The 55,638-nt window shown below is 68.8% G+C and carries 55 protein-coding genes (1 of these 55 only partly in view); 24 read left to right on the forward strand and 31 right to left on the reverse strand.

The window, feature by feature from the left end; genetic code table 11:
• Window positions 1-75: 75 nt before the first annotated feature.
• Window positions 76-582: an IS630 family transposase gene (locus FZN60_RS19665; protein WP_158875218.1), complete on the reverse strand. Its 507-nt coding sequence runs from the start codon at window positions 580-582 to the stop codon at window positions 76-78.
• 491 nt (window positions 583-1,073) lie between these two features.
• Here FZN60_RS19665 and FZN60_RS19670 point away from each other — a divergent pair, with 491 nt between their 5' ends.
• Genes FZN60_RS19670 through FZN60_RS19680 form a run of 3 tightly spaced genes read left to right on the forward strand, consistent with a single transcriptional unit; the run spans window position 1,074 to window position 3,227 of the window.
• Window positions 1,074-1,634: an Nmad2 family putative nucleotide modification protein gene (locus FZN60_RS19670; protein WP_158875219.1), complete on the forward strand. Its 561-nt coding sequence runs from the start codon at window positions 1,074-1,076 to the stop codon at window positions 1,632-1,634.
• A 29-nt stretch (window positions 1,635-1,663) separates the two neighbouring features.
• A complete protein-coding gene (locus FZN60_RS19675; protein WP_158875220.1) occupies window positions 1,664-2,752 on the forward strand; it encodes an ImmA/IrrE family metallo-endopeptidase in 1,089 nt (362 codons plus the stop codon).
• Window positions 2,730-3,227: a PIN domain-containing protein gene (locus FZN60_RS19680; RefSeq protein WP_158875221.1), complete on the forward strand. Its 498-nt coding sequence runs from the start codon at window positions 2,730-2,732 to the stop codon at window positions 3,225-3,227. Before FZN60_RS19675 ends, FZN60_RS19680 begins: the two co-directional genes overlap by 23 nt.
• A gap of 8 nt (window positions 3,228-3,235) precedes the next feature.
• Here FZN60_RS19680 and uvrB read toward each other — a convergent pair whose 3' ends face one another.
• Together uvrB and FZN60_RS19690 are read right to left on the reverse strand one after the other, a co-directional pair.
• On the reverse strand, window positions 3,236-6,274 hold the full coding sequence (gene uvrB, locus FZN60_RS19685) for an excinuclease ABC subunit UvrB (protein WP_158875222.1): 3,039 nt from the start codon (window positions 6,272-6,274) through the stop codon (window positions 3,236-3,238).
• A gap of 74 nt (window positions 6,275-6,348) precedes the next feature.
• Window positions 6,349-7,176, reverse strand: a complete 828-nt coding sequence (locus tag FZN60_RS19690) for a LysM peptidoglycan-binding domain-containing protein (RefSeq protein WP_158875223.1) — start codon at window positions 7,174-7,176, stop codon at window positions 6,349-6,351.
• Window positions 7,177-7,326: 150 nt separating this feature from the next.
• Here FZN60_RS19690 and FZN60_RS29020 point away from each other — a divergent pair, with 150 nt between their 5' ends.
• Together FZN60_RS29020 and FZN60_RS19700 are read left to right on the forward strand one after the other, a co-directional pair.
• On the forward strand, window positions 7,327-8,532 hold the full coding sequence (locus FZN60_RS29020; protein ID WP_246726997.1) for an extensin family protein: 1,206 nt from the start codon (window positions 7,327-7,329) through the stop codon (window positions 8,530-8,532).
• 138 nt (window positions 8,533-8,670) lie between these two features.
• Window positions 8,671-8,931: a SemiSWEET family sugar transporter gene (locus FZN60_RS19700; RefSeq protein WP_158875224.1), complete on the forward strand. Its 261-nt coding sequence runs from the start codon at window positions 8,671-8,673 to the stop codon at window positions 8,929-8,931.
• Between the two features lie 108 nt (window positions 8,932-9,039).
• Here the strand turns inward: FZN60_RS19700 and FZN60_RS19705 are convergent, their stop codons facing one another.
• The 5 genes from FZN60_RS19705 to FZN60_RS19725 form a co-directional block, all read right to left on the reverse strand.
• Window positions 9,040-9,795: an SAM-dependent methyltransferase gene (locus FZN60_RS19705; RefSeq protein ID WP_158875225.1), complete on the reverse strand. Its 756-nt coding sequence runs from the start codon at window positions 9,793-9,795 to the stop codon at window positions 9,040-9,042.
• A gap of 217 nt (window positions 9,796-10,012) precedes the next feature.
• The gene (locus FZN60_RS19710) at window positions 10,013-11,677 is read right to left on the reverse strand and encodes a flotillin family protein (protein ID WP_158875226.1); all 1,665 of its coding nucleotides are present in this window, start codon (window positions 11,675-11,677) and stop codon (window positions 10,013-10,015) included.
• 49 nt (window positions 11,678-11,726) lie between these two features.
• Window positions 11,727-12,329 (reverse strand): OB-fold-containig protein, encoded by a 603-nt coding sequence (locus tag FZN60_RS19715; protein ID WP_158875227.1) that lies wholly within the window; start codon window positions 12,327-12,329, stop codon window positions 11,727-11,729.
• Window positions 12,330-12,583: 254 nt separating this feature from the next.
• Complete coding sequence (locus FZN60_RS19720) at window positions 12,584-12,988, reverse strand: acyl-CoA thioesterase (protein ID WP_158875228.1); 405 nt, start codon at window positions 12,986-12,988, stop codon at window positions 12,584-12,586.
• Between the two features lie 68 nt (window positions 12,989-13,056).
• The gene (locus tag FZN60_RS19725) at window positions 13,057-13,953 is read right to left on the reverse strand and encodes a DMT family transporter (RefSeq protein WP_158875229.1); all 897 of its coding nucleotides are present in this window, start codon (window positions 13,951-13,953) and stop codon (window positions 13,057-13,059) included.
• A gap of 176 nt (window positions 13,954-14,129) precedes the next feature.
• Here FZN60_RS19725 and FZN60_RS19730 point away from each other — a divergent pair, with 176 nt between their 5' ends.
• Entirely contained in the window at window positions 14,130-14,660 is a 531-nt protein-coding gene (locus FZN60_RS19730; RefSeq protein ID WP_158875230.1) for a superoxide dismutase family protein, read from the forward strand.
• 147 nt (window positions 14,661-14,807) lie between these two features.
• A complete protein-coding gene (locus FZN60_RS19735) occupies window positions 14,808-16,010 on the forward strand; it encodes a pyridoxal phosphate-dependent aminotransferase (protein ID WP_158875231.1) in 1,203 nt (400 codons plus the stop codon).
• 107 nt (window positions 16,011-16,117) lie between these two features.
• On the opposite strand, the gene ettA is transcribed toward FZN60_RS19735, so the two are convergent.
• Window positions 16,118-17,767, reverse strand: coding sequence for an energy-dependent translational throttle protein EttA (ettA, locus tag FZN60_RS19740; protein ID WP_158875232.1), 1,650 nt, complete (start codon window positions 17,765-17,767; stop codon window positions 16,118-16,120).
• 187 nt (window positions 17,768-17,954) lie between these two features.
• Between ettA and FZN60_RS19745 the strand changes: the two genes are divergently transcribed.
• On the forward strand, window positions 17,955-18,245 hold the full coding sequence (locus FZN60_RS19745) for a Dabb family protein (RefSeq protein WP_158875233.1): 291 nt from the start codon (window positions 17,955-17,957) through the stop codon (window positions 18,243-18,245).
• A 207-nt stretch (window positions 18,246-18,452) separates the two neighbouring features.
• On the opposite strand, the gene FZN60_RS19750 is transcribed toward FZN60_RS19745, so the two are convergent.
• Window positions 18,453-19,412, reverse strand: a complete 960-nt coding sequence (locus FZN60_RS19750; protein WP_158875234.1) for a ribonuclease T2 family protein — start codon at window positions 19,410-19,412, stop codon at window positions 18,453-18,455.
• 65 nt (window positions 19,413-19,477) lie between these two features.
• On the opposite strand from FZN60_RS19750, the gene FZN60_RS19755 reads away from it, so the two are divergent.
• Entirely contained in the window at window positions 19,478-20,425 is a 948-nt protein-coding gene (locus FZN60_RS19755) for an alpha/beta fold hydrolase (RefSeq protein WP_158875235.1), read from the forward strand.
• A gap of 445 nt (window positions 20,426-20,870) precedes the next feature.
• Complete coding sequence (locus FZN60_RS19760; RefSeq protein WP_158875236.1) at window positions 20,871-22,475, forward strand: LysM peptidoglycan-binding domain-containing protein; 1,605 nt, start codon at window positions 20,871-20,873, stop codon at window positions 22,473-22,475.
• A gap of 13 nt (window positions 22,476-22,488) precedes the next feature.
• On the opposite strand, the gene FZN60_RS19765 is transcribed toward FZN60_RS19760, so the two are convergent.
• A complete protein-coding gene (locus FZN60_RS19765) occupies window positions 22,489-24,318 on the reverse strand; it encodes an ABC transporter transmembrane domain-containing protein (protein ID WP_158875237.1) in 1,830 nt (609 codons plus the stop codon).
• Between the two features lie 213 nt (window positions 24,319-24,531).
• On the opposite strand from FZN60_RS19765, the gene rpmE reads away from it, so the two are divergent.
• Entirely contained in the window at window positions 24,532-24,753 is a 222-nt protein-coding gene (rpmE, locus tag FZN60_RS19770; RefSeq protein WP_158875238.1) for a 50S ribosomal protein L31, read from the forward strand.
• A gap of 124 nt (window positions 24,754-24,877) precedes the next feature.
• On the opposite strand, the gene FZN60_RS19775 is transcribed toward rpmE, so the two are convergent.
• The 8 genes from FZN60_RS19775 to FZN60_RS19810 form a co-directional block, all read right to left on the reverse strand.
• Window positions 24,878-25,078, reverse strand: a complete 201-nt coding sequence (locus FZN60_RS19775) for a hypothetical protein (protein ID WP_158875239.1) — start codon at window positions 25,076-25,078, stop codon at window positions 24,878-24,880.
• 5 nt (window positions 25,079-25,083) lie between these two features.
• Window positions 25,084-25,272 (reverse strand): hypothetical protein, encoded by a 189-nt coding sequence (locus tag FZN60_RS19780; RefSeq protein WP_158875240.1) that lies wholly within the window; start codon window positions 25,270-25,272, stop codon window positions 25,084-25,086.
• An 82-nt stretch (window positions 25,273-25,354) separates the two neighbouring features.
• Window positions 25,355-25,984 (reverse strand): uracil phosphoribosyltransferase, encoded by a 630-nt coding sequence (upp, locus tag FZN60_RS19785; protein ID WP_158875241.1) that lies wholly within the window; start codon window positions 25,982-25,984, stop codon window positions 25,355-25,357.
• A gap of 60 nt (window positions 25,985-26,044) precedes the next feature.
• Window positions 26,045-27,085 carry an adenosine deaminase gene (locus FZN60_RS19790; RefSeq protein WP_246726998.1) on the reverse strand — a complete coding sequence of 347 codons (1,041 nt, stop codon included), beginning with the start codon at window positions 27,083-27,085 and terminating at the stop codon, window positions 26,045-26,047.
• The gene (locus FZN60_RS19795) at window positions 27,082-28,281 is read right to left on the reverse strand and encodes a phosphopentomutase (protein ID WP_158875242.1); all 1,200 of its coding nucleotides are present in this window, start codon (window positions 28,279-28,281) and stop codon (window positions 27,082-27,084) included. The genes FZN60_RS19790 and FZN60_RS19795 overlap by 4 nt, the downstream gene beginning before the upstream one ends.
• 45 nt (window positions 28,282-28,326) lie before the next feature.
• Window positions 28,327-28,923, reverse strand: a complete 597-nt coding sequence (locus FZN60_RS19800) for a TadE/TadG family type IV pilus assembly protein (RefSeq protein WP_158875243.1) — start codon at window positions 28,921-28,923, stop codon at window positions 28,327-28,329.
• On the reverse strand, window positions 28,923-29,501 hold the full coding sequence (locus FZN60_RS19805) for a TadE/TadG family type IV pilus assembly protein (RefSeq protein WP_158875244.1): 579 nt from the start codon (window positions 29,499-29,501) through the stop codon (window positions 28,923-28,925). Before FZN60_RS19805 ends, FZN60_RS19800 begins: the two co-directional genes overlap by 1 nt.
• Before the next feature lie 206 nt (window positions 29,502-29,707).
• A complete protein-coding gene (locus FZN60_RS19810) occupies window positions 29,708-30,166 on the reverse strand; it encodes a pilus assembly protein N-terminal domain-containing protein (RefSeq protein WP_158875245.1) in 459 nt (152 codons plus the stop codon).
• A gap of 349 nt (window positions 30,167-30,515) precedes the next feature.
• Here FZN60_RS19810 and FZN60_RS19815 point away from each other — a divergent pair, with 349 nt between their 5' ends.
• The 10 genes from FZN60_RS19815 to FZN60_RS19860 all read left to right on the forward strand — a co-directional run bounded on the left by FZN60_RS19815 (window position 30,516) and on the right by FZN60_RS19860 (window position 39,793).
• Window positions 30,516-30,698, forward strand: a complete 183-nt coding sequence (locus FZN60_RS19815; RefSeq protein ID WP_158875246.1) for a Flp family type IVb pilin — start codon at window positions 30,516-30,518, stop codon at window positions 30,696-30,698.
• A gap of 109 nt (window positions 30,699-30,807) precedes the next feature.
• Complete coding sequence (locus FZN60_RS19820; RefSeq protein WP_158875247.1) at window positions 30,808-30,990, forward strand: Flp family type IVb pilin; 183 nt, start codon at window positions 30,808-30,810, stop codon at window positions 30,988-30,990.
• A 112-nt stretch (window positions 30,991-31,102) separates the two neighbouring features.
• Window positions 31,103-31,612 carry an A24 family peptidase gene (locus tag FZN60_RS19825; protein WP_246727000.1) on the forward strand — a complete coding sequence of 170 codons (510 nt, stop codon included), beginning with the start codon at window positions 31,103-31,105 and terminating at the stop codon, window positions 31,610-31,612.
• Between the two features lie 143 nt (window positions 31,613-31,755).
• Window positions 31,756-32,592 (forward strand): Flp pilus assembly protein CpaB, encoded by an 837-nt coding sequence (cpaB, locus tag FZN60_RS19830; protein ID WP_158875248.1) that lies wholly within the window; start codon window positions 31,756-31,758, stop codon window positions 32,590-32,592.
• Between the two features lie 11 nt (window positions 32,593-32,603).
• Entirely contained in the window at window positions 32,604-34,187 is a 1,584-nt protein-coding gene (locus tag FZN60_RS19835; RefSeq protein ID WP_246727002.1) for a type II and III secretion system protein family protein, read from the forward strand.
• A 14-nt stretch (window positions 34,188-34,201) separates the two neighbouring features.
• Complete coding sequence (locus tag FZN60_RS19840) at window positions 34,202-34,894, forward strand: CpaD family pilus assembly protein (protein ID WP_158875249.1); 693 nt, start codon at window positions 34,202-34,204, stop codon at window positions 34,892-34,894.
• Window positions 34,895-34,905: 11 nt separating this feature from the next.
• Entirely contained in the window at window positions 34,906-36,186 is a 1,281-nt protein-coding gene (locus tag FZN60_RS19845) for a CpaE/TadZ family protein (RefSeq protein ID WP_158875250.1), read from the forward strand.
• A 46-nt stretch (window positions 36,187-36,232) separates the two neighbouring features.
• Window positions 36,233-37,744: a TadA family conjugal transfer-associated ATPase gene (locus FZN60_RS19850; RefSeq protein WP_158875251.1), complete on the forward strand. Its 1,512-nt coding sequence runs from the start codon at window positions 36,233-36,235 to the stop codon at window positions 37,742-37,744.
• 3 nt (window positions 37,745-37,747) lie between these two features.
• Window positions 37,748-38,746 carry a type II secretion system F family protein gene (locus FZN60_RS19855; RefSeq protein WP_246727003.1) on the forward strand — a complete coding sequence of 333 codons (999 nt, stop codon included), beginning with the start codon at window positions 37,748-37,750 and terminating at the stop codon, window positions 38,744-38,746.
• A gap of 51 nt (window positions 38,747-38,797) precedes the next feature.
• On the forward strand, window positions 38,798-39,793 hold the full coding sequence (locus FZN60_RS19860) for a type II secretion system F family protein (RefSeq protein WP_246727005.1): 996 nt from the start codon (window positions 38,798-38,800) through the stop codon (window positions 39,791-39,793).
• Between the two features lie 87 nt (window positions 39,794-39,880).
• Here the strand turns inward: FZN60_RS19860 and FZN60_RS19865 are convergent, their stop codons facing one another.
• A complete protein-coding gene (locus tag FZN60_RS19865) occupies window positions 39,881-40,705 on the reverse strand; it encodes a tetratricopeptide repeat protein (protein WP_158875252.1) in 825 nt (274 codons plus the stop codon).
• Window positions 40,706-40,849: 144 nt separating this feature from the next.
• On the opposite strand from FZN60_RS19865, the gene FZN60_RS19870 reads away from it, so the two are divergent.
• Together FZN60_RS19870 and FZN60_RS19875 are read left to right on the forward strand one after the other, a co-directional pair.
• Window positions 40,850-42,256 carry a leucyl aminopeptidase family protein gene (locus FZN60_RS19870; RefSeq protein WP_158875253.1) on the forward strand — a complete coding sequence of 469 codons (1,407 nt, stop codon included), beginning with the start codon at window positions 40,850-40,852 and terminating at the stop codon, window positions 42,254-42,256.
• Window positions 42,253-43,113: a C40 family peptidase gene (locus FZN60_RS19875; RefSeq protein ID WP_158875254.1), complete on the forward strand. Its 861-nt coding sequence runs from the start codon at window positions 42,253-42,255 to the stop codon at window positions 43,111-43,113. Before FZN60_RS19870 ends, FZN60_RS19875 begins: the two co-directional genes overlap by 4 nt.
• Before the next feature lie 31 nt (window positions 43,114-43,144).
• Here FZN60_RS19875 and FZN60_RS19880 read toward each other — a convergent pair whose 3' ends face one another.
• The 11 genes from FZN60_RS19880 to FZN60_RS19930 form a co-directional block, all read right to left on the reverse strand.
• Window positions 43,145-44,089, reverse strand: a complete 945-nt coding sequence (locus FZN60_RS19880) for a 2-hydroxyacid dehydrogenase (RefSeq protein WP_158875255.1) — start codon at window positions 44,087-44,089, stop codon at window positions 43,145-43,147.
• The gene (locus FZN60_RS19885; protein WP_158875256.1) at window positions 44,086-44,745 is read right to left on the reverse strand and encodes an NUDIX domain-containing protein; all 660 of its coding nucleotides are present in this window, start codon (window positions 44,743-44,745) and stop codon (window positions 44,086-44,088) included. Before FZN60_RS19885 ends, FZN60_RS19880 begins: the two co-directional genes overlap by 4 nt.
• A gap of 3 nt (window positions 44,746-44,748) precedes the next feature.
• Window positions 44,749-46,389 carry an ABC transporter ATP-binding protein gene (locus FZN60_RS19890; protein ID WP_158875257.1) on the reverse strand — a complete coding sequence of 547 codons (1,641 nt, stop codon included), beginning with the start codon at window positions 46,387-46,389 and terminating at the stop codon, window positions 44,749-44,751.
• Entirely contained in the window at window positions 46,386-46,823 is a 438-nt protein-coding gene (locus tag FZN60_RS19895) for a type II toxin-antitoxin system VapC family toxin (protein WP_158875258.1), read from the reverse strand. The genes FZN60_RS19890 and FZN60_RS19895 overlap by 4 nt, the downstream gene beginning before the upstream one ends.
• Window positions 46,820-47,038, reverse strand: coding sequence for a hypothetical protein (locus FZN60_RS19900; RefSeq protein ID WP_158875259.1), 219 nt, complete (start codon window positions 47,036-47,038; stop codon window positions 46,820-46,822). The genes FZN60_RS19895 and FZN60_RS19900 overlap by 4 nt, the downstream gene beginning before the upstream one ends.
• Window positions 47,035-47,271, reverse strand: a complete 237-nt coding sequence (locus tag FZN60_RS19905; protein WP_158875260.1) for a hypothetical protein — start codon at window positions 47,269-47,271, stop codon at window positions 47,035-47,037. Before FZN60_RS19905 ends, FZN60_RS19900 begins: the two co-directional genes overlap by 4 nt.
• On the reverse strand, window positions 47,268-48,515 hold the full coding sequence (locus tag FZN60_RS19910; RefSeq protein WP_158875261.1) for an ABC transporter permease: 1,248 nt from the start codon (window positions 48,513-48,515) through the stop codon (window positions 47,268-47,270). Before FZN60_RS19910 ends, FZN60_RS19905 begins: the two co-directional genes overlap by 4 nt.
• Before the next feature lie 2 nt (window positions 48,516-48,517).
• Window positions 48,518-49,642, reverse strand: a complete 1,125-nt coding sequence (locus FZN60_RS19915) for a microcin C ABC transporter permease YejB (protein ID WP_158875262.1) — start codon at window positions 49,640-49,642, stop codon at window positions 48,518-48,520.
• 86 nt (window positions 49,643-49,728) lie between these two features.
• On the reverse strand, window positions 49,729-51,651 hold the full coding sequence (locus tag FZN60_RS19920; RefSeq protein WP_158875263.1) for an extracellular solute-binding protein: 1,923 nt from the start codon (window positions 51,649-51,651) through the stop codon (window positions 49,729-49,731).
• Complete coding sequence (locus FZN60_RS19925; protein WP_422570286.1) at window positions 51,648-53,525, reverse strand: extracellular solute-binding protein; 1,878 nt, start codon at window positions 53,523-53,525, stop codon at window positions 51,648-51,650. Before FZN60_RS19925 ends, FZN60_RS19920 begins: the two co-directional genes overlap by 4 nt.
• Window positions 53,526-53,824: 299 nt before the next feature.
• The gene (locus FZN60_RS19930; protein WP_158875265.1) at window positions 53,825-55,168 is read right to left on the reverse strand and encodes a c-type cytochrome; all 1,344 of its coding nucleotides are present in this window, start codon (window positions 55,166-55,168) and stop codon (window positions 53,825-53,827) included.
• A 200-nt stretch (window positions 55,169-55,368) separates the two neighbouring features.
• Here FZN60_RS19930 and FZN60_RS19935 point away from each other — a divergent pair, with 200 nt between their 5' ends.
• Window positions 55,369-55,638: the start of a 3-deoxy-manno-octulosonate cytidylyltransferase gene (locus FZN60_RS19935; protein WP_422570287.1), read on the forward strand. The gene runs 465 nt beyond the window's last position; only the first 270 of its 735 coding nucleotides appear in the window; its start codon is at window positions 55,369-55,371; the stop codon falls past the right edge of the window.

Below are 55,638 nucleotides of genomic sequence, written 5' to 3' on the forward strand. Positions count from 1 at the left end.
CCTTCTGCCCGACCCGGGCCTCGTCCTGGAACCAGAGCGCGATGCGCTTGTCCGGGTGAGCCGCGCGCGCCGCCCTCAGGGCTTGGGCGAGCCCCCTTTTTTGAAGCGCTCCTGCGCCTTCTCGTCCTTGCGCGGATGGGAAGGGCGAGCCTTCTGGCGCGAGAAGCCGTTGGCGCGCAGGATGCGCGACAGGCTGGCGGGATGCAGCCGCTTGCCAAAGCGTGCCTCGATCAGCTCGCAAAGGGTCGGCAGCGTCCAGGACGACAGCCCGTCCTGATCCGGATCGGGACCGCGGAAGATCGCGGCGGCTAGGCTGGCCTGTTCGCCCTCGCTGAGCCTTGGCTTCGGATGCCCCTTAGGTCGATCGCGAAGGCCAGCGGGTCCTTCGGCGTTGTAGCGCACGACCCAGTCCCGAAGGGTCTGCCGGTCCATGCCAGCCGCTTCCGCCGCCTGCGCCCGGCTCATCCCCGACAGCGCGTTCGCCAGAGCGTGGAGGCGCGAGGCCACGCGCCCGTTCGTTTCGCGCCGCGCCAATCGCCTCAGTTCGGCCACCGAACGATCGGTCCTGATCTCCAACGCCATCCCGAGCCTCCTTTCGAAACTCAGGAAAGCACCTTCACCCTTCGACGCCAAATCACGCCCGAGTCAGTTCATCCGCTCGGCGGTATAATTTCCAACGGAGTAACTGAAGATAGGATACGACGCTCACTTCCTACGCCGGGAAATGCTGCTGCGATAGCCATGTACAAGGACATCGCTGATCGAGGCCCGCTGCATCATATGATCGGGGCCGGATGCGTGGAAAAATTCTACAGCGAAATATGTCCGAGTATATTTACTGCATACACTGAGTTGTACGGGTTCCGACCATCAGACGTACGGACATACGAGTTGCATGGCCCTATGGATCAGGAGCATGCGCGACGGGCATTACAAGTTGCTGGAAGTTCCGTTCCGAGTGAGATGGAGGTAGAGATCGGAGTTGCCGTTCGGGACGCATTTGTTGCGACGAGCTTGCATTATGATGGCATGCTTCAGGCAGCGACAGGTGAGATCAAGTATTGGGATGGAAAATGAAAGGATATATTTATAAACTCTATAGCGGGGCGGATATCTCGTTGGGCTGGAAGTTCAATGATCCGATATTCGGGGATGTTTCTACCTTAGGTGCCTGCGTGCCAAATATTAGAGAGCATGTTGAGGTGGGTGATTGGGTCTTCGCACTGAGCGGACGCGTTCCAGACAAGGTCCCTTACATAGTTGGTGGCTTCAAAGTTGACGAGAAAATTGATGCTCTGGAGGCGCATGCTCGTTTCCCCGATTACAGATTGGTACAAGATGAGAATGGCCATATAGCTGGAAATATAATTGTGAATGCGGATGGCGAGCACCATCCTTTGGATGATCATTCAAACTTCGAGCGCCGGCGATCTAATTACTTGGTCGGTCGAGAAAGTGTATATGCTCGAAACGCTGAGCAAGCGGAAAAAATGCGATCTCGAACACACAACATAATCGAGAATGTCTTCGAAAAAAAGGCGAATAGGGCTTTTGATATCGTTGGACGGTGGAGACGAGTGGATGCGGCTCAAATTCAGACGATGATTCGTGAAATGAAAAGAGCATTGGGGTAGTAGTGTCGGCTCTCGCGACATATTTGGCGTTGCGCAATATCAGCGTTGACAAGCTCGCTGAGAAGTCGGGCTTGTCAATGCAGCGGTGTGCTGAGCTGGAGGGAGGTGGCGACCCGACTATCACGGAGGTAGTGGCAATAGCACGAGGATTGCAAATCGCTCCTCGTGACTTGATTGTTGCACCTGATGCGGCTGCATCCGATCAAACCCGTCTGCGCTGTAATTTCAATTACTCTAACGAGCTTCTAGCGGTCAGTGAATACGGCTACATTTTCGAAAGAATGCGCATATTAGCACAGCACTCGATTTTGATCAGCGGCGCTCCGAAGTTCTCTAATCTTCCGAAGCGGCGAGATGCGGCGGAAGCGCTCGCTACGATAGTCCGCAGGCAGTTTCTTGCTGTGGAAGATGCCCAGCCGCTGCTTAATCTCGATTGTATACTCTACGATACGCTCGGCGTTGGCCTCATAGTGGGCTCATTCAGAAGCATAGATGGTCTCTCATTTAGAAATGAAGGCAAGGCGCTAGTCTTTCTGTCGCTGCGCAATAACATGCGTATGCTTTTTACCTTAGCGCATGAGCTTGCTCATTTGCTTTCAGATCTCACGGGTGAAGTAAGTGAAGTTTGGTTGGATCAGGATGTTCTAAGAGCGACTCGATCCAATACAAAGGAAGAGCGTTTTGCGAATGAGTTTGCCGCTGCTCTGCTGATTCCGAGAATTGGAGTAGTTCACGAAATTAGGGATTACAGAACAGAGAACCCAGGGGCTCCAGAGAGTTTAACAGCTCCTGAAATACTCAGGATTGCTCGAAAATTTGGAGTTAGCTTTTACGTCGCTGGACGCCGTCTAGAATCGTTGGAGCTATTGCCGAAAGGCGGGGCTGCGAAATTAAACGAATACATCAAGCAGAAATTTGGCTCCCCGGAAAAGTATGCGACACATCTAGGTCTTGGGAGTAGGCCGGATAAGTCATGGCTTTTAGTTCCAAATAAGATGATCAATGATATGAAGCCGTATATCGAGAGAGGTCTTTGTTCATCTGAGGAGGCGGCTTACGCATTGGGTTTGAGAGTTGAGGCTTTATTGGGCGAGCATGCTGGGCGATATCATCATTGATTCCTGTGCATTGATCAATATCGGGAATGCATCGGTCTGCGACCGCATCTTTGCAAGCGGTGCATATAGGCTGCACATCCAGGGATTGGTGAGATTGGAGTCGTTATCTTTCGAGCCTCAAATCGCAGAACTTCTCCAGCGGAATCTCCTACAAGAGTTCGATGGTTCGTTGATAACGGCGAGCCAAGTTGCCGCCATATCTCAGAAATATAGGATAGGAGTTGGTGAGGCTGAGTGCATCCTTATTGCACGGCAAGCCTCATTCGGAATTCTTATCGACGATAAGAAGGCTCGCAAAGCTGCGTCGAAGGAGGGTGTTACAGGAGAGATCACAGGAACGCTTGGTCTTCTTTGTAAGTGTATCGATTGTGGAGCATTGACTGCCGCGGAGGCGATTTCCTGTTTGAAGGAAATGAGAGACGCAGGCGGATTTCTTCCTCAGTTCGATTTTTCGTCAAGAAAGATCATCGCTTAGCACCATCCCTAACGCCCCGGCCGTCCCGTCTTCGAAGGCCGCCGCTTCCGCTTCGACGTCTCCGCCGGGTCCTCGTATGAGCCCAGCCCGACCTTCTCGCGCCTGACCGGCTTGGCGTCGTCGGCGCCGCTCGGCTTTTCGGTGCGGCGGACGGTCATTTCGTCGAGGGTGTTCTTGCGGAAGAGGGAGGGGCGGTCGGGCGTCGGCGTGTCGGTGCCGGGGCCCATGTCGTCGAGCGAGGGGCGCTGGAAGTAGGAGGGGGCGTCGTCGGACTCGCCGCGCAGGCGCGAGGCGATGGGCTCGCCGCCGGGGCCGAAGACGGGATTGCGGTGGTTGGCGGCCGGGGCGTCCGCGCCCGGCGCCGGGGCGGGGGGCACGAAGGCCGGGCCGCGCGGGGCGAGGGGCTCGCCGCGGGGGCCGAAGCGGCTGTTGGCCTGGGCGGGCTTCTTGCCGCGGCCGCGGCCCTTGGCGGCGGGGGCGCCGGAGGGATAGGCCGAGGGGCCGTCCTCCATGAAGGCCTCGACGTCGAGGTCGCGGGCGAGGGGATCGGCGGCGGCGGCGAGCTCGGTCGCCTGGAGGCGGCGGATCTCGTCGCGCAGGCGCGCGGCCTTCTCGAAGTCGAGATCGGCGGCGGCGTCCCGCATCTGCTTTTCCATGTGCTCCAGGTGCGCCTTGAGGTTGGCGCCGACCATGGCGCCTTCCGCCGCGAGCGGCCCGGCATCGACCCGGACGTGGTCCTTCTCGTAGTAGGAATCGAGGATGTCGGCGATCTTGGCCTTCACGCTCTGCGGCGTGATGCCGTTCGCCTGGTTGTAAGCCTCCTGCTTCTCGCGGCGCCGGTTGGTCTCGGCGATGGCCCGCTCCATCGAGCCGGTGGTGTGGTCGGCATAGAGGATGACGCGGCCGTCGACGTTGCGCGCGGCGCGGCCGATGGTCTGGATGAGCGAGGTTTCCGAACGGAGGAAGCCTTCCTTGTCGGCGTCGAGGATGGCGACGAGGCCGCATTCCGGGATGTCCAGGCCCTCGCGCAGGAGGTTGATGCCGACGAGCACGTCGAAGGCGCCGAGGCGGAGATCCCGGATGATCTCGATGCGCTCCAGCGTGTCGATGTCGGAGTGCATGTAGCGCACGCGCACGCCCTGCTCGTGGAGATACTCCGTGAGGTCCTCGGCCATGCGCTTGGTGAGAACGGTGGCGAGGACGCGGTAGCCCTTGGCGACGGTCTCGCGGATCTCGCCGAGGAGGTCGTCGACCTGGGCTCTGGCGGGGCGGATCTCGACGGGCGGGTCGGTGAGGCCGGTCGGGCGGATGACCTGCTCGGCGAAGACGCCGCCGGCCTCGTTCATCTCCCAGGGGCCGGGGGTGGCCGAGACCGCGACGGTCTGCGGGCGCATGGCGTTCCACTCCTCGAAGCGAAGCGGGCGGTTGTCCATGCAGGAGGGCAGGCGGAAGCCGTATTCGGCGAGCGTCGCCTTGCGGCGGAAGTCGCCGCGATACATGGCGCCGATCTGCGGCACGGTGACGTGGCTCTCGTCGATGAAGACGAGGGCGTTGTCGGGCAGGTATTCGAAGAGGGTGGGCGGCGGGTGGCCGGGCTGGCGGCCGGTGAGGTAGCGCGAATAGTTCTCGATGCCGTTGCAGGAGCCGGTGGCCTCGATCATCTCGACGTCGAAGCCGACGCGCTGCTCCAGCCTCTGCGCCTCCAGGAGGCGGCCGGCGCGGGTCAGCTCGTCGAGGCGCTGGCGCAGCTCCGCCTTGATGGACTTGACCGCCTGCTGGAGCGTCGGGCGGGGCGTGACGTAGTGCGAGTTGGCGTAGATCTTTACCGACTTCAGGTCGTCGGTCTTCTTGCCGGTGAGCGGGTCGAACTCCTGGATCGCCTCGATCTCGTCGCCGAAGAGCGAGATGCGCCAGGCGCGGTCCTCCAGGTGGGCGGGGAAGATCTCGATCGTGTCGCCCCGGACGCGGAAGGAGCCGCGCGTGAAGTCCATGTCGCGGCGCTTGTACTGCTGGGCGACGAGGTCGGCGAGGAGCTGGCGCTGGTCGAGCCGGTCGCCGACGGCCATCTTGAAGGTCATGGCGGTATAGGTCTCGACCGAGCCGATACCGTAGATGCAGGACACCGAGGCGACGATGATGCAGTCGTCGCGCTCGAGGAGGGCGCGCGTGGCGGCGTGGCGCATGCGGTCGATCTGCTCGTTGATCGAGGACTCCTTCTCGATGAAGGTGTCCGAGCGCGGCACGTAGGCCTCGGGCTGGTAGTAGTCGTAGTAGGAGACGAAGTACTCGACCGCGTTGTCGGGGAAGAAGTTCTTGAACTCCCCGTAGAGCTGGGCGGCGAGCGTCTTGTTGGGCGCGAGGATCAGGGCCGGGCGCTGGGTGCGCTCGATGACGTTGGCAACCGTGAAGGTCTTGCCCGAGCCGGTGACGCCGAGAAGCACCTGCGTCTGGTCGTGATCCTCGGTGATGCCCGAGACGAGGTCACGAATAGCGGTGGGCTGGTCGCCGCGGGGCGTGTAGTCCGAGGCGATGCGGAAGGGCACGCCGCCTTCCGACTTCTCGGGCCGGGCGGGGCGGTGGGGGACCCAGATCTCGCCGTTCTTGAGGAGCGGGTTGCCCTCGGAGATCAGCCGGGTCAGCGCCTCGACGGTGGCGGTGACGCCGCCGGGCGGCAGGGCGCCGGCGTCCTCGAGGGCGATGTTCAGGCCGGAGACGGGGTTGAGGCCGGCGGCAGCGCGGGCCTTCGGGTCGGTGGCCGCGCCGATCGAGGTGCCGCGGGACGTGCGGTTCTTCGGCGCGTCGGCAGGGGCGGCGGGCTTCTTCGCCTTCTTCGGGGGCGCTGCGGCCTTGCGCTCGGCCTCTTCCTCCAGGCTCTGGGCGATCGAGTCGGCCCAGCCGGAGAAGGGGCCGCCGAGGCTGCCGGCGGGCTCGCCCTCGAAGGACGCCTGCGGCGCCTCGCCGAAGCCGGGATGCAGCCGCTCGGCCGCGTCGTGATAATCGAGCACCGGCGAACGGCGCGGCTTGGACGTCTTCTTGCTCTCGGCCATGGCCGGAATATGGGCGAAAGCCCAGGCGAAAAGAAGGGCAAAACGCGAACGTTTCGCCCTTCCCTGAGCTCTCCTCAGCGGGCCGGCCGGATCTCGTCGACCTCGATGGTCTGGCCCTGCTGGCAGACGGAGTAGTCCGTGAGGACGCCGGTGACGGTGACGATGTCGCCGGGATGGAAGCGGCCGAGGCGGCCGGACAGCGAGAAGAGGCCGTTGCGGGCGCGCAGCGTCGGGCACTCCGCGCCCTCGTTGGTGAGGACGCCGGAGACCGTGATCTCCTCGCCGCCGATGTCGGGCTCGTCGACCCGGAACTCGGACGAGGCGTAGGAGCCGCGGTCGCCCTGCGCCTCGACGATCCAGCGCTCGCCGGGGCGGGCGCGGCTCGGGATGTCGATCTCGACGATCGTCGCGCGGCCGGGCGGAACGCGGCCCTGGTACTGCGTCAGCTGGCGGCCGCGCGCCGGGCCGGCGGTGACGGTGACGGTCTCGCGCTGGCCGAAGCCCGACAGGCGGATCAAGGCCGTGCCGCCGGGCTCGATGGGCCCGCGGTCGATCGACAGGTTGGCGCGGTCCGAGCGCCGCGGCGGCGGCGGGGGCGGGGGCTCGCGCGGCGGGGGCGGGGCGGGCGTGAAGCCGCCGCCTCCGCCGCCGCCGATCGGGCGGGGCACGGACACGCTCTGGCCGACCTGGAGACGGTCGAAGTCGACGCGCGGATTGGCGTCGAGGATCACCTCGGGCGGAACGCCGCAGCGCCGCGCGATGGCGTAGAGCGTGTCGCCGGGGCCGACGCGCACCTGCGCGGAGCAGTAGGCCTGCGCCTGCGCCGCGGGCGGGAAGCCTGCGGGCAGGACGGACAGGACCGCGGCGGCGGCCGCGACGAGACGGATCGATGTGTAGCGCATGCTGCGCGAGCCTCCCTGGCGCCCGCCGGCGGCGCGGCCCGGACGATGGACCGGTAGCCGGGCAAGGGCACGTTTACCGCGCGCTTACCACGCGAAGCTAGCCTGTCGCTATCCGCGGCGATCAACCCGCGGGAACGGAAAGACCGTCCGATGGTGTTGCGTTTTCTCGGATGGCGCCTCGCCGCGTCCGTCTGCCTCGCGGCAGCGGGCGCGGCGATCTGCGCGCCGGCCTCGGCCCAGGTGGCCTTCGCGCCCGAGGCGGCGCTGCCGGGCGGCGGCCAGCTCGTCTGGGGCGGCTCGGCGCCGCAGCTCGACGCGAGCGGCCAGCCGATCTACCGCCCGAGCGCGCCGCGCGCCGACGGCGCCGCCGACCCCGTGCCCCGCGCCGCCGTGCCGCAGGCTTCGGTGCCGCAGGACGGCGGGGCCGCAGCATCGAGCTTCGACCCCGGGCCGGAGCCGGCGCGCCTCGCGCCGCCGGAGCCGAGCGTCGACGATCTCTACCGCGACCTGATGGGCGGCGAGTCCTACCAGGAGCCGACCTTCGGGGAGCCCGAGGCGGCTCCGCAAGCCGCGCCCGCGCCGATTTCCGCGGCGCCCGCACCGATGGCGCCCGGCCGCGCCGTCGGCTCGCAGCCGATCTACGACGCGGCGCTGACGCCCCCGGCCGCCGATCCCTGGGCGGGGCTGCAGGACCTGTCGCCCGGGGTGTCGTCCGTGCCCGAGCACGTCACGCGCGCCCCCCCGCCGCGGGCGCGGCCGGGCCGCGGCGAGCCGCGCGAGGACACGGGCCGCACGATCAGCGGCTACGCGCCGATGCCGCGCGGCGAGGCGCAGTGCCGCAAGATCCTGACGCAGCTCGGCGTCACCTTCACGGACGTCGAGCCGATCAACAAGAGCCGCTCCTGCGGCGTGCCCTATCCCGTGCGCGTGACGGGGGTCGCCGGCGACGTCGCCGTGAAGCCGGCCGCGACGCTGAACTGCATGGCCGCCGCGCGCCTGTCGCAGTGGGTGTCCCAGGAGGTGAAGCCGGCGGCGCGCTGGAAGCTCTGGACGCGCCCGACCGCGCTCGTGAACGCCTCATCCTACCGCTGCTCGCGCATTGCCGGCTCGCGCACGGTCAGCGAACACGCGACGGGCAACGCCGTCGACATCGCCGGCTTCAAGATGGCCAACGGCGACACGATCCGCGTCGAGCCGAAGGGGTTCTTCGATTTTTCGGAGAAGAGCTTCCAGAACATGGTGCGCCTTTCGGCCTGCGAGTATTTCGGCACGGTGCTCGGGCCGGGCTACAACCGGGCGCACAACGACCACTTCCACCTCGACCTGAAGGAGCGGCGCCGCACGGTCTGCAAGTGAGGCGGTCGCGGCGCAGGTCGATGCACCGCCGCCACGGCGCCTTCGCAATCGTCGTCTCCGCCCGGACGTGAATGGCCGGCGCAGGTTCCGCCGGCTAGGGTGAATAAGGCGCGGCCGAGCGCCTTCAGGACACGTTACATGCTCTCGCCCTCGATCGAATGGATCGGCGCCCTTGCCGCCGTGATCACCACGCTTTGCTGGATTCCGCAGATCCTGGCCTTGGCGCGCACCCGCCAGACATCGGGCATCTCGCTCGCCACCAACGCCCTCCTGGCGAGCGGCGTCGCGCTCTGGCTGATCTACGGCCTCGCCATCGCCTCGGCGCCGGTGATCCTCGCCAACGGCTCGACGCTCCTGCTGATCCTGGTGATCGTCGGCTTCAAGCTGCGCTACGGGTGATCCCAGCCTCATGCGGCAGCCTCATGCGACGGTCGACCGCCTCCGCCGCAAACACGCGCTTCGGTCCGGCGTGACGAACGGGCGGCCGGGTCGCAGCCGCCCGCGCGATCAAACCGCCTTCAAGCCGTAGAAGGTGTAGCCGAAGGACTCGTCGGCTTCTTCGAAGAGCGCGATCTCGCGGCGGGTCTCTTCGATGACGCCGCGCATCGCCTCGGATGCCTCCGCCGACAACTCGTCGGCCCGCGCGCTCAAAGGACCGTAGTAGTTCTCGCGCCAGGCGTTCGACGGAAGACGCTCGGTGAACAGGACCTCGAAGCCGCTGGCCTGCGCGGTCACGATGTTGGTCGCTTCGTCGGCGAGTTGGGGATAGGTCGCCGCCCAGAACGCCTCGACATTCGTGGGCCGATCCGTCTTGAACCATGTCAGCTCCGAGATCACCGCGAAGCCACCCGGGTTCAGGATCGGGCGCCAGGTCGAGAGCGCACCGGGGAAGGTCAGATGGTACGCGGCGCCCTCGGACCAGAGAAGATTCAACGGTCCGTCCGGATGGCGGTAGGTCGCCATGTCGCCGACGCGACCGCGGATCAGGTGGCCGAGGCCTAGCGCTGCGGCACGCGCTTCGAGGATCGCGACGAAGTCGGCGGACGCGTCGACGCAGTCGATCGGAACACCAAGCATTTCAGCCAGAACAAAGGCCGACGCTCCGGTCCCGCAGCCCAGGTCCGCGACGCGGGGCTTGCCGGGCAATCGCGGGAGACGCTCGATCAAGCGGCGGGTCAGGGCGTCGTCGCCGGGCCCCTGCCGTTTCATGGCGCCGTGCAGGGCGACCAGCGCCTCGAGCAACGCTTCGCTCTCAGAGGCCATTGGGATGGTCCTCCAGCTCGAACGAAGAGGCGACGCCGAAGAGAAGCCGATTCATCGCGGAGCCTTTCGTGAAGACAGAAGGAGCCGTCCGGGTCGAGCGAGACCACGGTGCCGGTGAACGGCTCACCATTGGGACGCGCGAGGTCGTCGTTCCATTCGAGACTGTCGTGGTCGACGCACGTCTTAGACTGGACGCCGGACCGCCTTGGGTGACGCGTCAGCTTCCGGCGCCGTCCATGCCTTTCGGCGGTCCCGCGCTGGGCTGGGAGGACGGGGAGAGGAGGTCCTTGAGCGAGCCGCCGGCGCTGGGAAAGCCGGCTTCGGTGAGGATCGCGTCGACGAGCGGCTTGTTGCCGGAAAAGCGGAGGAGCTGGTCGGCGAGGTTGCCGGGGCCCGAAGCACCCGCGGCGGCCGCGGCTCCGCCGTCGGAGCGTCCGGCCGAGAAGCCGGAGGTGTCGACGACGCGGATGCTCTCGATGCGCGAGGTCGGCTCCATCAGGGCCTTCAGCGCCTCCGGCAGCATGCGGATGCGGGCCTGCATCAGCTCGAACTCCACGAAGGCGGGCGGAATCATCGCGTTCGCCTCGTTCTTGGCGCGGATGGCGGCGGCCTCCGCCTCGCCCTCCGCCTGGGTCGCCTCGGCGCGGATCTTGGTGGCACTGGCCTCGGCGCGAGCGGCGGTCAGGATCGCCTCGGCGCGGTCCTCGGCCGCCTTCTTCTCGGCATCGGCGCCGACGGTCACCGACACGGCCTCGGCCTCGGCCTGCTCCTGCGCCTTGATGACGGCGATGGTGCGCGCGCGGTCGGCGATCTCGCGGTCGCGGGCGGTCTGCACCTTTTCCATCGCCGCGACGGCGAGCGCTTCCGCATCGCGGGCCTGGGCCTCGGCGCGCGAGGTTTCCTCGCTCTTCACCGCGATCGCCACGGCCTTGTCCTGCTTGGCGATCTCGACCTGACGCTCGGAGGCGATGCGGGCCTCCTCCTTGGACTTGTGGGCCTCGGCGGTGCGCTGCGCGATCTGGCGCTCGCGGTCGATCGCCGCTTCCTGCTCGGCCTGCTTGGCGGTCTCCTCGGCCCTGGCACGCTCGGCGCGCGTTTCCGCCTCCTTGTTGGCGATGTCGCGCTCCTGGTTGAGGCGAGCCTCCTCCTCCTGCCGGCGCAGCGCGAAGCGCTTCTGCGAGGCATCGAGGTCCTGCTCGGCGATGGCGACCTCGGTCTGGCGGGTGATCTCGTTGCGCTGCTTGCGCCGCGCCTCGGTGATCTCGGTCAGGCGGGCGAGGCCGACGGCGTCGAAAGCGTTGGTCTCGTTGAAGTATTCCTTCGCCGTCTGGTCGAGGCCGGTGAGACTGACGGTTTCGAGCTCCAGCCCGTTGGAGCGAAGGTCGGTTTCCACCGCGTCCTGCACCGCCTTCACGAAGCCGGCGCGGTTCTCGTGCAGCTCGTCCAGCGTGTTGAGGGCGGCGACCGAACGCAGCGCGTCGACGAGCTTGGCTTCCACGAGGTCCTGGATCGCGGCGGGTTCGTTGACCCGGTCGCCGAGCGTCTGGGCGGCGAGCGCGATGCCCTCGTCGCTGCCGTCGACGCGCACGTAGAACTCGGCGCGAATGTCGACGCGCATGCGGTCCTTGGTGATGAGCGCGTCCTCGCGGCGGCGGTCGACCGCGAGCTTCACCGTGTTGAGCTTGACCCGCGCCAGGGCGTGGAGGATCGGCAGGACGACGGCGCCGCCGTCCTTGACGACCTTGCGGCCGCCGACGCCGGTGCGCACGAAGGCCTCGTCGCGCTCGGCCCGGCGATAAAGGCGGGCGAAGGTGAAGCCGATCGCCAGGACGACGACGAGCACGATGGCGGCGGACGTCGCGAGCTCGATGAGGGTGTTCATGGGTCCGGTCCCTTGATGCGCGATGACGCGAAGGCGGCTGGAAGACGGGTCAGGCCGGGAAGGGCATAACGAGGAAGACGCGCCCCTTGTGGGTTTCGTCGCGGGCGACCACGACGATGTGGCTGCCCTGTTGGATGACCGTTCCGCGATCGACGGGGCGGGCGCGCAGCGTGTGCACGTCGCCGTGCCTGTCGCGGACGGCGACGCTGCCGGCGAGACCGTCGTCGAGCGGGCCGAGCGTGACCGTGCCCTCCAGGCCGACGAACTCGGCCGCCGTCACGGCATAGGTCTCGTCGCGGGGCAGGATGCGGGCGATCCGGTCGCCGACGACCTTCGTCGCGCCGACGGCGGCCGGCGCGGCGACGAGGGCGAAGCTCCAGGCCGGCATGGCGGGCAAGAGGCTCTCGAGCACGATTCCGACGAAGCCGAAGGTGATCAGGAGGAGCATCAGGAGGATCGCGACGGGAACGCGGCCGAGGTTCAGCCAGTCGAAGGCTTCGCCGAGCTGCGTGCCCTCGACGGCGTGCTCGATCGCGTCGGACAGCGGCAGGTGGCCGACGAAGAAGAGAAGGATCTGCAGAAGGCCGAGCGCGAGGCCGGCCGCCAGCGGGTAGAAAAAGAGGGGCGAGGCCGCCAGCGCGTCCGCGATCATCGCCGGATCCCGCTGCCGGCCCGGGCGTCGTTCCGGACGCGGATTCGAACGAGGCAGGTCTGCGGATCCATCGCGCCGCCTAGCATGAGACCGAACTCAACCGCCCTTCACTCCCGATTTGTTCGCAAGCCGCGCGAGGGTGATCGGGCACCGTAGGGTTGTCAACGACCCAGGGCGTCCGGCGGTTAACGCGAGCTTCCGGCCCGGTGGCGGGAGGGGCTGGTGCGGGGAAGAGGCGAAGGCGCTCCGGTGCTTCAACCGGCCTGGTCGGACTCCGGCGGCACTTCGACGGGGCGGCCGTCCTCGTCGATGGCGACCATGACGAAGACGGCTTCGGTGACCTTGACCTGCTCGCGGGTGAGGCGGCGCTGGGCCCAGGCCTCGACGTCCATGGTCATGGAAGTGCGGCCGACCTTGGTCAGGCGGGTGTAGACGCAGAGCGTGTCGCCGATCTTGACCGGGCGCTTGAAGGACAGGGCGTTGACGGCGGCGGTCGCGACGCGGCCGCGGGCGCGCTCGGCGCCGCGGATGCCCGCCGACAGGTCCATCTGCGACATGACCCAGCCGCCGAAGATGTCGCCGTTGGCGTTGGCGTCGCCCGGCATGGCGGGCACGCGCATGGTGAGGTCGCCCTTCGGGTGTTCGTCGGTGGCCTGCATGGCTTCGTCGCCTCGCCGCTGTGGTGTCGCTCCTTCAACGCATAGGCGAAACCGGCACGCGCGGAAAGTCAGGCCGTGCGCGGGCGGGAGGAGGGGCGCAGGACCGGGACGACCTCGACGGCGAGCATGGCGACGAAGATCAGCGCGCAGCCGAGATAGCCGATCGGCGGGATGCGGTCGCCCATGAAGAGGGCGCCGAAGAGCGCGGCGAAGAGCGCTTCGGAGGACAGGAAGATCGCGGCCTGGGCCGGCGTCGTGTAGCGCTGGCCGACCGTCTGCAGCGTGAAGGCGAGGCCGATCGAGAACAGGCCGCCATAGGCGATCTCGGGCCAGGCGGCGAGGATGCCGGCCGGATCGACGGGCTCCATGACGAGCGCGCAGGCGAGGGCGACGAGGGCGCAGACGCCGAACTGCGTCGCCGACAGCGTGAGCGGGCGGCCGGTGCGCTTCACGAAGACGCCGACGAGGGTGATCTGGACCGCGAAGAACAGCGCGCCGCCGATCACGAGAAGGTCGCCGGAGGAGAGCGCGGCGACGGTCCCGCCGCCCAGAAGAACGATGCCGATAAAGGCCGCGAGCGCGGCGGGCCAGACGATCCAGTGCGGGCGCGAGCGCAGGATCAGGACGGCGAGAAACGGCGTGAACACGACGTAGAGGCCGGTCAGGAAGCCGGCATTGGTGACGCTCGTCGACAGCATGCCGAGCTGCTGGAGGATCGAGCCGAGAAAGATCGCCGCGCCGACGGCGACGAAGCCGAGCCGGTCGGGGCGGGCGATCGGCGCCGCGCCGGCCGCGCGCCCTTCCGCGAGGGCGAAGGGCAGGAGCGCCAGGGCCGCGAGCAGGAAGCGCGCGGCCGTGTAGGTCCAGGGGCCGACATGCTCCATGGCCGTCGTCTGGGCGACGAAGCCCATGCCCCAGATGGCGCCGGCGGCGAGAAGGAGGAGGTTGGCGGCGAGGCGGGACACGGGAACGGGACGCGAGGCTCGGCAGGGCGGAAGCGTCTTCCTAGCGGTTCGGGGAAGGCAGGCCAAGCGGGCGCTCGCGCGAGCGTGAGGCGGAGGTGAGGACAACGCGGGAACGCGGGGCATGGGAGGCCGTTGGCCCGACAGAGCTTCATCCGCACCGGGAGAACCGTTCCGCCATGATCATCCGATCCGCCGGCCTCGCCGCCGCCCTGCTTCTCGCCGCGGCCCCCGCCGCCCTCGCTCAGAACGCCGGGTCCCAGGAGGCGATCACCATCCAGATGAAGGCGCCGGACGGGACCGACCACGGCACCGTCACCGTGACGTCGACGCCGCACGGGCTGCTCTTCGCCGCGGACCTCACCGGCCTGCCGGAAGGCGAGCACGGCTTCCACGTCCACGCCGTGGGGCAGTGCGAGGGCGACTTTGAGTCCGCCGGCGGCCACTACAACCCGACCGACAAGGATCACGGCTACCTCGCCGAAAACGGGCCGCATGCCGGCGACCTTCCCAACCTCGAATCGATCGGCGGCATGGCCCGCTTCTCGGCCTTCTCGCCGATGCTCACCATGACCGGCGGCGACGCGCCGGTGATGGACTCGGACGGCTCGGCGGTCATGGTGCATGCCGGGCCGGACGACTACCTGACCAATCCGTCCGGACATTCGGGCGGGCGCATCGCCTGCGGCGTGATCCCGCCGGCGCCCTGAGACGCGGCCGCGGTTTTCCGCCCCGCTTTTCGCACCGCGGCGCCTTGCGAGGGGCGCCGCGGCGCACTAGGGTCCGCGCGCTTTCGCGCCGGGCTCTCCATCATTCGCTTCGCTCAACCCGGCGCATCCCTGCCGGAGTTGCCCGCCATGGCGTTTCTTGCCGCCGCCCTCGACCGCGTGAAGCCGTCCGCCACGATCGCCGTCGCGCAGAAAGCGCGCGAGCTGAAGGCGCAGGGGCGCGACGTGATCGGCCTCGGCGCCGGCGAGCCGGACTTCGACACGCCGGAGAACATCAAGCAGGCGGCCGTCGACGCCATTGCCCGCGGCGAAACGAAGTACACCCCGATCAGCGGCATCCCGCAGCTGCGCGAGGCGATCTCGAAGAAGTTCAAGCGCGAGAACAACCTCGACTACAAGCCCGAACAGACCATCGTCTCGACGGGTGGCAAGCACGTCCTGTTCAACGCCTTCATGGCGACGATGAACCCGGGCGACGAGGTGATCATCGCCGCGCCCTACTGGGTGAGCTATCCGGAGATGGTGTCGTTGTGCGGCGGCACGCCGGTGATCGTCGAGACGCGCCAGGAAGACGGCTTCAAGCTGACGGCGGAGGCGCTGGAGGCGGCGATCACGCCGAAGACCAAGTGGTTCCTGTTCAATTCCCCGTCGAACCCGACGGGCGGGGCCTATACCCGTGCCGAGGTGAAGGCGCTGACCGACGTGCTCATGCGCCACGAACACGTCTGGGTCATGACCGACGACATGTACGAGCACCTGGTCTACGGCGACTTCACCTTCACGACGCCGGCGGAAGTGGAGCCCGCGCTCTACGAGCGGACCCTCACCGTCAACGGCGTGTCGAAGGCCTATGCCATGACCGGCTGGCGCATCGGCTATGCCGGCGGGCCGCTGAAGCTGATCAAGGCGATGGACATGATCCAGGGCCAGCAGACCTCGGGCGCCTGCTCCATCGCTCAGTGGGCGGCGGTGGAGGCGCTGAACGGCACCCAGGACTTCATCCCGAAGAACCGCGCGATCTTCCAGGGCCGCCGCGACCTCGTGGTGTCCATGCTGAACCAGGCGAACGGCATCGACTGCCCCTCGCCCGAGGGCGCCTTCTACGTCTACCCCTCCTGCAAGGGGCTGATCGGCAAGCGCACGGAGAGCGGCAAGGTCATCGAGACGGACGAGGACTTCGTGACCGCCTTGCTCGAAGCCGAGGGCGTCGCGGTGGTGCACGGCTCGGCCTTCGGCCTCGGGCCCAACTTCCGCATCTCCTACGCGACCTCCGAGACGCTGCTGGAGGACGCCTGCTCGCGCATCCAGCGCTTCTGCGGCTCGCTGCGCTAGGCCACGGCGTCGCTGGAGGCGGCTGCCGCCTTCCCGCGCGCGTCGGACATGAAAAAGGGCGGGGCCGCGAGGCTCCGCCCTTTTTCCGTCCGTGCTGTTCGCGACGGTCAGCGCGTCAGGCGCTTGTAGGTCGGGCGCTTGGGGTTGACCGAATCCGGGCCGAGGCGGCGGATCTTGTCCTGCTCGTAGTCCTGGAAGTTGCCCTCGAACCATTCGACGTGGCTGTCGCCCTCGAAGGCGAGGATGTGCGTGGCGAGCCGGTCGAGGAACATGCGATCGTGGCTGATCACCACGGCGCAGCCCGCGTATTCCTCCAGCGCGTCCTCCAGGGCCGTCAGCGTCTCGGTGTCGAGGTCGTTGGTCGGCTCGTCCAGGAGGATGACGTTGGCGCCGGACTTCAGCATCTTGGCCAAGTGCACGCGGTTGCGCTGGCCGCCCGAGAGCGTGCCGACCTTCTGCTGCTGGTCGGGACCCTTGAAGTTGAAGTTGCCGACATAGGCGCGGCTGTTCATCTCGTACTTGCCGAGCTTCATGATGTCGACGCCGCCCGAGATCTCCTCCCAAACGTTGTGGTTCGGGTTGAGGTTGTCGCGGCTCTGGTCGACATAGCCGAGATCGACGGTCTCGCCGATCTTGATCTCGCCGGAATCCGGCTTCTCCTGGCCGGTGATCATGCGGAACAGCGTCGTCTTGCCGGCGCCGTTCGGGCCGATGATGCCGACGATGCCGCCGGCCGGCAGCTTGAACGACAGGTTCTCGATGAGGACGCGGTCGCCGTAGCTCTTGGTCAGGTTCTCGACCTCGATGACGCGCTGGCCGAGGCGCTCGCCGGTCGGGATGACGATCTTGCCGTCGGCGGGCTTGCGGTTCTCCGCCGCCTCGACGAGCTCGTGATAGGCGCGGATGCGGGCCTTGGACTTGGCCTGCCGGGCCTTGGCGCCCTGGCCGATCCACTCGCGTTCGCGGGCGATGGCCCGGCCGCGCGCGTCGTCCTCGCGGCCTTCCTGCTGGAGGCGCTTGGCCTTCTTCTCGAGATAGGAGGAGTAGTTGCCCTCGTAGGGCAGGCCGCGGCCGCGGTCGAGCTCGAGGATCCAGCCCGTGACGTTGTCGAGGAAGTAGCGATCGTGGGTGATCATCAGCACCGCGCCCTCGTATTCGCGCAGGTGCTTCTCCAGCCAGGCGATCGTTTCGGCGTCGAGGTGGTTGGTCGGCTCGTCCAGGAGCAGGATGTCGGGCTTGGCGAGGAGCAGCTTGCAGAGCGCGACGCGGCGCTTCTCGCCGCCGGACAGCGGGCCGACCTCGGCGTCGGCCGGCGGGCAGCGCAGGGCGTCCATCGCCATCTCGACCTGGTTCTCCAGGTCCCAAAGGTTCTGGCTGTCGATGAGATCCTGGAGCTTGGCGCCTTCCTCCGCGGTCTCGTCGGAGTAGTTCATCATCAGCTCGTTGTAGCGGTCGAGGATGGCCTGCTTGTCGGCGACGCCTTCCATGACGTTCTCGAAGACCGTCTTCGACTCGTCGAGCTTGGGCTCCTGCGCGAGGTAGCCGACGGTCGCGCCTTCCGCAGCCCAGGCCTCGCCGGTGAACTCGGTGTCGTAGCCCGCCATGATCTTGAGGAGGGTCGACTTACCCGCGCCGTTCGGGCCCAGGATGCCGATCTTGGCGTTGGGGTAGAAGGACAGGTGGATGTTCTCCAGCACCTTCTTGGTGCCGTAGGCCTTCGTCAGGCCGGACATATGGTAGATGAACTGGCGTGCCATGAGCCGCTCCGGTCGCGTTCTCGGGGATCGGGATTTGGGTGCCTTCTAACCCGGCCGGCGCTCCAAAAGGAAGACGTCGCGATGGATCGCGTCGAGCGCTTGAAACCGGAGGCTTGCCCTTGCAGATGGGGGCTTGAAGGCCGCGGCGCCAGCCGCCGGCCGAACGGGCACCACGGGATTCTCGCGCATGATCCGCCACATCGTCTTCTTCACCGCGGCCAAGGGGATCGAGGCGAGCCAGGTGCGCCGGGGCCTCGACGCACTGCGGGCGATCCCGCATGCGAGTCGCTTCGAGGTGGCGCAGAATGCCGGCGTCGACCCGATGGGGAACACGGTCGAGATCGTGGTCTACGGCGAGTTCGCCGACTGGGACGCGCTGGCGGCGTTCAAGGCGGACCCGATCTACGCCGACACGACGGCGAAGGTCCGGCCGCTGCGCGAGATGCGGCTGTCGGCGGATTTCGAGGCCGAGGGGTGAGGTTGTTCCGCAGTTGCGGCCGAAAAGGGAGCCTTCCCTCGCCCGCTTGCGGGAGAGGGTGGGCCGCGAAGCGGGCCGGGTGAGGGTGTCGGCCGCGCGAGCGGCAAGGCAAACGACTGGCGTCGCGGCCTTCATGAACCACCCTCATCCGCCTGCCGGCACCTTCTCCCGCCAGCGGGAGAAGGGAGAGGTTTCGACGCCTGAGGCCTACTGGAAGCCCGGCGGATCGACGATGCCGCCGGGACAGCCGTCGGGGGCGGGGGCGGCTGCCGCGAGGAGGGCGGGGAGGCTGGTGTCGGAGGTCGCGCCGTAGCGCAGGTTGATGCGCAGCTCGCCGACAAGCGTGCGGCGGCCGTCGCGGGCGCAGTCGAGCATCACCCGCCGCCCCGCGCCGCGGCCGAAGGCGGCGTCGAAGGCCTGGCGGACGGCGCCCGCGTCGAGCCTGTCGCCGAGATTCTCGGCGAAGAGGGCGGCGACGGGCGAGGCGTTCAGGACCTCCACGAGGCGGATCGCCTCGGCGTAGTAGGTGTCGGCGTCGAGGCCGGAGCAGGTGCCGTGCTTGGCCCATTCGTGGCGATGGAGGCCGGAAGCGACGCCGGGCATGACGGCTTCGAGGGCGGCGCGCTCGGCAAGCGTCAGGTCCGGCTCCGGCAGCTCGGCCCAGGGCAGGCCCGCGAGCTCCTCGACGCCGCAATATTCGCCGCGCGGCCAGAGGCCGTGGAGGCTGAAGCGGACGGGCCCGCTGCCGGTCCGGCACTCCGCCGCGCGGGGCTTGGTCTCGCAGAAGGCGAGCTGCCAGGAGGCGGCGAGAACGACCTCGCCGGACAGGCCCTCGCGCGCCGGGGTGCCGGGCGGGCTCGGCGGCGGTTCGCCGCGCGCGGACTGGTTCGATTCCACCACCTCGCCGCAGCCGAAGGCCACCCAGCGGCGCTCCGGCCGGGCGCCGGGAATGCGCAGGAGATAGTGCGTGCCGCGGTCGGCATTGCGGCCGAGAAGGTCGTAGCGCCGGCCGGGCTCGACGGCGACGCCGCCGGGATTGCTCTCCTCGCGGATCGACTGCAGCGCCGGGCAGCGCGCCGAGGCGACGAAGTCGCCGGTCATGGGCACCTGCGCGGCGGCGGGCGCGGCGAGGAGAAGCGTGAGAACGGCGAGAATCATTGGTCGCATGACGGCCAAGGTAGAGCATCGGCGCCGGGATGGGATACGGGTCGACGGCGAGGAGGGCGGGAGCCATGTTCGACGAGACGTTCACGCTGGATTCGCCGACGGGCGCGGCGCTCCACACCTATCGCGCCCGGGCGCGGGGGCAGGCGCGCGGTATCGTCCTCGTGCTGCACGGCCTCGCGGAGCATGCCGGGCGCTACGGCCGGTTCGCCGGAGAGCTCGCCGAGGCCGGCTTCCACGTTCTCGCCAACGACCATCGCGGGCACGGGCGGACGAGCGCCCGCGACGCGCCGCTCGGGCGCTTCGCCGGGCGGGAGGGCGCGCGCAAGGTGATCGCCGACATCAGGGCGGTGGAAGCCCTGGCGCGGCGCGACCATCCCGGCCTGCCGCTCGTTCTCTTCGGCCATTCGATGGGCGGCATCGTCGCGCTGAACGTCGCGCAGGCCGAGGGGCCGCGGATCGACGGCGTCGCGGCCTGGAACTGCGACATCAATCCCGGCGCCGCCTTGCGCGTCGCGCGCCTCGCGCTTGCCGCCGAGCGCATGCTGAAGGGCTCCGACGTGCCGAGCGCGATCCTCGCCCGCGCGACCTTCGAGGCCTGGGGGCGCACGGTCTCGCCGCGCCGCACCGGCTTCGACTGGCTGAGCCACGACGCGGCGGCGGTGGACGCCTATTGCGCCGATCCGCTCTGCGGCTTCCGGCCTTCGGTCTCGATGATGGACGACGTCGTGACCCTGATCCGCGAGGGCGGGTCGAAGGCGGGCCTGTCGCGGCTGCCGCGCGCGATGCCGCTTCATCTCCTCGGCGGCCGGGACGATCCGGCGACGGATGGGGGCAAGGCCGTCGAGGCGCTGGCGCGGCGGCTCGACGGGCTGGGCTTCGTGTCCGTGGAGCGCGTCCTGCTGGAGGGCGCACGGCACGAAACGCTGAACGAGCGCGAGCCCGTGCGCGCCCGAGGAATGGCCGCGCTGACGGCGTGGCTGGGCCGGGTCGCCCAGCGCGCGCGCGGAGCGTGACGCGCGCTCGGCAATTTCCATCGCCGGCAAACGAGCTATGCGCATGTCACATGGCTGTCATTCGAAAACGATCATGGTTTCGCAAATGCGAAGTGATAATCTGATGGAGGTCGGCGCCGAGGGGGATACCTCCTCCCATCCTTCTCGAACCGATCGTTTCCTCCCAAGGGTTTGCTCTAAGCAAAGTCTTTTTTGGCCGGGCCTTGAGCCCGGCTTTTTCTTGTCCGCAGCATGGATCGCCAGGGCTCGGGCGCCGCGTCCGAGCGGCCGTGAACGGTGTAAAGCCGAGGGTTCGCGATCGTCCAGGGCGAGAAGCGCGCGGGATCCGCTCGCCTTGCTTGTTGGAACCCGGCCAATTCATTAATAATGCGGGAAGTTTCGGCTTCCGCATCGCTTCGAGCCCCCGTGTTCCTCCGATTCGCGGAGCCCACCCCTGGTGGAGCGCATGCGCAAACGAGCGACCGGCATCCTTCTGTTCTGCGTCTTTCTGCTGGCCGCCATCGTTGCCGGTTATCTCGACATGCTGAATTCCGAGCGCGAGCGCCTGGCGCAGCTCGGCAGTCTGGAAGCCCTCCGCGACGGCGCGGCTGCGGGGGCGCCAGCGCCGGCATCGTCTCGATCGGCAGCCTCGGGCGGCCAGAGTGCCGCGCCGGCGCCGGCGGTTCCGGTCGCGGCGGAAGCCGGGGCGGCCGAGGCGAAGGCGCCCGGCGAGGACAAGGCGCCGCGCTTCGACATCCTGCGCGCCGAGCCGAACGGCGACCTCGTGGTGGCGGGGCAGGCGCCGGCCGGCGCGACGGTGGCCCTGTTCGGCAACGGGCGCGAGATCGCGAGGGAAACGGCGAGCGAGGGCGGCTCCTTCGCCATGGTGCTGCCGGAGCCGCTGACGCCGGGCGCTCACCAGCTGGCGCTCTCCGCCACCATGCCGGACGGGAGCCGGGCCGAGTCGCCGCAGACGGCGCTCGTCGACGTGCCCCCGGCGGGCAAGGAAGACCAGCTCCTGGCGATGATCGAGGAGCCGAACGCGCCCTCCCGCATCGTCGAGGCGCCCAAGCCCGCGGGGGCGGAGGGCGGCGAGGCTGCCGCGCTTGCAGTGCCGGCGGCACCGGACGTGCGGGCCGAGCCGCCGGTGGCGGCCGCGGCACCTGTGGCACCGGCGGCGCGAGCGCCGGCGAGCGTTGCCGCCGCGGCACTGGCGAACGGGGCGAGCGACGCGGCGCAGGAGCCGCGCGCGCCTTCGCCGCTGGTGGTGGAGGCCGTGGAGATCGAGAACGGCCGCGTCTTCGTCGCCGGCACGGGGGCTGCGGGCCTGCGGGTGCGGGTCTATCTCGACAACGCGCTGGTCGGCGAGGCGCCGGTCTCGCGGGACGGGCGCTTCTTCGTCACCGCCCGGCGCGACGTGCCGGTCGGCGGCCATACGGTTCGGGCGGATCAGGTCGCCGCGGACGGCAGCGTCGCCTACCGCGCCGAGGTGCCCTTCGCGCGGCCGGACGACGGCGCCATGTCGGCGATCGCGTCCAGCGAGGCGCCTCCGGCGACCGCGGAGCCGGTGCCGTCCGCGGCGACGGAACCGCGCGAGGACGAGGATGCGGGAACGGACGTCGCGGTTGCCGCGATGCCCGAGCCGGTGGCGCAGGAGCGGGACGAGCCATTCGAGATGTCGGCGGCACCGATTGGATCATCGAGCGATCCGGCACCGGCAGCAGCAAAGGGACCGACGGAAGCGGCCGGCGAGCGTGCGGCAGAGCCCGAGGTCGTGGCTCCGGCGGTCAGCCAGCCGCCCGCATCGACCGAAACGGCGAGCGATGGTTCCGCCGAGCCGGTGGTCGCGACCGTCCAGCAGGCGCCTTTGACGACGGTGGAAGGGCGCGTGATCATCCGGCGCGGGGACAGCCTGTGGCGCATCTCGCGCGATCTCTACGGCGCCGGGCGGCGCTATACGGTGATCTACCTCGCCAACGGCGATCAGATCCGCGACCCCGACCGGATCTATCCCGGCCAGGTCTTCCGCGTGCCGAACGAGGCGGCGGACGGGGCCGAGAACGAGGGCTGAGCCGCGGCGGGGTCTACTCCGCCGCGCCGGACAGCATGGCGTCGCGGCCCGTGTCGAACTGAAGCCGGGCGAGGCGGGCATAAAGGCCGCCGCGGGCGATCAGGCTCGCGTGGGTGCCTTCCTCGACGATCCGCCCCTCCTCGATCACCAGGATGCGGTCGGCCTTGAGGACGGTGGCGAGGCGGTGGGCGATGACGAGCGTCGTGCGCCCTTGCATCAGGCCCTCCAGCGCGCGCTGGACGAGACCCTCGCTCTCGGCGTCGAGGGCGCTCGTCGCCTCGTCGAGGAGGAGGATCGGCGCGTCGCGCAGGAGCGCGCGGGCGATGGCGATGCGCTGGCGCTGGCCGCCCGACAGCGTCACGCCGCGCTCGCCGATGGGCGTCGCGTAGCCCTGATCCATGGCGGACACGAAGCCGTCGGCGAGCGCGGCGCGGGCGGCGCGCTCGATCTCGGCCTCGCTCGCCCCTTCCGAGCCGAACGAGATGTTCTCCGCGGCCGTCGCGGCGAAGACGGTGACGTCCTGGGGCACCAGGGCGATGCGGCGGCGCAGGTCCGCCGGATCCGCGGCGGCGACGTCGACGCCGTCGACGAGGATGCGTCCGGCGACGGGGTCGTAGAAGCGCTCGGTGAGGGCGAAGATCGTCGACTTGCCGGCGCCCGAGGGGCCGACGAGCGCGACCGTCTCGCCGGGGCGCACGACGAAGGAAAGGTGCGAGAGCGTCGGGGCGTGCGGCCGGCCGGGATAGGCGAAGGACACGTCCTCGAAGCGGATCTCGCCGCGGGCCGGCGAGGGAAGGGCGACGGGCGCCGGCGGGGCGGCAATCGCGGGGCGCTCGGCGAGGATCTCGCCGAGGCGCTCGGCAGCGCCCGCCGAGGCCGAAAGCTCGCCCCAGACTTCCGACAACTGGCCGAGCGCGCCGGCCGCGAAGACGGCGTAGAGCATGAACTGCCCGAGCGTGCCGGCGGTGAGGGTGCCGAGGGCCACGCGGCTCGCGCCGATCCAGAGGACGGCCACGATCGAGGCCGAGACGACGAAGATCGCGAAGGCGGTGAGAACCGCGCGGGCGGAGATCGAGTCGCGCGCGGCGCGGAAGGCGTCGTCGACGGCGGCGTCGAAGCGGCGGGTGGTGGGCCCTTCCGCGTTGAAGGCCTGGACGGTGCGGATCGCACCGATCGCCTCGGTGGCGAAGGCGCTGGCCTGGGCGAGCGTGTCCTGCGCCCGGCGCGAGCGGCGGCGCACGGCGCGGCCGAAGGCGACGAGCGGCAGGACGACGAGCGGAATCGCGCCGAGGACGAGCAGAGACAGGCTGGGACTCGTCACCACCATCATCAGCGCGGCGCCGAGGAACAGGATGAGATTTCGCAGGAGGATCGAGGCGGAGGCGCCGAAGGCCGACTTGATCTGTACCGTGTCGGCGGTGAGGCGCGACACGATCTCGCCCGACATCGTGCGGTCGAAGAAGTCGGGCGAGAGCCGGGACAGGTGGGCGAAGACGTCGCGGCGGAGCTCGGCGACGACCGTCTCGCCGAGGGTGACGACGAAGAAGTAGCGGCCGGCGCTGGCGAGCGCGAGAATCAGGGCGAGGACGCCGAGCATGGCGAAGTAGGCGTCGAGGAACCCCGTCGCCCCGCCGGTGAACCCCGGCTCGCTCCCGGAGAAGCCGTGGTCGACGACGCGCCGCACGGCGATCGGCAAGGTCAGCGTCGTCGCCGCGGCGGCGACGAGAAAGAACAGGGCGGCGACGGCCATGCCCTTGTGGCGCAGGACGTAGGGGGCGAGGGCGGCGAGCGGCTTCAGGTTGCGGCGCGGGCGCTGCTGCGTCGCGGAACTGATGTCGGGCAAGCTTGGAAGTCCCCCTTGCGGGATGCGGCGGGGCCGGTCTTGTGCGGCTTCGGGCCGTGATGTATAGGCTCGACCCCGGATTTGAAAGCGACGACGCCGTCTCTCCCTTCAAGTTTCGCCCGTCAAGCGTCTGAACGGCTCGCGCCAACAGGCCGCAGGGCCGGAGGCTTGGCGGACCGGGAAGGGCGGCCGAGACACTCGAAGGACAGGCCCATGCGCAAGAACATCCATCCCGACTACCACACGATCACGGTCGTGATGACCAACGGCACCGAGTACCAGACCCGCTCGACCTACGGCGCCGCGGGCGACAAGCTGAACCTCGACATCGACCCGATGTCGCACCCGGCCTGGACCGGCGGCAACCAGCAGCTCATGGACCGCGGCGGCCGCGTGTCGCGCTTCAAGAAGCGCTACGAAGGCCTCGGCATCTGATCCAGCCGACATCGGCCGGCATGTACGAAAAGGGCGGGCGCCGCGAGGCGCCCGCCCTTTTCGCATGTCACGGCCGGCTCGGCGGGGCGCGAAGTGGCCTCACGCCGCCGCGCCGGGACGGAGCCTATTTCAGCTTCGCATCGTGGGTGTGGTGGGTGTCCTGCTCGCCGCCGCCGGACGAGACCTGGGCGCGCGGCCCGTTGGTCGGCTCGCCGGGATTCGGACCGCGGTTCTCCGTCGGATCCGGGCGGTCGGGGCGCTGGTGGCTGGAGCCGGGGCCGCCGTGATGGCGGTTGGCGTTCTCGGTCTTCTGGGACGTGGACATGGCCTTCACCGATCCTGCTGGAGGCCCTGATGGGTCGTGTTCTGCTTGATGTTGCCCTGCCGGTCCTGCTCGCCGAGGTTCCGGGGCGCGGCACCGGCGTGGACGGCGTCGCCGCCCTCGCGGGGGCTGCCGGTATCGCCCGGGCCCTTGTGGCTGCGATTCTCGGATGGGACGGGGGGTGCCTTGGCGTTCATCGCGCCGTTCCTCCTTCTCGTGTCGTCGAGGAGGAAACCGGCGGGAATCACCAAGGGTTCCGATGAAAATCCGGACCCGGGTTCACTTCGTCCCGTACATGCGGTCGCCCGCATCGCCGAGACCGGGAAGGATGTAGCCCTTCTCGTTCAAGCGCTCGTCGATCGAGGCGGTGAAGATGGGAACGTCGGGATGGCCGGCGCGGAAGCGCTCGATGCCCTCCGGTGCGGCGAGAAGGCAGAGGAAGCGGATCTGCCGGGCGCCGCGCTCCTTCAGCTTCGTCACCGCCGCGACGGAGGAGTTGGCGGTGGCCAGCATCGGGTCGACCACGATCACGAGGCGGCTCGCGAGATCCTCGGGCGCCTTGAAGTAGTACTCGACCGGCTGAAGCGTCTCGTGGTCGCGATACATGCCGACATGGGCGACGCGCGCGGCCGGGACGAGGTCGAGCATGCCTTCGAGGAGGCCGTTGCCGGCCCGCAGGATCGAGGCGAAGACGAGCTTCTTGCCTTCGAGGATCGGCGCTTGCATCGGACCCAGCGGCGTCTCGATGTCGAGAACGGTCAGGTCGAGGTCGCGCGTCACCTCGTAGGTGAGCAGCGTCGAGATTTCCTTCAGGAGCCGGCGGAAGCTCGCCGTGGACGTTTCCTTCTTGCGCATCAGCGTCAGCTTGTGCTGCACGAGGGGGTGGTCGATGACGGTGACGCCTGACATGCGCTGAGCCGCTTTCGCTGTCTTATGTGTCCGACTGATCGATCCGGTCTAGCTCCGCGATCAGCCGGAGCCAAGCGAAATGAGGCTCGCGGACAGGCGCTCCAACAGGCGCCCGCGGGTCGGCTCGTCGACGAAGGCCGCCTCGATCGCCGTACGGGTGAGCCCGGCCCGGCGCGCCGCGTCGAGGCCCATGGCCGCCGCGAGCTCGTATTCGCGCGACAGGTCGGTCGCGAAGAAGGGCGGGTCGTCCGAGTTCACCGTCAGCCTGACGCCGGCCCGGGCGAGAACGGGCAGGGGATGGGCGTCGAGGCTCGGATAAACGCCGAGCGCGATGTTGGAGCCGGGGCAGGTCTCCAGAACGATCCCTTCCGCCACGATGCGCCGGACGAGGTCCTCGTCCTCCACCGCCCGCACGCCGTGGCCGAGCCGCGAGACCTTGAGCGCGTCCAGCGTTTCGCGCACGCCGTCCGCGCCGGCGAACTCGCCGGCATGGGCGGTGAGGCCGAGCCCGGCCTCGCGCGCGACGTCGAAGGCGGGGGCGAAGGCGCGCGGGGCGTGGGAGCGCTCGTTGCCGGCGAGGCCGAAGCCGGTGACGAGGCCGGTAAAGGCGGGATCGCGGGCGAAGCGCGCCGCCTCGACCGCGCGCTCGGGCCCGAGATGGCGGATCGCGACCACGATCAGGCGGCAGACGATGCCGTGCGCGTCCTCAGCCGCCTTGGCGCCGCGGCCGAGCGCGCGGATGTAGTCGGCGGGCGCGAGGCCGGCGGCCCTCGCATGGTCGGGCGAAACGAAGAGCTCGGAATAGATCGCGCCTTGGCGCGCGAGACCCGACAGGTAGTCGAGGGCGAGGCGCTCGTAGTCCTCGGGCGTCTTGAACAGGCCCGCCACGGCGTCGTAGGCGGCGAGAAAGCTGTCGAAGTCCTGCCATCGGTAGGTCTCGCCCGACACGATCCCGTCGAGGCTGCGGCCGGCTCGGGCGGCGAGCTCGCGCGCGAGCGCGACCGGCGCCGCGCCCTCGACATGGCAGTGGATCTCCGCCTTGGGGAAGGGGGCGGCCGGCTGGTCCGCGGCAGCGGCGGCTAGACGGTCGGCGATCGTCACAGGAAGTTCCTTCCGTCCGGGCCGGCGGGAACGCCGAGATGAGCCGCCAAGCTCGCGCCGATGTCGGCGAAGCTGTCGCGCCGCCCGATGTCGCGCGGTGCTATGCCGGGTCCGAAGCCGAGAACGGGCACGGCTTCGCGGGTATGGTCGCTGCCGGTCCAGGTCGGGTCGCAGCCGTGGTCGGCCGTGAGAACGGCGAGGTCGCCCGGTCGCAGCATCGCCTCGATTTCGGGAAGGCGCCTGTCGAAGGCTTCGAGGGCGGCGGCGTAGCCCGAAACGTCGCGGCGGTGGCCGAAGACCTGGTCGAAGTCGACGAAATTCACGAAGACGAGGTCGCCGCTCCCGGCGTCCTCCAGCGCCCGCAGGGTCTGATCGAAGAGAGCCATGTTGTTCGCGCCCTTGCGCACCTCGCTGACGCCGCGATGGGCGAAGATGTCGCCGATCTTGCCGACGCCGATCACGCGCCGGCCCGCCGCCGTCAGACGGTCGAGCAGCGTGTCGGCGGGCGGGGGAACGGCATAGTCGCGCCGGTTGGCGGTGCGCTCGAAACCGGTCTCAGCCGAGCCGACGAAGGGGCGCGCGATGACGCGGCCGATGTTCAGGGGATCGACGTGCCGCCGCGCGGCAAGGCAGAGCGCGTCGAGCCGATCGAGCCCGAAGGCCTCCTCGTGGGCGGCGATCTGCAGCACGCTGTCGGAGGAGGTGTAGAGGATCGGCTTGCCCGTCTCGACGCTTTCAGCGCCGAGTTCCTCGATGATCGCGGTGCCCGAGGCGTGACGGTTTCCGAGAATGCCGGGAATGCCGGTGTCGTCGACGATCTCGGCGATCAGGGCCGGCGGAAAGGCGGGCTCGGCATGCGGAAAGTAGCCCCAGTCGAAGCGCACGGGAACGCCCGCGATCTCCCAATGGCCGGAGGGCGTGTCCTTGCCGCGGGAAACCTCGACGGCCGAGCCGTGAAGGCCCTGCGGGGCCGGGGCTCCGGCGGGCGCGAGGCCCGCCGCGTGGAGGAGGCCGAGCCGCTCCATGTTGGGCAGCCGGAGCGGACCGGAGCGCAGGCCCGGCACGTCGGCCCGGCCGGCCGCGCAGGCTGCGCGGATGTGGCCGAAGGTGTCGGCGCCCGCGTCGCCGTAGGCCGCCGCGTCCGGCGCGCCGCCGATGCCGAAGGAGTCGAGCACGCAAAGAAGTGCGCGGGTCATGGTCCGTTTCCCGTCCGCGGCGCACCTACGGACGGGAAACGCGGGTCACGTGTTCCAGTCCGAGCAGGCCACCGAATTGCCGATGCGAGGATTGAGATAGGACATGCTGCCCATCTGGATCAGCCCCGAGGCGTTTCCCGTCACCCCGGCCAGGATGGTCTTCAGGCCGAGGCCGCCGAGGGGAACGTAGTCGTAGCGCGACTCCGTGACCATCATGGTCGAGCCGGTCGGGAGCGTCGCGAACTCGGCGGGAAGCTGGTAATCCCTGCCGGGGATCAGCGGCTGCAGCGGCGTCGTGGTCTTGTCGTAGACGCGGGAGCACTCGATCTTCGCCTTGCCGGGCGAGCTGACCTTCACCGATGTGACGCGCAGGCGCAGCGGCGCCGCGGAGTAGGGCGTGAGGATCGCGGCCGAGATCTTGAAGATGCGGTCGACATCGCCCTTCGTCAGCGAGGCCGACTGGGTGACGAGGTCGTTCACCGTCGCGCCGGCGTGCTGGACCTTGCGGTTCAGGGTCACCGCGACGGCCAGCTCGGAGCCCCCGACATAGAGGAGGAGCAGGACCGGCGCCACCACGGCGAACTCCACGGCTCCGACGGCGCGCCGGTCGCGCAGGAAGCGGCTGAGACGCGCGATACCCATCAGAACGGCTCCGTCTTGAAGGCGGCGGTCGAGACGATCAGGAAGGTGCCGTCCGGCATCGTCGTGAAGCTCTTGCGCATGAAGTCGAGGAGCAGGGGCCACTTGTAGTAGACCCGCAGCTGCGTCACCCGCTGCCCCGAGGGCAGTGCGTAGCCGAAGCCCGTCGTGTCGAGATCGCCGTTCTTCATCGGGACGTTGGTCGGGACGTCGTAGTTGTTTTCGCCGAAGGAGCGCAGGTCGATCTGGAGCTTCGAGCAGTCGAGAAGGAAGCTCACATCCTTGCAGATCGCGGTGCGGAACTCGGCCGAGGTCAGGCCGGTCTTCGTGGCGCCCCCCTTCTGCGACTCGCCGGTGCGAACCTGCCGCGCCGCCCGTTCCACGGCCGAGTCGAGCGTGAGCTCGGCCATGAAGACCATCGCCGTTTCCAGCGTCGCGAAGACGATCATGAAGAAGGGAAAGGCCAGGAGGGCGAACTCGATCGCCGCCACGCCTCGACGATCGCGGCCGAAGAGGCCGATCCGTGCCGGCCGCCTGCCGGCGTCGCGCCGCCAGCGCGTGCCGATCCAGCGCGATGCCATGGTCCGCTCTCCCTTCGCCGCTTTCTGGCGAAAGAATAGGCGGATCACCTTGCGGATTGGTTGAGGCGACGCATCGCAAGCGCCTCAAGACTGCGCCGAATGCTTCCGACAGGCTTTGGCGGGATCGCTCTGCCCGGGCCTTGCCGGTACGTCGGCGCCGCCCCGTCCTTCCGTCAGCCCTGGCCCTGAGCTTTCGTCAGAGGCTCCTAATTGCCGCCCGTGGCCATGGTCTGGCGCGCCTGGAACTGCGTGTTGGCCATGTTGAAGTTGCCGCTGTCGTCGCCGATCGTCACCGTCGGCTCGCAGTTCGGGCTGCAGGAATAGGTCGAGCGGCTGGCCTGGCGGAAGACACGCACCGTTCCTTCCTCGAACGTGCGGACCGACACGGACTCGTCGAGGATCGGCTCGCCGTCGCGGCCGATGACGATGAGGTTCGTGATGCCGTAGGAGCGACCGGTCAGGATCAGCGTGTGGCTGTCGTGGACGGACACGTCGACGATGGACGGGTTGCCGATGATGATGGTCTCCGCCGGCTCGCTGATCTTCAGGATGCGGGCGTGGTCGACCTCGACCTCCAGCTTCGGCGCTTCGGCGCGCGCGATCGGTCCGCCGACGAGGCAGGCGAGGGCGGCGGCGGGAAGGGTCAGGCGGAGCGACCAGCGCATGATGAACGACCTCGGGCCTCGGGCGGACACCGACCCGCCTTTCATTCTTCTATCCGCGGCAGGGTGAACGAAGGTTTAAGGAGGGCATCCCAGGCGAAGAAGCGGGGCATTCTCCAGCGAAGGCACGAAGACCAGCGTCGAACACGCGGTGTCGGCTTGCAGAAGCGTCGAATGCTGGAAGTCACGTAAAGTAATCGCTCACCAAGTGCTTGAAGGAGGGCTCGTTGCCCTTCGTTAACCCTGGTCCTTAAAGCGATGGAAATCGCCGGCGCCTAGTTTCGGCTCAACCGATCGACGGGACTTGAAAGTCGACGGGAGTGAGACAGACCATCACCTTGGAGTTCATCCGATGACCAAGACCCTGCGCTGCTTCTTCAAGGACGAGTCGGGCGCCACCGCGATCGAATACGCCATCATCGCCGCCGTCCTCGGCGCCGTGATCATCACGGCCATGGGCACGCTCGGCAGCAGCCTCAAGACGACCTTCGGCAACATCGGCACGAAGCTGACGACGTCGACCACCGGCCTCTGAGCCGCGATCCGGCCCGCTCCCGCGGCGCGATCTCAAGGTCTGCCTCCATCGATCGACGCAACTCGGCGTCTGCGGGAGTGGGGCAGACCATCACCTTGGAGTTCATTCCATGACCAAGACTCTGCGCTGCTTCTTCAAGGACGAGTCGGGCGCCACCGCGATCGAATACGCCATCATCGCCGCCGTCCTCGGCGCCGTGATCATCACGGCCATGGGCACGCTCGGCACCAGCCTCACGACGACCTTCGGCAACATCGGCACGAAGCTGACGACGTCGACCACCGGCCTCTGAGCCACGAGGCAAACAGCTCCCGCGGCGCGGTCTCTTTCGCCCGCGGGAGCCGGTCGTCGGATCCGGAAGCAAGCTTGGCGGCCGAGCGAAGGACAGGGAACGAACTTTCGACATGATGACGATCCTTTTCCTCGTCTTTCCGTTCGCGATGATCCTGGCCGCTTTCTGCGATCTCCTGTCGATGACCATTCCGAACCGGGTCAATGCCGGCCTTTGTGCCGCCTTCCTGGTTCTCGCGCCTTTTGCCGGGTTGGGGTGGGACGCGATGGCGCTTCATCTCGCGACGGCATTCTGCGTGCTGCTTCTCGGCATCGCCTGTTTCAGCGCCGGATGGATGGGCGGCGGCGACGCCAAGCTCATGACGGCGGTGGCCCTCTGGCTCGGCCCGGGCGAGGCGCTGCTCCAATATGCGGTCTTGTCGGCGATCCTTGGTGGCGTCCTGACGCTTCTCATCCTCAACGCCCGCGCCGTGATGGCGCCCGCGACCGGCGTCGGCTTCGTCGACCGGCTGCTTCATCACGAGACGGGCGTTCCCTACGGGATCGCGCTGGGCGCCGCCGGCCTTCTCCTCTTCCCAACGACGATCTATTTCGACGCGGCGATCCGCACCCTGGCCGGCTGACGCGCTTCCGCCCTCAACCTTGCCGCTTCCTTATCCCGGTCGAAGCGGAAAAAGGTTCGATTAACCATATGGTGAGGGATCGCCACTCATAACCCTTGTCGCGCTCCCCTGACTAAGCGGGAGGGGCGGCAGGGGTTTTCGTGATGAGCATCGCGCGCATCGGCATAGTGGCAGTCGCCGTCCTGGCGGCGGGCGGCGCAGGCATCGTGGCGCTGAATCTGACGGCCGCGCAGCCGCCGGCCGAGCCGGTGATCATATCCACGGCACCGGTCGAACCGCCGATCAAGCTGACCGACGTGCTCGTGACGAACGCCGACATCTCCATGGGCGCGCGGCTGAGCGAGGCCTTCGCCTGGCAGCCCTGGCCGCTCGACGGCGTCGGGCCGACCTTCATCACCAGGGAAGCCCGGCCGAACGCCATGGAGGAGCTGAAGGGCTCGATCGCGCGACAGTCCTTCTTCTCCGGCGAGCCCGTGCGCGAAGCCAAGCTGATCAAGTCCGATCGCGGCTTCATGTCGGCGATCCTGCCATCGGGCAAGCGCGCCATGGCGGTCCAGATCTCGGCCGACACCTCTGCCGGCGGCTTCATCCTGCCCAACGACCACGTCGACGTGATCATGTCACGCCGCAAGGAAGCCCCGAACAACGGCGCTTCGGGCCAGCAGAGCAACGCCTTCGATACCGAGACCATCCTGAAGAACCTCCGGGTCCTGGCGATCGACCAGACCATCGAGGAGCAGAACGGCACGCAGGTCGTCGTCGGCTCCACCGCGACGCTGGAGGTGGATCCGGCGCAGGCCGAAGCGCTGACGACGGCCCAGCAGATGGCCGACCGCCTGGTGCTCGTGCTCCGCTCCCTGTCGGACTCCGTTCCCGGTTCCGCCGGCTACGCCTCCGTTCTCGACGGCGAGGTCTCGACCTCCGGCAAGATCCGCGTCGTGCGCTACGGCCGGACCACCGACATCACGACCAAGAACTGAGGGACCGCCTCATGACCATGTCCCGCACCGCTCGCTCGCTCGCCTCGACGCTGCTCGCCGCGACCACTGCCCTTCTGCCGCTCGGCCAGACCTCGTCTGCCGCCTCGAACGACGACGCCGTGGTTCGGATCGCCTCGCCGCAGCAGACCGTCCGCCTCGGCCTCGACAAATCCAAGGTCATCGATCTGCCGCGCGACGCCCACGACATCCTCGTCGCCAATCCGGAAGTCGCCGATGCGGTGACGCGCACGTCGCGGCGCATCTACATCTTCGGAAAGCAGATCGGCCAGACCAACCTCTTCGTCTTCGACGCTCAGGGGCGCGAGATCGCCGTGATCGACCTGCGCATCGAGCGGGACATCTCGGGCCTCGAAGCGGCGATCCGCAAGTACCTGCCCAATTCCGAGGTGCAGGCGGAGATGCTGAACGACAACGTCGTTCTCACCGGCACGGTCGACACCCCCCAGGACGCCAGCCGCGCCGCCGATCTCGCGCGCATCTACGTCACGGGCGGCGAAGCCACCACCGGCGCGTACATCCAGAGCGCGACGGCCGCCGGGGGGGAGGGCGGCGCCGACGTCGGCTTCGCGCAGGAAGCGCGCCGCGAAAGCCGGATCGTCAACCTCATCCAGATCCGGGGCGAGGACCAGGTGACGCTGAAGGTCACGGTGGCCGAGGTTCAGCGCTCCGTCGTCAAGCAGCTCGGCATCAACAGCTTGTCGTCCGGCAATCTGATGGACGGGATTTCGTTTGCGACGGCCGGCGACAACGCGTTCGGCTTGGGCAACCGGCTTTCGAACAACCTCCTCACGCTCGGCGGCACCGTCGGCAACACCAATGTCAGCGGTATGCTGGCCGCTCTCGAGCAGGCCGGCGTCATGCGCACGCTCGCCGAGCCCAGCCTGACCGCGATTTCCGGCGAGAGCGCCAGCTTCAAGGTCGGCGGCGAGTTCAACATCCCGTCCGGCCGGACCTTCACGCCGGAAAAACGCACGAACATCCGTAACGACCAGGGACGCATCGTCGACACCGAAGTCGAGGAGGCCACCTACACGCTCGACTCGCGACAGGTGGACTACGGCATCGGGCTCGATTTCACCCCCGTCGTGCTGTCGCCCGGTCGCATCAGTCTGAAGGTCAAGACATCCGTTTCCGAGCCGACCTTCGAGAACCCGTTCGCCCTGGCCGGCAGCATGCAGGTGCCGGCAACGGTGATCACGGGCATCCGCAAGCGCCTCGCCGACACCACCGTCGAGCTACCCTCGGGCGGCTCGATCGTGATCGCCGGCCTCGTGCGCGACGAGGTGCGGCAAGTCGTTTCCGGCGTTCCCGGCCTGTCCAAGCTGCCGGTGCTGGGCACGCTGTTCCGCTCGCGCGACTTCCAGCGCTACGAAACCGAGCTCGTCGTGATCGTCACGCCCTATCTCGTGCGACCCGTCGCCCGACAGGCGCTGGCGCGGCCCGACGACGGGCTCGCCTTCTCGTCGGACGGCGCCGCCAACTTCCTCGGCCGCGTCAACCGCGTCTACGGCCACATGGACACCAAGCTTCCGCCGGGCCGCTACCACGGCGTCGTCGGCTACATCTACAAGTGAGCGGGATCCGATCGATGACCTCCTGCCTGTCCCGCCGCCTCGCACCGGCCGCCGCGCTGATCCTGACGAGCCTCGTCGCCGGTTGCGCCAACGTCCACTCGGTCGAGGTCGGTTCCGTCCCGGACGATTATCGCACCCGCCATCCGATCGTGGTGAGCGAAGCCGACCAGAATCTCGACATCCCGATCGTGCGCACCGAAGGGCGCCTGTCGACCGCCACGCGCAAGCGGATCGCCGACTTCGCCAACCGGTTCCGCGGCTCGGGCTCCGATGCCCTGCGCGTGGAACTGCCCTACGGCTCCGCCAACGCGGCGGCCGCCGAGCACGTGTCGTCGCAGGTCCTCGAGGTCCTGCGCGGGGAGGGAGTTCCGTCCTCCGCCGTTTACCTCACCTCCTATCACGCGGCCGGGCTCGAGGGGCCGGTGCCGATCCGGCTCGCCTTCTCGACGCTCGTGGCCCGCACCGAGCGCTGCGGGCGCTTTCCCGAGGACCTCGGCTCCACGCACGAGAACAAGAACTATTTCAACTTCGGCTGCGCCTCGCAGCAGAACCTCGCGGCCCAGGTCGCCGACCCGCGCGATCTCCTGGGCCCGCGCGGCGTCGATCCGATCGATGCCACCCGCCGCTCCGACGTCATCGACCGCTATCGCAGCGGCAGCATGACGAGCAGCATCTATCGCCCGAGCGACGTCAATTACAGCTGGTAGGACACGGCGCCATGAGCATCGACACCGATCCCGGTCCGACCGAGTTCGACGACGGCCTCGTCGGGCAGCTCGACCGCATCCGACCCATCCCCCGCATCTCGATCCAGGCCTTTTGCGAGACCGACGGCGTTCAGAAGCCGATCGAGCGCGCGGGCGAGGACCGGCGCATGGCGAAAGCCTATCTGCGCGTCCATGCCGGCGGCATCCGCGCCGCGGCCGAGCACTATGCGAGCGCGCCGACGCCCAACCTCGTGATCCTCGAGTCGCGCTTCCCGCCGGCCGAGCTGATGGAGGAGCTCGAGCTTCTCGCCGAGAATTTCGATCCCGGCTCCAAGGTCGTGATCATCGGCCACTACAACGACGTCGCGCTTTATCGCGAGCTGATGCGCCGGGGCATCTCGGAATATCTCGTCGCCCCGGTCTCGATCGCCGACATCCTCGAAGTCGTCTCCAGCCTCTTCGTCGCGCCCGACGCCGAGCCGCTCGGCCGCTCCATCGCCTTCGTCGGCGCCAAGGGCGGCGTCGGCTCCTCGACGGTCGCCCACAACGTCGCCTGGTCGATCACCCGCCTCTTCGAGACGGACGTCGTCATCACCGACATGGATCTCGCCTTCGGCACGGCGAACATCAACTTCGACCAGGATCCGGCGCAGGGCATGACCGAGGCGCTGATGGCGCCCGACCGGATGGACGACGTCTTCCTGGACCGCCTGCTGGCCAAGTGCGCCGAGCACCTTTCGCTGCTCGCCGCGCCCTCCGCGCTCGACCGGACCTACGAGTTCGGGCCCGACGCCTTCTCCACGATCGTGGAAACGGCGCAGCGCGGAACGCCGGTGGTGATCCTCGACGTGCCGCACATCTGGAACGACTGGACGCGGCAGGTGCTGATCCGGGCGGACGAGATCGTGCTGACGGCGACGCCCGATCTCGCCAATCTGCGCAACGCCAAGAACCTCGTCGACACCCTGCGCAAGGCGCGTCCCAACGACCGCCCGCCGCGCCTCGTGCTCAACCAGATCGACGTGCCCAAGCGCCCGGAGATCCCGATCGCCGAGTTCGCCGAGCCGCTGGAGATCGACGTCATCGGCGCGATCGGCTTCGACCCGGCGGTGTTCGGGCAGGCTGGCAACAGCGGGCGCATGATCGGCGAAACCGATCCCAAGCACCCCGCCCTGTCGGTCTTCTCCTCCATCGCCCACGCCGTGACCGGTCGCGGCGAGCCGAAGAAGAAGCGCAAGGCGACGCTTCAGTCGATGCTGCTCGATCGCCTGAAGCGTCGCAGCGCGGGCTGAGGCGCCAGCGCCCCGGCGGCGCGTCGGCCATCACGAGGACGGTCCCATGTTCGGAAAGCGTTCAACCCAGGGCGGCGCGGCCGAGGTCGCGGTGCGGCCCGCGACCCAGATGCCGGCGCCCGCCGCGGTTCCGGCTGCGGTCGTGGCCGCGCGCCCCGTCGAGGCCGCGGCGGCGCCGGGCGCGGACCTGCGCGGCCTTCCCGGCTTCGCGCAGCGCCTGCAGCCCATCGCCCCGGAGAAGCCGGCCGAGCCCAAGCCCGTGCGGGCGCGCTCGGACACCTATTACGAGACGAAGTCCCAGGTCTTCGCCGCGCTGATCGACACGATCGACCTGTCGCAGATCGCCGGCCTGTCCACCGAGGCGGCGCGCGAGGAGATCCGCGACATCGTCAACGACATCATCGCGATCAAGAACTTCGCGATGACCATCGCCGAGCAGGAGGACCTGCTCGCCGACATCTGCAACGACGTCCTCGGCTACGGTCCCCTCGAACCTCTGCTCGCGCGCGACGACATCGCCGACATCATGGTCAACGGCGCGCGCCAGACCTTCATCGAAGTCAACGGCAAGGTCGAGGAAACGGAGATCCGCTTCCGCGACAACCAGCAGCTCCTGAACATCTGCCAGCGCATCGTGTCCCAGGTCGGCCGGCGCGTCGACGAGACCTCGCCGATCTGCGACGCGCGCCTGCCCGACGGCTCCCGCGTCAACGTCATCGCCCCGCCGCTCGCCATCGACGGGACGGTGCTGACGATCCGTAAGTTCAAGAAGGACAAGCTGACCCTACCGCAGCTCGTCAACTTCGGCGCGATCTCGCCCGAAGGCGCCGAAATCCTGCAGATCATCGGGCGCGTTCGCTGCAACGTCGTGATCTCCGGCGGCACGGGCTCGGGCAAGACGACGCTCCTCAACTGTTTGACGCGCTACATCGACGAGGACGAGCGCATCATCACCTGCGAGGACTCGGCCGAACTCCAGCTCCAGCAGCCCCACGTCGTGCGCCTCGAAACCCGCCCGCCCAACATCGAGGGCGAGGGCGAGATCACCATGCGCGACCTCGTCAAGAACTGCCTGCGCATGCGGCCCGAACGCATCATCGTCGGCGAGGTGCGCGGCCCGGAGGTGTTCGACCTCCTCCAGGCCATGAACACCGGCCATGACGGCTCGATGGGCACGATCCACTCGAACTCCCCGCGCGAGTGCCTGAACCGCATGGAGGCGATGATCGCGATGGGCGGCTTCACGCTGCCGCCCCGCACCGTGCGCGAGATCATCTCGGGCTCCGTGGACGTCATCATCCAGGCCGCGCGCCTGCGCGACGGCTCGCGCCGCATCACCCACATCACCGAGGTGCTGGGCATGGAAGGCGACGTCATCACCACGCAGGACCTCTTCCTCTACGACATCATGGGCGAGGCCGCGAACGGCAAGATCATCGGCCGCCACCGCTCGACCGGCATCGGCCGCCCCGCCTTCTGGGACCGGGCGCGCTACTACAACGAGGAGCAGCGCCTCGCCTCGGCGCTCGACGCCGCCCTCGACAAGACGGTGGCCTGAGCCGTGGCCGTTCTCCTCTTCATCGTCCTGTCGGCGGTGGCGGCTGGGGCGGTGGCCTACGCCGTGCTCCAGCCGCGCATCGCCGAGGAAAAGAAGACCGCCAGCCGCTTGCGGCAGATGAAGGGCGCGAGCCTCGACCGGTCGGCGCGCAACCAGCTGCGCGACCGGGCCCAGGAGCAGGCGCGCCGGCGCAAGACCATCCAGAACTCCCTCAAGGAGATTGAGGTCAAGCAGCGCGAGCGCAGCCGCCACTCGCTGCGTCCCTCGCTGAAGATGCGTCTCGACCAGTCCGGCACGAACTGGACGCTCAAGCAGTTCCACATGGCCTCGGCCGGGCTCTTCGCCTTCTTCTTCCTCGTCGGCCTGATGATGGGACAGGGGCTGCTGCTGGGGCTCGGGCTCGGGATCTCGGTCGGCTTCGGCCTGCCGCGGCTCGTCCTCGCGCACCTGCGCAAGCGCCGCTTGAAGAAGTTCATCGCCGAGTTCCCAAACGCGGTCGATCTCATCGTGCGCGGCGTGAAGTCCGGCCTCCCGCTCAACGACACGCTCAAGATGATCGCCGGCGAAACCGCCGAGCCGGTGCGCTCGGAGTTCCGCAAGATCGTCGAGAGCCAGCAGCTCGGCATGACGACGCCGGAAGCGGTCGATCGCCTCTATCAAAGCGTGCCGCTGCCCGAGACCAACTTCTTCTCCATCGTCATCGCCATCCAGGCCCAGGCCGGCGGCAACCTGTCCGAAGCGCTCGGCAACCTGTCCAAGGTGCTGCGCGAGCGCAAGAAGATGCGCGACAAGATCCAGGCCATGTCGATGGAGGCCAAGACCTCCGCCGGCATCATCGGCTCGCTGCCCTTCTTCGTGGGCGGCGTCATGACCATGACCTCGCCGGACTATGTCGGGCTCCTCGTCACCACGTCGACCGGGCACATCATCCTCGCCGTTGCCGGCGCGTGGATGACGACCGGCATCGTGGTGATGAAGAAGATGATCGCCTTCGACTTCTGACCACCCCGGCGCCGGGCCGGCGCCCTCGACCCAGCAACGAACGTTCGATCCGTGGACCGCTTTCTCGCCTCCTTCGGCCTCACGCCCAGCTCGCTCTTCGCGATCCTCGTCGTCGTCGCGGTGTTCGCGACGGTGATGGCGCTCGCCATGCCGGTTCTGGCCGGCGACCGGCTGCGGGGGCGGATGCGCGCCGTCGCGCTCGAGCGCGACCAGATGCGGGCCCTGTCGCGCGCGCGCCTCGCGATCGAGAAGGATTCGCGCCGCAAGAGCCTGCGCCAGGAGAACAAGGAGGGCATCGCCGCGGTGGTCGTCCAGCGGCTGAACCTTCGCAGCGCGCTCGCCGACGATAAGACGGTGGCGAGCCTCCGGATCGCCGGCTATCGCGGCGAGCGGCCCCTGACGCTGCTGCTCTTCGCCCGCGCGGTGCTGCCGCTGCTCTTCTTCCTCGTCGGGCTCTTCTACATCTTCGGCCTGGGCTTCATGGCCGACTACGGCTTCATGCCGCGGCTCCTGGTCTGCCTGCTTCTCGCCTATGCCGGCTTCTACGCGCCCGTCCTGTTCGTCAACAACAAGGCGTCCAAGCGCAAGGCTTCGATCACGCGGGCCTGGCCGGACGCGCTCGACCTCCTCCTCATCTGCGTGGAGTCCGGCACCTCGATCGAGGCGGCGTTCCGGCGGGTGGCCGACGAAATCGGCATCCAGTCGATCCCGCTCGCCGAGGAGCTCGTGCTCCTGACCGCCGAGCTGTCCTATCTGCCGGACCGCCGCGCCGCCTACGAGAACCTTGTCGCGCGCACCGGCCTCGATGCCGTGCGCGCCACCGCGACGGCCCTCATCCAGGCCGAGAAGTACGGAACGCCGCTCGGAACGGCGCTGCGCACGCTCAGCCAGGAGAACCGCGACACGCGCATGAACCTGGCGGAAAAGAAGGCCGCCGCGCTTCCCCCCAAGCTTACCGTCCCGATGATCATCTTCTTCCTGCCGGTCCTCTTCGCCGTCATCCTCGGCCCCGCGATCATCCAGGTCATGGCGATCTATCGCGGGTGATGGGGATCGGAGGCCGGAAACGGCGAAGGCCGGGCGATGAGCCCGGCCTTGCGTGTTTTAGGGGCCCGGATCGCGGCAACGCCGGCCTCAGCCGTCGCTGGCCGACGCCCCAGCGTCATTCGCCTTGAGCATCGACCAGGTGTTGCGCTGGTCGAGCATTGACTTGAGATAGGCGACGTTGGCGGCGGCCTCGGTCGGATCGAGCTCGGCGGACGCGATTTGCTGCGCTTCATCGAAGCGGCCCTGGAGGCCGACTACGAGGGCCAGGTTCTGGCGCACGCGGCTGTCCGCGCCGGGCAGGCGAACGGCCGAGCGCAGGTAGGACTCGGCCGACTTCAGGTCGTTGGCGAGAAGGTGCGACATGCCGAGGTTCGACAGCACCGAGGGCTCGTTGGGCTGGATGTCGAGCGCCTTGCGATAATAGACGCGCGCTTCGTCCGGCCGGCCGAGCTGGTCGAGGATCGCGCCTTCCGCCGAATAAAGCCGCCAATCGGGATAGTCGGGCGTCTGGGCGCGGCGAACCGTGTCGAGCGCCTTTTCCAGCTCGCCCGCCGCCGCCAGGGCCTTGCCGTAGGAGGCGAGGACGTCGCGGTCCTTCGGATGGGCGATCGCCACCTGCTGCATGACGGCGAGGCTCTGGTCGTTGCGGCCCGTCATCTGGAGCGCCGAGGCGTAGGCGAGGCCGATGCCCTTGTCCTGCGGGCTGCGCTGGTAGGCCATACCGTAGGAGCGCACCGCCGCCTCGATCTGGCCGGGGGAGGTCGGCCCCGCCGAACGCTCGCCGCCGCGGGCGATCGAGCCCGTCGTCATCGGCGACACGCCCGCCGAGGCGCAGCCCCCGAGCGTCGCCGCACCGGCGAGAAGGAGGGCCGCCAGCGCCGGCCGGCGCAGCGTGGAAAGGGCGCGGGACATGAAGGCTCCGATGCTCTATGGCGGTGATGCGGGGCGTCTCGTTCGCGGCCCCGCCGCCGTCCTGCCGACAATATTTCGTTAACCCTAACGAGGTGTTAACCGGCCGCGCGGATCATCCTGCTCGCAGCCCAGCGGAAGCCACCCATGTCCGACACGTCCAGCCATCCGACCGACAGCGCCGTCCTGCGGATCGTCACGAAAGCCGGCGTGAAGCGCCTCGACGGGGTGATCGGCGAGCACGCCCGCCGCATGCGCTTCTCCGGTGCCGCGGGCTCGGTGCTGGTCGTCCCGCCGCTCGACGGGGCGCCGGCGACGGCGCTTCTCGGGCTCGGCTCGGAAGGCGAGCACGGCGCGGCCGAGGCGGCGCTCCTGTTCGGTCACCTGCCGGCGCACCTGCCGGACGGCGCCTGGCGCTTTGAGCCGGAGGCGGGGGAGAGCGCCCCCGCGATCGATCCGACGCTCGCGCTCTTCGCCTTCCGAGCCGGGGCCTACCGCTTCGAGCGCTACAAGACCGCCGCGAGGAGCGACGACGAGGCGCCGACCTTGAGCGTGCCCGGCGCCGACGAGGCGATGGCGGCCGAGCTCGCGGAAGCGGTGCGGCTGGTGCGCGACCTCATCAACACGCCCGCCAACGACCTCGGGCCGGCCGAGATCGCGGACGCCGCCCGCGCGCTGGCCGAGCGTCACGGCGCGGCGATCACCGTCACCGACGGGCAGGCGCTGCGCGAGGGTTTCCCGCTGATCCACGCGGTCGGTCAGGCGAGCGAGCGGGGGCCGCGCCTCGTCGATCTCGTCTGGGGCGCGGAGGGCGCGCCCAAGGTGACGCTGGTCGGCAAGGGTGTCGTCTTCGACACGGGCGGCCTCGACATCAAGCCGGCCTCCGGCATGCTCCTGATGAAGAAGGACATGGGCGGGGCGGCCAACGTCCTCGGCCTCGCGCACCTCGTGATGGCGCGGAGGCTTCCCGTTCGCCTGCGGGTCCTGATCCCGACCGTCGAGAACGCCATTTCCGGCACCGCCTTCCGCCCGGGCGATGTCTTCCCGAGCCGCAAGGGCAAGACGGTCGAGATCGGCAACACCGACGCGGAAGGCCGCCTCATTCTCGCCGATGCCCTGGCGCTCGCCGATGAGGAAGCGCCCGACCTCATCGTAGACATGGCGACGCTGACCGGCGCGGCGCGCGTCGCGCTCGGCCCCGACCTGCCGCCCTTCTTCACCGACGACGAGGCGTTCGCCGTCGAGCTTGCCGACGCCGCCGTCGCCGCCGCCGATCCGCTGTGGCGGCTGCCGCTGTGGAAGCCCTACAAGGCGAACCTCGCCTCCAAGATCGCCGACACCAACAACGTCACCACCGACGGCTTCGCCGGGGCCGTGACCGCGGCGCTGTTCCTGCAGGGCTTCGTCGAGAAGGCCGCGACCTGGGTCCACCTCGACGTCTATGGCTGGCGCCCGAAGGCCGGCGCGCTCGGCCCAGTCGGCGGCGAGGCGCAGGGCATCCGGGCGCTCTTCGCTCTCATCGCCGCCCGTTATGCGAAGGATGCCTCCCGGTGACCGAGCTGCCCGACCGCCGCCTCCACGCCTTTCGCCCGGACCTCGCCGACATCAGGCTCGAGGGCCGCGTTCCGGCCGAGCGCTTCGTCGAGGGGATCCCGGCGCGCGTGTCCGCGCCGCTCGCGCCGCTGCGCCGGAGCCCGTCGTCGGGCGCCATGCTGGAGACCGAGGCGCTTTTCGGCGAAACGCTGCGGGTCTTCGAAACGGACGGCGAGGGCTGGTCCTGGGTGCAGCTCGACGGGGACGGCTATGTCGGCTACGCGCCGGCGGATGCCCTGACGACGACCGAGACGCCCGCGCCGACGCACCGCGTCGTCGCCCCGCGCACGCTGCTCTTCCCCGGTCCCGACATCAAGTTGCCGCCGCTCGCCGGCCTGCCGATGGGCGCGCTCGTCACCGCAACAGGCGAGGCAAGCGACCACAATGCGCGCTACCGCCTCGTCGCGCCCTTCGGCGCGATCGTCGCCCAGCACCTGGAGCCGCTCGACGCCCGGCAGGACGACTTTCCGGCCGTCGCCGAGCGCTTCCTCGGCGCGCCCTATCTTTGGGGCGGCAAGTCGGCGCTCGGCCTCGACTGCACCGGCCTCGTTCAGGTGGCGCTGGCGATGTGCGGGATCGCCGCGCCCCGCGACAGCGACATGCAGGAGAAGGCTCTCGGCCAGGCGCTGCCGGCCGAGGCGCCGCGTCGGCGCGGCGACCTCGTCTTCTGGCGCGGCCATGTCGGCATCATGCTCGACGAGGCCCGGCTCCTTCACGCCAACGCCCACCACATGATGACGGCGATCGAGCCGCTCGCCGAGGCGATCGCGCGCATCGGGGGACGGGGAACGCCGGTCTCCTCGATCCGGCGGCTCTAAACGCCGCCTGAAGCCGCCGGGGCCGCGCGCCTCAGTAGCCCCGCTTCCGGTCCACCAGGTTCTGCAGCGCTTCGCCGCGCTCGGCGGCTTCGATCTGGCGCATGATGATCGGCGCCAGCGCCGGGGCCGAGGAGGCTGCGGCGATGTGGGGCGTGACGAAGACGCGGGGGTGGCGCCAGAGGGGGCTGGCAGCCGGCAGCGGCTCGGTCTCGAAGACGTCGAGCGAGGCCTCGGACAGGCGGCCGCTGTCCAGGGCTTCGAGGATGTCGGCCTCGTTCTGAAGGCCGCCGCGGCCCGCATTGATCAGAACCGGCCCCTCGCCGAGCGGGGTGCGATGCTTCAGCCGCGCGAAGAGCCGGGCGTCGAGGATGCCGCGCGTGTCGGCCGTCAGCGGCAGGAGAACGAGAAGGATGTCGCTGCGGCCGAGCACCGCGGACAGGCCGTCCTCGCCGGGCAGGACCTCGATGGAGGCGTGGTGCTTCGCCGTTCGGCTCCAGCCGAGCACGCGGAAGCCGAGGGCCGCGAGCTTCTCGCCCGCGTCGCGACCGAGCTCGCCGAAGCCGAGGATGCCGACGGTCAGCTCGGAGGCCGCCGGCTGTCCGCGCTCGATCCAGACGCTCTTGTTCTGCGCCTCGCGATAGAAGCGCCCGCGCCGGGCGTGATCGAGGACGCGCCAGACGGCGTATTCCGTCATGCGGGCGGTGAGGTCGCCGGCGACGATCCGCGCCACCGGCACGTCCGGCAGGTCCGGCATGGCGAGGAGGTGGTCGACGCCCGCGCCGAGCGAGAACACCGCGCGAAGGTTCGGCAGCGCCGACAGCGCGCCGGCCGGCGGCTTCCAGACGACGGCGTAGCGGATCTCCGGGTCGCCGGCGCCGTCCGGCAGGACGCGGATGGTCCGCCCGGGCGCTGCGGCCTCCAGCGCGGCGGCCCATTCGGCGGGATCGAAGCCTGTGACGGCGAGAAGGACGCTCATGCTTCGGTTCCCGAGCCGATGGTCGCCTCGGCGGCGAGAAGGGCGGCGCGGGCGCGGCCGTGCCGCGCGAACCAGTGCGCCGCGCCGATCAGGAAGGCGTTGAGGACGCGGCCTTCGTCGACAGCGGCCACGAGCTCGTCGGCCGGCACCGCGAAGGGGCGGATGTCCTCGTCCTCGTCGTCGATGCCGGCCGAGGTGCCGAGCTGGGACGAATCCACCAGAGCGAGGAAGATGTGGCCCATCTCGTCGCAGAAGCCAGGGGAGGTGAGGACCGAGTAGCAGAAGGAGACAGCGCGGGCGCGAAGGCCGGTCTCCTCCTCCAGCTCGCGCGCGGCGGTCGCCTCCATCGCCTCGCCCTCGTCGAGGAGGCCGGCCGGCAGCTCGACGGCCGCCGCCTCCTTCGTCGCGAGCGCGTGGCCGATGCGGAACTGGCGGATGAGGACGATCCGGTCGGCGACCGGGTCGTAGGGGATGATCACGGCTGCCGGGCGGCAGCGCACGAACTCGCGGCGCATCGGCCCGATCTCGCGGGTGCCGTCGAGGCTGCGATGGGTGACGGTCGCGGCTTCCAGCGGGCGGAAGCCGTCGGCGACGCGGCTGACCTCGACCGAGCAGTCGAGGGGCAGGTCGGCGATGACGTCGAGGGACGAACTCATGCTCTACTCCGATACGGCGCCGGTCGGCGCGGCCTCGATGGCGAAGGCGGCGGCCATGAGGGCCTTGGTGTACTCGGTCTGCGGCGCCTCGAAGATCTGGCGCGCGGGCCCGCGCTCGACCACCTGGCCCTGGCGCATGACGACGACCTCGTTGGCCAGCGCCCGCACGACCTTGAGATCGTGGCTGATGAAGAGGTAGGCGAGGCCGTGCCGCGTCTGGAGGTCGCGCAGGAGATCGACGACCTGCGCCTGGACGCTCATGTCTAGCGCCGAGGTCGGCTCGTCCAGCATGACGAAGCGCGGCTCCAGCACCATGGCGCGGGCGATCGCCACGCGCTGGCGCTGGCCGCCGGAGAACTCGTGCGGGTAGCGGAAGCGCGTCGCCGGATCGAGGCCGACCTCCTGTAGGACGGACACGACGCGGGCGTCGCGCTCGGCGGCCGACAGGTTCCTGCGGTGGACGAGAAGGCCTTCGGCGATGATGTCGGCGATGGGCATGCGCGGCGAGAGCGAGCCGAACGGATCCTGGAAGACGATCTGCATGCGGTCGCGGTAAAGGCGCATCGCCTTGAAGGAGCGCTCGTCGATGCGCGCGCCGTCGAAGCGGATCTCGCCTTTTGAGCCGATCATCCGGCACATGGCGAGGCCCAGCGTCGTCTTGCCCGAGCCGGACTCGCCGACGACGCCGACCGTCTGGCCGGCGCGCACCGTCAGGTCGATGCCGTCGACGGCCTTCACGTGGCCGGTGACCTTGCGCATGAAGCCGGTGCGGATCGGGAACCAGACCTTGAGGTCCTTGGCCTCGGCGACCACCGGGGCGCCGGGATCGGCCTCGGGCGGACGCCCCTTGGGCTCGGCGGCGAGAAGGTGGCGTGTGTAGTCGTGCCGCGGGTTCGCGAAGATATTGGCGGTCGGCCCCTCCTCGACGATCTTCCCCTTGTACATGACGCAGACCCGGTCGGCGATGCGCCGGACGATTCCGAGATCGTGGGTGATGAACAGCATCGCCATGCCGCGCGCCACCTGCTGCTCCTTGAGGAGCTTCAGGATCTGCGCCTGAACGGTGACGTCGAGGGCGGTCGTCGGCTCGTCGGCGATGAGGAGCTTGGGCTCGTTGGCGAGCGCCATGGCGATCATCACGCGCTGGCGCTGGCCGCCGGAGAGCTGGTGCGGAAAGGCGCCGAGGCGGCTTTCGGGATCGCGGATGCCGACCTGGGTGAGAAGCTCCAGCGTGCGCTGGCGCGCCGCCGCGCGGCCGAGCCCGCGATGGATGGAGAGCACCTCGCTCACCTGCCGCTCGATCGTGTGGAGCGGGTTGAGGGAGCTCATCGGCTCCTGGAAGATCATCGAGATGTCGTTGCCGCGCACGCGCCGCAGGATCTTCTCGTCCGCGGCGAGGAGGTCCGTTCCGTTGAAGCGGATCGCGCCGGTCGGATGGCTCGCGGCGGGATATTGCAGGAGCTTGAGGACGGACAGCGCCGAGACCGACTTGCCCGAGCCGGATTCGCCGACGAGCGCCAGCGTCTCGCCCGGCAGGATGCGGAAGCTGACGCGGTCGACGGCCGTCGCGACCTTGCCCTCGCTGCGGAAGGCGACGGACAGGTCCTCGACGGAGAGGAGGGGGGTGGGAGCTGCGGCGGTCATCGGTTCCGTCCGATCAGGCTGGCATCTTCGACGTCGACGCGACGCAACCCATCCGGCAGGCGCAGCCGCTTGTCGGACGAAACGACGATGCCGCAGGAAAGCAGCTCGGCCGTCGCGCAATGGATCGCGTCAGGCGTCTTACCGCCGAGCCGAGCGCGAAGCTCGGCGCTACGCCGGAGCACCGCGCGGTCGACCGGCACGACCGTCATGGTTTCGTCGCTTTGGAGAAAGCCCTCGTAACCAGCGATGAGGCGAACGTCGCGATCTCGCATCGGGACGACGAGGCATTCGGCGAGGGTCATCTCGCTGGTCACGAGACGGAACTCTCCCGCCGCGGCTCGGCCGAAAAGGGCCGTGATGCTGCTTTCCTGGCTTTCGACGAAACGGATGATGGCGTTGGCGTCGAGGTAGATGCTTCGCTCACCGAGGCTCAATCCCACTCGTCCCTCAACGCGCGCACTCGTGCTACCGCTTCTTCGACGCTAGTGTTGCGGTACGCGCCGATACCTCGAAAACGCATGAATCTCGGCTCAGGGTCGCTCTGTGCAACGTCGACGTGGACCGGCGCCTTGCCGTGAACGCCGCGACCGAGTTCGGACGGAAGTTCGTCCGGCCTCAGGTCGAGAGTGATGTGCCTGGCCTCGCTCATGATCGATCCTCCGATGGTTTGTCACTGAACGTGACGTTGTCGTCCTCGCCCGCATGTGGAAGATCGGAAAAGTCCTTGATGTCCAGCTCCCACTCGGAATCCTCGGGGCCGATTTCGGAGACCGTCACCGTAACGCGTAGGGTCGGGTCAAAGTCGCCGCGCAGCTTCGGGGGCAGGCGCGAGGCGGGATAGTTCAGCGAGACGACCCGCTTGAGCTTGCGGGGCGCTGTCACGCGAAGCTCTTTCTCGGGTCGAAGGCGTCGCGGACGGCTTCGCCGACGAAGATCAGGAGCGACAGCATGGTCGCGAGGACGACGAAGGTCGAGAGGCCGATCCAGGGAGCCTGGAGGTTGTTGCGGCTCTGGTTGAGGAGCTCGCCCAGCGACGGGGAGCCCGGCGGCAGGCCGAAGCCGAGATAATCGAGGGCGGTCAGCGACTCGATCGAGCCGTTGAGGATGAAGGGCAGGAAGGTCAGCGTCGCGACCATGGCGTTGGGCAGGACGTGGCGCACCATGATCGTGCGGTCGCGCACGCCCAGCGCCCGCGCGGCGTTGACGTATTCGAAGTTGCGGGCGCGCAGGAACTCCGCGCGCACGACGCCCACGAAGGCGACCCAGGAAAAGAGCAGCATGATGCCGAGCAGCACCCAGAAGCCCGGCGGCAGGATCGCGGCGATGATGAGGAGAAGATAGAGGACGGGGATCGAGGACCAGATCTCGATGAAGCGCTGGAACAGAAGGTCCACCCAGCCGCCGAAATAGCCCTGCACCGCGCCGGCCGAGACGCCGATGACCGCCGAGGCGAAGGTCAGGATCAGGCCGAACAGCACGGAGATGCGGAAGCCGTAGACGAGGCGCGCGAGGACGTCCCGCGCCTGGTTGTCGGTGCCCACCCAGTTCCAGTTGCCGATCGTGCAGTTCGGATCGTCGACGCCGAGGGGATAGGCCCGGCAGCGCTCCTCGGCCGAGAAGGTCCAGGAGGGCGCGGACGGGGCCGGGGTCGGGATGGAATCGTTGACGGTTCCGTAGGAATAGCGCACCGGCGGCCAGATCGCCCATCCGTTCGCGGCGATCTCCTCCTGGATGAAGGGGTCGCGATAGGTCGTCGTCGGCAGGAAGCCGCCGAAGACCTCCTCGGGATAGTCGACGAGGAGGGGGTAGTAGAACTCGCCCTTGTAGGAAACGAGGATCGGCTTGTCGTTGAAGATCAGCTCCGCGACCATCGAGATCGCGAAGAGCGCGATGAAGATCCAGAGCGACCAGTAGCCCCGGCGGTTGGCCTTGAAGTTGCGCCAGCGCCGCTGGTTGAGCGGCGACAGGCGCGAGCGGCGCACGAGCGGGGCCGGCCCGACCTGCGCGATGCCGGCCGTGTTGAGGCGGGCCTGTTCGGCCGCGTCGAGCGCGGCGGGCTTCACCGGCTTGCCCAACTCGTCGGCGGGCTGCGGGTCGGGGCGGTCGGCTTCTCGGACCCTGTCCATGCTCAGACCTCCCGCCGCTCGAAGTCGATGCGCGGATCGATCCAGGTGTAGGTGAGGTCGGAGATGAGCGTCGTCACGAGGCCGATGAGGGAGAAGATGTAGAGGGTGGCGAAGACCACGGGATAGTCGCGCTGGTAGACGCTCTCGAAGCCGAGGAGGCCGAGACCGTCGAGCGAGAAGACCTGCTCGATGAGCAGCGATCCCGTGAAGAAGGCCGAGATGAAGGCGCCGGGAAAGCCGGCGACGATGATCAGCATGGCGTTGCGGAAGACGTGTCCGTAAAGGACACGGCGCTCGGTGAGACCCTTGGCGCGGGCGGTCGTGACGTACTGCTTGCGGATCTCGTCGAGGAAGGAGTTCTTCGTCAGCAGGGTCGTCGTCGCGAAGGCCGAGAGCGACAGCGCGATCAGCGGCAGGGTGAGGTGCCAGAAGTAGTCGGGGATGGTGCGCGTCACGCAGTCCGCGATGTCGAAGGCGGCGCTCCAGGGCGCGCACCAGGCGCCCTCGACGCCGTCCGAGAGGAGGCCGCGGATCGGGAACCAGTCGTAGAAGGAACCGCCTGCGAAGAGGATCAGCAGGAACACGGCGAAGACGAAGCCGGGAATGGCATAGGCGATGATCACGACGCCGCTCGTCCAGGCGTCGAAGGCCGAGCCGTCCTTCAGGGCCTTCCGGATGCCGAGCGGGATCGAGATCATGTAGGAAAGAAGCGTGATCCAGAGGCCGAGCGAGATCGAGACCGGCATCTTCTCCAGGATGAGGTCCACCACCGAGACCGAGCGGAAGTAGCTCTCGCCGAAATCGAAGCGGGCGTAGTTCCAGATCATCAGGCCGAAACGCTCCAGCGGCGGCTTGTCGAAGCCGAACTGCTGCTCGAGCTTGGCGATGAATTCCGGGTCGAGGCCCTGCGCGCCGCGATAGTTGGAGGCCTCGCCGCCGCCTTGCGCCTGCCCGCCGAAGTCGTTGCCGCCGCCGCCCAAGCGGTCCGTCGCCTCGCCCCGCAGCTGCGCGATGACCTGCTCGACGGGGCCGCCGGGGGCGAACTGCACCACCACGAAGGAGATCGCCATGATGCCGAGAAGCGTCGGGATCATCAGGAGAAGGCGTCGGAGAATATAGGCGCCCATCGGGTCCCTTCGGCATTATCGGCCGCCCGCGCCGCCCTGAAGGACGTCGCGAGCGGCGGAATCGTTCGCTCGCCTGCCGGATGGCGTCAACCCGCCATGCCGCCCGCCTCCGCCTTTTGACGGTCGAACCACCAGGTGTCGAGGGCGCCGACGTCGTAGAGCGGCTTCTGCGCCGGCCGGGCATACATGTCCCAGAAGGCGAGCCAGTTGGTGCCCTTGTACCATTGGAAGACGTATGCGTGGCTTGCGCGAAGCACGCGGTCGAGCGCGCGGTTGGCCGCCTGGAAGCCTTCCGGCGTCTCGGCCGAAACGATGGCCTCGACCAGCGCGTCGACCGCCGGGCCGCCGACGCCGGCGAGATTCCAGGAGCCGGGCGCCGAGGCGCTGCGCGTGCCGAAGACGTTGCGCATGAAGCCGTCGGGATAGAGCGGCAGCGAGTAGCGCGAAACCACCATGTCGAAGTCGAAGCTTCGCGTCCGGTCGGTGTACTGCGAAGCGTCGACGACGCGGTAGCTCGCCTCGATCCCGAGGCGCTTCAGGTTGTCGACGAAGCCCTTGTGGTGGGGCTCGAAGGTGTTGTCGTCGTCCAGGAACTCGATCGTGAGCCTCTGGCCGTTCGGCAGCAGCATCCGATTGTTCTCCAGCCGGCAGCCGGCCGCGCGGAAGAGGTCCAGCGCGCGCCGGGACAGCGTCCGGTCGCGGCCCGTGCCGTCGCTCGCCGGCGCGACATAGGGCTCGCCGAAGGCGGCCTGCGGAATCTCGGCGCGCCAGGGTTCGAGGAGCGCCAGCTCGGCGGGCGAGGGGAGCCCCTGCGCTTCCAGCTCGGTGTTCTCGTAGAACGAACTCGACCTGAGGTAGGACCCGTACATCAGGTTGGCGTTGGTCCACTCGAAGTCGAAGAGGAGCCCGACCGCCTCGCGCACCCGCGGGTCGGCGAACTTCGATCGGCGCGTGTTGAAGTTCCAGCACTGGCCGCCGGAGGCCGAGCCGTCCGGCACCTCGTCCTTTTTCACGCGGCCGGCAAGGATGGCGGGGAAGTTGTAGTCGAGGGCCCAGAGGCGGCTGGTGAACTCCTCGCGATAGGTGGTCGCGCCCGCCTTGAAGCTCTCGAAGGCGGCGATGCGGTCGCGATAATAGTCGTAGCGGATACGGTCGAAGTTCCAGCGGCCGCGATGGGCGGGCTGTTCCGCCGCCCAGAAGTCGGGCACGCGCTCCACCTCGATGAAGGAGCCGAAGGAGAAGCGCCCGACCTTGTAGGGGCCGGAGCCGAGCGGAGGCTCGGACAGGCTCGCCTCGAAGTCGCGGCCCTCCCACCACGTGGCCGAGAAGATCGGGCAGCTCGCCGCGATGGTCAGCGGGATCGAGCGGCTGGCGCCGGGCACAAGGCGGACGGAAACGCCGTCCTCGCCCGCCGCCTCGAGGCTCTCGATCTCGCGCAGCTGGCTCGCGAGGTTCTCGTGGCCGTGGTCGCGAAGGGTGGTGAGGGAGAAGACGACGTCGGCAGGCCGGATCGGCGTTCCGTCGTGGAAGCGGGCGGCGGGGTCGAGCCGGAACAGCATCGAGCGCCCGTCCTCGGGAAACTCGACGGAGCGCGCGGCATAGGCGTAGGCGCTGCCGATCTCGTCGGTGGACGGCGCCATCAGGGTCGCGAAGGTCAGCGCCATGCCGAAGGCGCCGTTGCCGCGCAGAACGTATGAATTGAGCGTGTCGAAGGTGTTGAAGTTCTGGTTGTAAAGGCGCGAGGCCGCCTGGAGAACCATGCGCCCGCCCTTGGGGGCGGCCGGATCGGCATAGTCGAAGTGCGGGAAGTCGGGCGCGTACTTCACCGGGCCGAAGGCGGCGAAGCCGTGGCGCTCGCCCCGCGGCTGGCCGGCAAGCGGGCCGGCCGGTGGGGCGCCGGCCTCCTGGCCGAGTGCGGCGGCGCCCGGCAGGCCGATGGCCAGGGCCGCTCCGCCGACGGCGATGCGGCCGAGGTCGCGGCGGGTGAGGCGGAACGTGCCGCCGCTCACTGGGCGGCTCCCGGCGGGGGCGCTTCGCCCTGGAGGACGGCGGCGTCCGGCTCGGGCGCCGCGGCGGCGGGCGCGTCGGGTTTCACCCAGAAGGAGAAGGGGTCGATGCCGATGTAGTCGGCCGGCTGCTTCTCCGGCTTGTCGAGCTTCGTCCAATAGGCGAGGCGGATCTCCGGCGAGTACCATTGCGGCACGAGATAATGGTTCCACAGGAGCACGCGGTCGAGCGCCTTGGTCGCGGCGACGAGGCTTTCGCGGTCGGGCGCGAAGATGATCTTGTCGATGATCGCGTCCACCACCGGGCTCTTGATGCCCGAGAGATTCCGGCTCCCCGGCCGGTCCGCCGCGGCCGAGCCGAAGAAGTCGCGCTGCTCGTTGCCAGGCGAAATGGTCTGGGCGTAGACCCCGATCACGATGTCGAAGTCGAAGTCCCGCTCCAGCGCTTGGTACTGCGCGTCGTCAACGATGCGGATGCTCGCGTCAACGCCGAGGCGCCGGAGTTGATCGACGAAGGGCTGAGTGCCGCGGGTAAAGCTGGGATCGTTGCCGAGAAAGGTCACAGCGAGCGGCTGGCCTGTCTCCTTGTTGACGAGCGAGCTGCCGCGCCGCTCGTAGCCCGCCGCCTGGAGCAGCTCGTAGGCTTGGCGGAGGTAGGTGCGGGCGGAATCCGGCTTGGAGTAGTTCGGCAGGACGAAGGGCTGGGTGAAGAGCTCGGGCGGCAACTGCGCGCGGAACGGCTCGAGGATTTCCAGTTCCCGGCCCTCCGGCAGGCCGGTCGCCATCAGCTCCGAGTTCTGGAAGTAGGAGCTCGGGCGCGCGTAGAGGCCGAACAGGATGTTCTTGTTCATCTCCTCGAAGTTGAAGGCCAGCGTGAAGGCGGCACGCACGCGCGGGTCGGCGAACTGCGGCCGGCGCGTGTTGAGGACGAAGCCTTGCATCGGCTGGATCGACTCGTCCGGCAGCGTGGTCTTCACCACCCGTCCGTCGGCGAGGGCGGGAAAGTTCTCGTAGCCCTGCGCCCATCGGCTGGCGCTGTTCTCGACGCGATAGTCCTGGTAGCCGCCGCGCTTGAAGGCTTCGAAGGCGGCGGCCTGGTCGCGGAAGTAGATGTAGTTGATGCGGTCGAAGTTGTAGCGGCCCTTCTGCGGCGGCTTGTCGGCCGCCCAATAGTCGGGCACGCGCTCCCAGGTGATCGAGGCGCCGGCCTTGAAGTTCGCCACGCGGTAGGGGCCGGAGCCGAGCGGAATCTCAAGCGTCGGCTGCTCGATGTCGCGCTTTCGCCCCTGTGCGTCCGTGCCTTCCCACCAGTGCTTGGGCAGGACGACGAGGTCGCCCATGATCTTCGGCAGCTCGCGGTTTCCCGTCTGGTCGAAGGTGAACGTGACCTCGCCGGGGGCGGTCTCGGACGCGCCCGTCACGTTGGCGTAGTAGCCGCCATAAAGCGGGTTCAGCCGCTTCACCGTCTCGAAACTCCAGATCACGTCTTCGACGGTGATCGGCGTCCCGTCCTGGAAGCGAGCGTCGGGATCGAGGCGGAAGGTGACGGATGAGAAGTCTGCCGGCCAGCGCGCCGCCTCGGCGATGAGGGCATGGCTGACGGATGGCTCGTCGGTCGCCTGGGTCATCAGCGTGTCGTAGATCAGCCCGCCGCCGAAGGCCGCGAAGCCGGCGGCGGGAGTGCCGCGCACGACGAAGGGGTTGAAGGTGTCGAAGGAGCCGTAGCCCGGCTGGTTCAGCGTGCCGCCCTTTGGCGCGTCCGGGTTGACGTAGTCGTAATGCGTCCAGCCCTCCGGGTACTTCGTCGTGCCGATGAGGCTCGTCGAGGTATGCCACTCGCCGGGGGCGGTGAGGTCGGCCTGCGCCTCGGTAGCCAGGGGCGGCGAGGCGGGCTCCTGCGCGCGGGCGGGACCGACGAGGGCGAGAAGGGCTGCGGCGAGAAGAAGAGGGGCGGGACGCGTCAAGGGCGGCGGTACTCCGGGTGGGCGCGGGTGACCGGCGAGGCTCCACGGACTTTGTGGCCATCCTTCGGCCGCGGCCCCGCCATGACGGATTTGTAACTGAGGCTGACGGGCGCCGGGAGAAGGCGGGCCGCACGAAAAAGCCCCGGCGGAGGGGCCGGGGCTTTCAGTGTCGTTCGCGTTTGACGCGGCCGGCGTGCCGGCCGGCGCTCTCGTCAGCGGGTGCTGCCGTCCTCGGCGAAGGTCGCGAGATAGGCGATGACGTTGGCGACGTCGGCCGGCTTGTTCAGGCCGGGGAAGGCCATCTTGGTGCCGGGGATGGTCTGGCGCGGATTGGTGAGCCAGGGCGTCAGGGTCGCCACGTCCCAGGTCGGATGGGTCTGGGCGAAGGCGGTCATGGCCGGCGAGAACTGGTAGCCCTCGACCGCCGCGACGGCCTCGCCTACGATGCCGTTCAGCTCGGGACCGATCTTGTTCGCGGCGCCCGGACCGACGGCGTGGCAGGCCTTGCACTTGTTGAAGACGGTCGCGCCGGCCTTCGGGTCGCCGGCGACGGCGGCCGTCTGCTGCGCTGCGGGCGCGGCCGGCGCGGCAGGCGCCGAAGCCGGGTCCGCGGCCGGAGCTGCCGGTGCGGGGGCGGCCGGAGCTGCCGGAGCCGGAGCCGGAGCCGCCGGCGAGGCCGGGGGCGGCGTGGTCGCGGCCGGAGCGGGGGCCGCGGGCTGCGGCTGGACCGGCGGCAGGGCGGCGCCGGGCGCGGCCTGGCCTTCCGAGCCGGCTGCGGTGGTGTCGCCGCCGGTCGGCTGGGCGGGCGCCGGCGCGGCTTCGGCCGGCGAAGCGCCGTCGGTGCCCTGCGGCACGACGTTGCCGGCCGGAGCGGTCGGCGCGGCGGCGGTGGACGAATCGGTGGTGCCCGGCGACTGGGCGTTCGGGACCGAGCCCTCGGCCGTATCGGTGGTGGTGCTCGGATCGGTCACGGCCGGCGCGCCCTCGGCCGGGGCCGCGGCTTCGGCGGTCACCTCGGGCAGCGGGGCCGGGGTGGGGGCGAGCGAGCGCAGGTAGCCGATCAGGTCGGCGCGGTCCTTCGGGTCCTGGAGACCGGCAAAGCCCATCGCCGTGCCGGGAACGTGCGCCTTGGGCGCCTCGATGAAGTAGTCGAGGTGCTCGTAGTCCCAGTGCTCGGACTGGCCCTTGGAGAACTCGGTCATGCCGGCCGAGTAGTTGAAGCCGGCATGGCTGGCGATCGGGCGGTTGACGACCTCGTAGAGGTTCGGGCCGATGCCGTTCGGGCCGCCGGGATCGGCGTTGTGGCAGGCCGCGCAGCGGCGGAAGATGGTCTGGCCGGCGGTGGCGTCGGCGGTCTGCATGCGCACGGCGATCGGCTCGACGGCCGGCGCGGCCTCGCCGCCGCCAGCGGCGGCTTCGGCCACCACGATCTCGTATCCCGGCGTTTCCGGCGGCTCGCCGTGGAAGATCCCCTCTGCCAGGAGGCTGCCGCCGAACAGGACGAACACCGTCCCGAGAACGGCGCCGGCGATCTTGTTGAACTCAAGCGAATCCATCGGCAGAGCGGCTCCTCCAAGCAGCCGGCCCCACTCGCCGGCATCGCATGCGCATCCGAAAAACGGCCGGACGCTATGTGTTTTGCGTAAATCGGGCAACCTCTGTAAGGAGCCTACCCATTGGGCCTTTTGTCATTGTCCTATGCGATGCGAAAGCCCCTGGAAGCGTTCCAACCTGCAATTTTCCCAAGCTGCGTCCGATCGTCCCCATGCCCGTGCTCGTCGTCATTCCCGCTCGCCTGGGCGCCACGCGCCTGCCGCGCAAGCCGCTCGCGGACATCGGAGGGCGGCCGATGGTGGTGCGCACCGCCGAGAAGGCCCGCGCCGCCGATGTGGGGCGGGTGGTCGTGGCCACCGATTCGTCCGAGATCCGCGCTGCCGTGGAGGCCGCCGGCTTCGAAGCCGTGATGACGCGCGAGGATCACCCGTCCGGCTCCGACCGCGTCTTCGAGGCGCTGAACCTCGTGGAT

The sequence above is a fragment of the Antarcticirhabdus aurantiaca genome, assembly GCF_009765365.1.
Classification (GTDB): domain Bacteria; phylum Pseudomonadota; class Alphaproteobacteria; order Rhizobiales; family Rhizobiaceae; genus Antarcticirhabdus; species Antarcticirhabdus aurantiaca.

Coding starts and splice junctions, on each gene's coding strand:
- FZN60_RS19665 (WP_158875218.1), bottom strand. CDS start 582: ATGGCGTTGGAGATCAGGACCGATCGTTCGGTGGCCGAACTGAGGCGA.
- FZN60_RS19670 (WP_158875219.1), top strand. CDS start 1,074: ATGAAAGGATATATTTATAAACTCTATAGCGGGGCGGATATCTCGTTG.
- FZN60_RS19680 (WP_158875221.1), top strand. CDS start 2,730: ATGCTGGGCGATATCATCATTGATTCCTGTGCATTGATCAATATCGGG.
- uvrB (WP_158875222.1), bottom strand. CDS start 6,274: ATGGCCGAGAGCAAGAAGACGTCCAAGCCGCGCCGTTCGCCGGTGCTC.
- FZN60_RS19690 (WP_158875223.1), bottom strand. CDS start 7,176: ATGCGCTACACATCGATCCGTCTCGTCGCGGCCGCCGCCGCGGTCCTG.
- FZN60_RS29020 (WP_246726997.1), top strand. CDS start 7,327: ATGGTGTTGCGTTTTCTCGGATGGCGCCTCGCCGCGTCCGTCTGCCTC.
- FZN60_RS19700 (WP_158875224.1), top strand. CDS start 8,671: ATGCTCTCGCCCTCGATCGAATGGATCGGCGCCCTTGCCGCCGTGATC.
- FZN60_RS19705 (WP_158875225.1), bottom strand. CDS start 9,795: ATGGCCTCTGAGAGCGAAGCGTTGCTCGAGGCGCTGGTCGCCCTGCAC.
- FZN60_RS19710 (WP_158875226.1), bottom strand. CDS start 11,677: ATGAACACCCTCATCGAGCTCGCGACGTCCGCCGCCATCGTGCTCGTC.
- FZN60_RS19715 (WP_158875227.1), bottom strand. CDS start 12,329: ATGATCGCGGACGCGCTGGCGGCCTCGCCCCTCTTTTTCTACCCGCTG.
- FZN60_RS19720 (WP_158875228.1), bottom strand. CDS start 12,988: ATGCAGGCCACCGACGAACACCCGAAGGGCGACCTCACCATGCGCGTG.
- FZN60_RS19730 (WP_158875230.1), top strand. CDS start 14,130: ATGATCATCCGATCCGCCGGCCTCGCCGCCGCCCTGCTTCTCGCCGCG.
- FZN60_RS19735 (WP_158875231.1), top strand. CDS start 14,808: ATGGCGTTTCTTGCCGCCGCCCTCGACCGCGTGAAGCCGTCCGCCACG.
- ettA (WP_158875232.1), bottom strand. CDS start 17,767: ATGGCACGCCAGTTCATCTACCATATGTCCGGCCTGACGAAGGCCTAC.
- FZN60_RS19745 (WP_158875233.1), top strand. CDS start 17,955: ATGATCCGCCACATCGTCTTCTTCACCGCGGCCAAGGGGATCGAGGCG.
- FZN60_RS19750 (WP_158875234.1), bottom strand. CDS start 19,412: ATGCGACCAATGATTCTCGCCGTTCTCACGCTTCTCCTCGCCGCGCCC.
- FZN60_RS19755 (WP_158875235.1), top strand. CDS start 19,478: ATGTTCGACGAGACGTTCACGCTGGATTCGCCGACGGGCGCGGCGCTC.
- FZN60_RS19760 (WP_158875236.1), top strand. CDS start 20,871: ATGCGCAAACGAGCGACCGGCATCCTTCTGTTCTGCGTCTTTCTGCTG.
- rpmE (WP_158875238.1), top strand. CDS start 24,532: ATGCGCAAGAACATCCATCCCGACTACCACACGATCACGGTCGTGATG.
- FZN60_RS19775 (WP_158875239.1), bottom strand. CDS start 25,078: ATGTCCACGTCCCAGAAGACCGAGAACGCCAACCGCCATCACGGCGGC.
- FZN60_RS19780 (WP_158875240.1), bottom strand. CDS start 25,272: ATGAACGCCAAGGCACCCCCCGTCCCATCCGAGAATCGCAGCCACAAG.
- upp (WP_158875241.1), bottom strand. CDS start 25,984: ATGTCAGGCGTCACCGTCATCGACCACCCCCTCGTGCAGCACAAGCTG.
- FZN60_RS19795 (WP_158875242.1), bottom strand. CDS start 28,281: ATGACCCGCGCACTTCTTTGCGTGCTCGACTCCTTCGGCATCGGCGGC.
- FZN60_RS19800 (WP_158875243.1), bottom strand. CDS start 28,923: ATGGGTATCGCGCGTCTCAGCCGCTTCCTGCGCGACCGGCGCGCCGTC.
- FZN60_RS19805 (WP_158875244.1), bottom strand. CDS start 29,501: ATGGCATCGCGCTGGATCGGCACGCGCTGGCGGCGCGACGCCGGCAGG.
- FZN60_RS19810 (WP_158875245.1), bottom strand. CDS start 30,166: ATGCGCTGGTCGCTCCGCCTGACCCTTCCCGCCGCCGCCCTCGCCTGC.
- FZN60_RS19815 (WP_158875246.1), top strand. CDS start 30,516: ATGACCAAGACCCTGCGCTGCTTCTTCAAGGACGAGTCGGGCGCCACC.
- FZN60_RS19820 (WP_158875247.1), top strand. CDS start 30,808: ATGACCAAGACTCTGCGCTGCTTCTTCAAGGACGAGTCGGGCGCCACC.
- FZN60_RS19825 (WP_246727000.1), top strand. CDS start 31,103: ATGATGACGATCCTTTTCCTCGTCTTTCCGTTCGCGATGATCCTGGCC.
- cpaB (WP_158875248.1), top strand. CDS start 31,756: ATGAGCATCGCGCGCATCGGCATAGTGGCAGTCGCCGTCCTGGCGGCG.
- FZN60_RS19835 (WP_246727002.1), top strand. CDS start 32,604: ATGACCATGTCCCGCACCGCTCGCTCGCTCGCCTCGACGCTGCTCGCC.
- FZN60_RS19840 (WP_158875249.1), top strand. CDS start 34,202: ATGACCTCCTGCCTGTCCCGCCGCCTCGCACCGGCCGCCGCGCTGATC.
- FZN60_RS19845 (WP_158875250.1), top strand. CDS start 34,906: ATGAGCATCGACACCGATCCCGGTCCGACCGAGTTCGACGACGGCCTC.
- FZN60_RS19850 (WP_158875251.1), top strand. CDS start 36,233: ATGTTCGGAAAGCGTTCAACCCAGGGCGGCGCGGCCGAGGTCGCGGTG.
- FZN60_RS19865 (WP_158875252.1), bottom strand. CDS start 40,705: ATGTCCCGCGCCCTTTCCACGCTGCGCCGGCCGGCGCTGGCGGCCCTC.
- FZN60_RS19870 (WP_158875253.1), top strand. CDS start 40,850: ATGTCCGACACGTCCAGCCATCCGACCGACAGCGCCGTCCTGCGGATC.
- FZN60_RS19880 (WP_158875255.1), bottom strand. CDS start 44,089: ATGAGCGTCCTTCTCGCCGTCACAGGCTTCGATCCCGCCGAATGGGCC.
- FZN60_RS19885 (WP_158875256.1), bottom strand. CDS start 44,745: ATGAGTTCGTCCCTCGACGTCATCGCCGACCTGCCCCTCGACTGCTCG.
- FZN60_RS19890 (WP_158875257.1), bottom strand. CDS start 46,389: ATGACCGCCGCAGCTCCCACCCCCCTCCTCTCCGTCGAGGACCTGTCC.
- FZN60_RS19900 (WP_158875259.1), bottom strand. CDS start 47,038: ATGAGCGAGGCCAGGCACATCACTCTCGACCTGAGGCCGGACGAACTT.
- FZN60_RS19910 (WP_158875261.1), bottom strand. CDS start 48,515: ATGGACAGGGTCCGAGAAGCCGACCGCCCCGACCCGCAGCCCGCCGAC.
- FZN60_RS19915 (WP_158875262.1), bottom strand. CDS start 49,642: ATGGGCGCCTATATTCTCCGACGCCTTCTCCTGATGATCCCGACGCTT.
- FZN60_RS19930 (WP_158875265.1), bottom strand. CDS start 55,168: ATGGATTCGCTTGAGTTCAACAAGATCGCCGGCGCCGTTCTCGGGACG.